Genomic DNA, 57,671 nt, shown 5'->3' on the forward strand with positions numbered 1-57,671 from the left:
CCCCGCCGCCTCGGTTAGAGCCGTCACGAATTGCTGCGCCCTCGGAGGGATTAGCCCTGCGAAACTTGCCACAGACTCAGCCACCGCTAGGGGCAGTGCCATAAACGAAGCGTTTGATGTTTTTCGTGAAGAACGAAATTTTTATCCTCACCGTTCGTCGAAAAATTGCTACCGTTCAAGCGAAGCGCGTTTTGCAACTTTTTCGATGCTTAATTAAAGATAAAAATTTCGTTTAGAAAAACATCTCCCGCGTAGTGTTGGCACTGCCCCTAGCGGCGGCGAAGAGCTGCTTCGAATAAGGCTACTCTAATCGATAAACTGTAATTTCACGGTTCCTTTGATTTACAAAATCACTAACTAATATTCGCAAAAAAATCGTGAATTCCTCCTTTTTCTGACGGAATAAAAAAATAAAGCAAAAGGCGTCAGAATGAGAGGAAAAAAGCTTGCTTTTGAAAATTTGAAGTGATATTATATTAGCCAAGGGATAGGCAGACGAAAGAAATGCATCCCACTCAGGAAAAAACTTTCGCAAGTACGACAGCAAGGATTGTGCTTGGTGTGAAACTTCCTTGCATAAGGGCTTCGCGGTTCGTGGATGAGGGCGGAGCTCTTTTTCTATGCAATTTTGCTGTCAGGGTGAGATCGCAAAGGAGCGATGGTTATGTATACGTTGACAGGAAATGAATTTCAGGGAATCTGTCCGCAGATTCATGCAGAGGCATTTGTGGCACCGCAGGTCTTTGTGGCGGGCGATGTGCGCGTGGATAAGTATGCCAGCCTTTGGCCTGGGGTCGTGGCTCGTGGGGATGTGAACTACATTTCGGTAGGGGAATGTTCCAATGTCCAAGATCTCGTCTGCCTCCATGTGGCGGATGATCATCCCTGCTTGATTGGTGCTTACGTGACAATCGGTCATGGGGCAGTCGTTCATGGCTGTGAGATAGAGGACCATGTACTCATTGGCATGAATGCCACTATCTTGACCGGTGCGAAAATCGGTCGCGGATCTGTCATAGCTGCCGGAGCGCTGGTCCGTGAAAATGAGGTGATTCCACCCAATTCGCTGGTGGTTGGCGTGCCGGGGAAAGTGATACGAACCCAGGACCGCATGGAGAGTATCCATGCGCAGGCCATTAAATATAAATGCGAATGGGCTATTGGTTATGGCGTCAAACCGGATATTGGTGGAGAACTTTATCATGGGGAAACGATTATTTGATTTTGGGGAGGAAAGCCCTATTTCCTGTTGCTTTATTTTTCGGTATAATAAAGGTAAGATCAATAAGGAATGAGGTGAGTATATGGAAGTCGTATCGATTCCCAATGTGCTCTACAATCCCACGGATCGGATATCGCCCTATCTCATGGGAAAAGCAGGGGCTGCAAATCCATCAGGGGATGATGGGGCCATTGAAACGCTGCGGGCGCAGAAATTCAACTATCGTTCACAGATTGCTGAGCTTGATCGCATGGGCGGGGAGGCTAATGTCGAGAAAATCAGTAATCTTAGTGAGCAGCTGCGCACGGTAGAGGATAAAATCAAAGAGGTAGCTGCTGATCATGTCTTTGGAGAAGCCTTTACGGTTAGCATCAGTCCGGAAGCCAGTGCTATGTACGGCGCGATGGTATCCCAGGCACAAGCGGCAGCAGAGGACAGAATGTTGTGATCAAAGAAAAGTTAAAAGGACCAGTCAAATCGATCGATGGTTTCTACTCCATTGAGGATTTGACTGGTCCTTTTTTATGAATGGACCGGTATGGCGATAAGGCTTTCTTCTCCGGTGGTGAGGATAGCGCGGCCGGCCGTAAGGTCGATAAGAGCGGCTTGTACGGCTTCGAGATTGGCTGGCTCGATTAAAAGGTGCAGGCTGACGGTTTCGGCATAGTCCGCTTCGAGACTGCGGATTTCGTTTTGGCGCATCCAGTGCTCAACGGTGGCCAGCAGGTCGTAGCTAACGGCGGCATCCAGTTGGATAAACGGTGTCATGGCTAGGACGGTAGCGGCCTCGACGCCAAGAACTGCTGCATGGCTGTAAGCGCGGATGAGGCCGCCGGCGCCGAGCTTGATGCCGCCAAAGTATCGGGTAACCACTACGACGACATTGGTCAGGTCGTTTTTCCGGATGACCTCGAGGATGGGATTGCCAGCAGTGCCGCCCGGTTCGCCGTCATCGTTGGATTTTTGTTTATCGGCACTTTCGCCGAGGACGTAGGCGGAACAGTTGTGGCGGGCGTCAAAGTATTTTTTTTTCATGGATTGAATGAAAGCGCGGGCATCCTCTTCGCTGTCAACATGGCGAAGATGGGTGATGAATTTTGATTTTTGTATTTCGTAAAGCGTTTCGATGGAATCATCGGTTTCTTCAATCGTGCGGTATGGAATCATGAAAACACCTCTCTTGCTGGATTTATCTCTACTATTATATCGTATTGCTGCCGCGGGCGGTATGAGAAATTTATTTTATAAAACTATAGTATTATGCAGCGATTTGTAGTATTCTTAGGGATATAAAATGAAGTGCCGCGGATGGCAGACGCTATACAAATCACAAACAGGCAGCGGCACTGGGAAGGTTGTGTTAGTAAGGTCATGAACGAATCGAAAATGAACAGAGGGTTGAAGAATAGGCATTTGCAGCTGATTTCTCTTGGCGGAGTAATTGGCAGTGGCTATTTCCTCGGTACGGGGTATGTCCTCGAAAAAGCGGGCCCAGCAGCGATACTGGCCTATTTACTGGGTGGTCTTATCGTGCTGTGTGTCATGCTGTGTCTAGCAGAGCTGGCGGTAGATAAACCAGTCTCGGGTTCTTTTGTCACGTATGCACAAGAACATATTTCTTCAACTTGGGCGTGTGGTGTAGGTTGGGCCTATTGGATTACCTGGGTCGCCTATGTTCCCTCGGAAATGATAGCCGCGGGAATCATTATGAATAATTTTTTGCCGATGGTCAGTCAGCTTTGGTGGGCGGTGTTCTTCAGTCTGATTGTGACCTGTATTAATCTGTTTCATGTCGATAAGTTCGGCGAGAGTGAATCCTGGCTTTCCCTTATCAAGATTCTCGCTCTCGTGGCCTTCACGGTGGTGGCAGGGCTCATCTGCCTCGGTTTGATTGGTGACCAGGGCTTTATTGGTACCAGCGTGCTTTTGGGCAGCGGTGGTTTTGCCCCCCATGGCTATTGGTCGATTGTGCTCACGATGGTCATCATTCTGGTCAACTTTCAGGGGACGGAGATTATCGGGCTGGCAGCTGGGGAATGCAAGGAGCCGGCCAAGAGTATTCCCATCGCCGTTCGCAATGTTACTTGGCGCATCATCGCGCTCTACATCATTCCGATTTCGCTGTTGATTTCCATTCTTCCTTGGGATAAAGCGTCCTTGGAGGAAAGTGTTTTTGCAGCAGCCGTCAATCAGTATGGATTTACGGAATTCGGTGCGTTCTTTGCTTTTGTCATCTTGACGGCAGCAATTTCCTGTTCCAACTCGGGACTTTACGGTGCGGCGCGGGCAATGCACGCACTGGCTAAGATGGATATGGCACCGAAGTCGTTGGGGAAACTCAACAACAATGGTATGCCGTCCCGGTCGGTTATGGTTTCGCTTTGGGCTTGTTGGGCAGTAATCCTGATTTATGCCTTTAATCCGGATTCGGTAATCTATACGTATCTGTTGGCGGTGTCTGGTTTTACTGGTGCTATTGCCTGGATTTCCATCTGCTGGAGCCAGTATCGCTTCCGTAAGCAGAAGATAGCAGAAGGAACGGTGGAGGAGCTTCGTTACAAGACGCCGCTTTTCCCGTACGTCACGTTGTTTGGCATTTGGTCGCAGGTATTCTGCCTGGTGGTCATGGTCTTTACACCGGACTTGCAGGAGGCATTGTTTGCCGGAATCCCTATGCTGATTCTGCCAATGGTATGGTATCATTTTCGGGAAAAACATCGGGCACAAGTAGCAGCAAGAGCTATGCGTTGATAGAAATAAAGCAAGAGAAACACTAAGTTTCGAATAAATAAAAGGCCTGCTGGCAGTAAATATGCCAGCGGGCCTCTTATTTTGTTTCTTTATTTTCGGCTGGTGTATCCTGCTGAATGTCGAGGTAATCTCGGATGGCTGCGATTTCCTTGGCGGTATAAAGGCCGACAGGTTGTTCACGAATCATGATGGCCTGGAGCATGCGGCTCTGTTCGGCTTGGTCGGTGGTGCGCAGATTCGCTGGGTCAGCAGCCGCTTTGGTCAGCGCGATAGTACGGTACTGTGCCTCAGCGTAGGCGTTGGTTTTCTTCATGACTTCAATCAATAAATCGTAGCAGCCATCGTTGAGTGCCAGCGGTGGTGCGTGATGATTGATGCGGTCACGCAGAAGTTGGCTGTCCTGCTCGAGCTGCTTAAGGCGTACATAAGTGGTTTGAATGCTGATGTTATCCTCTTTGAAATTTTCCAGGATATTGTGATACCATTGCCAGTTCCGATCGAGCTCGCTAAGGTCTTTTTGGTAACTGGCGTACCAGGTGGCAAAGATTTGCTGCTGCTCGGTTTGATAGTTGAGTTCTTCTTCGGTCATGGCGGCTGGTTCTGGTGCTTTGACGGGCCAGAAGAAAAAGGCGATGCTGCCGGCGGCCAAAAGCGTCAGGCAGAAAAAGAAAAAGATTCGTTTGCTGGGTAGATAGTGATAGAGCAGTCCCAGCAGGATAAGCCCGATTATCAGTAAAAGATATAAAAACATTGCGGTTGAAACCTCCCCGATGAAACGGATAAAACTTCTTTTATTCTACCATAATCAAGCCTTGCGGGAAACAAGCGAAAAAGCTATACTGAAATTATCTCTGACACAGCAAGTAAAAGGATGTGGTTTTATGAAGGGGAAGTTTCTGCATGGTTTTTGGCAGCTTTTCCGCGGCTATTGGAATTCGGAACATAAATGGCGGGCAAGGGGCCTGCTGGCTTTTGTGATTGGACTTAACTTCTTTGATGTATATCTGCTGGTTTGTATCAACAGCTGGTATAACGAATTCTATAATGCCCTACAGGGCTATCAGGCGGATCAGTTTTGGCCGCTGGTAGGTGAGTTCACCGGGCTGGCAATGCTTCATATTCTCATTGCTGTTTATGCGATTTACCTGCGGCAGGCTGTACAGATTAAATGGCGTACTTGGCTTACCAATCAGTATCTCGGAAAATGGATGAAGAGCCAGGTTTACTACCGCCTGCAGGTCCTAAAGAGCGATACGGATAACCCGGACCAGCGAATCAGTGAAGATATCAATCAGTTTGTGACGTTGACGCTGCAGCTGCTGATTGGCTTCTTGAAACAGCTGACAACGTTGGCGGCTTTTGGTGTCGTGCTCTGGAATCTGTCGGGGGCGTTTACCGTGCCCGTGGGGAGCCATGAGTTTGTTATCTATGGGTATATGTTCTGGTTCTCGTTGATTTATTCCGCAGCTGGTACTATTTGTGCCCATTTGGTGGGCCGCAAGCTTATCGGTTTGAATTTTGATCAGCAGCGGTTTGAAGCGGATTTCCGTTTTAATATGATGCGGGTGCGCGAAAACAGTGAAAGCGTTGCCTTTTATCGCGGGGAACAACCGGAGTCGGTTGGCTTTAAGGAACGGTTTGCGAAAGTCATCGAGAACTACTGGCAGCTGATGCGTCAGACGAAACTGCTCAATTTCTATGTGAATGGCTATGCACAGCTGGCCATTATCGTGCCGCTTGTCCTGGCTGCGCCGAGGTATTTTGCCGGAGCGATGGCCCTGGGCGGACTCATGCAGACGGTGTCGGCTTTTGGACGGGTGCAGGATGCGTTGTCGTATTTTGTCGAGTCCTACGATACCATCGCGCAATTGGCGGCAGTTATTCGCCGACTCACGACGTTTACGGGACACATGGCGGATGTGAGTGAAATCTCAAATGGCGTCTGCCGGTCGGAAAGCGGAACGGATAATCTGAGTCTGGAAAATCTGCAGGTTCAGCTGCCGGATGAGCGGACGCTGCTGGCTACTTGCACATTAACGATCCCGCAGGGCCGTTATGCTTTGGTAACGGGATCCTCTGGCTGCGGCAAAAGCACGCTGCTGCGTACGTTAGCTGGCATCTGGCCGTATGGTAAAGGCGAAGTGAGCCTGCCGGCAGGCAGCCGGACGCTGTTCTTGCCGCAGCGCCCTTATCTGCCGCTGGGGAGTCTGCGCCGTGCGCTCTATTATCCGCTGTCGGCTTCGGGAAGTGATGAACGGCTGCAAGAAGTGTTGCGGCTGGTGGGCTTGGAAAAATTTATCGGAAAACTCGATGAGGTGGATGATTGGAGCCGCATTCTTTCCTTGGGGGAACAGCAGCGGCTGGCTTTTGCCCGGGTTTTGCTCGTGAAGCCTGATTGGATTTTCCTGGATGAGGCGACCTCAGCCCTCGATGAGCCGCGGGAACAGGAAATGTATGAACTTTTGAAACGAGAACTTCCTCATGCCAGCATCGTAAGCGTTGGGCATCGTTCTACGCTATTTGCGCAGCATGATACTGAGCTGCATTTGGCAGGCGATGGCACTTGGGAACTTCGTCCAATTCCATCGGCAAATTAAGCAAAGCGAAAAGGGGCTGTGAAATTACAGTTTATCGGTTAGTGGAGCTTTATTCGAAGCAACTCTTCGCCGCCGCTAGGGGCAGTGCCAACACTACGCGGGAGATGTTTTTCTAAACGAAATTTTTATCTTTAATTAAGCATCGAAAAAGTTGCAAAACGCGCTTCGCTTGAACGATAGCAATTTTTCGACGAACGGTGAGGATAAAAATTTCGTTCTTCACGGAAAACATCAAACGCTTCGTTTATGGCACTGCCCCTAGCGGCGGCTGAGTCTGTGGCGAGTTTCGCAGGGCTAATCCCTCCGAGGGCGCAGCAATTCGTGCTGGCTCTAACCGAGGTGGCGGGGTCCCAGTACCATAAGCGTAGCCTTGACGTTCCGCGTGAAGCAAGAAATTTCTGTCTGCGTTCTCGTTGGAAAAGCAGTTTCGTCCAAGCGAAGCGCGTTTAACTGTTTTCCAACTCTTAATTAAAAGGCAAAAATTTCTTGTAGCGGGTTGTCACCGGTGGAGCGTTGGTACTGGGGCCCCCGCCGCCGGCGATTTGTCTCGAATACGAACTGGGTAATACTCCCCTGTAAACTGTAATTTGAAAAAGTGTGTGGATAAATTCATAGAAGCCTCCATAAGGTCGATCGATCAATCTTATGGAGGCTTCTATATTTTATGTCACTATGAAGGGATTTTCACAGTCCTTTTTTGTGCAAGGATTGTGGGGGAAGCGGGAAGATATGGAATTGCTTAGGGGCTGGTAGGGGATGAGGGATTAGGAATTTGGTCTTACTGATGATTTTCAGAAAGAGAGGATACAATATAATTCGTTATTGTAGAAAAGTAAGGTTGATAATATGAATCGCAGAGATTTTTTGAAAAATACCATATGTATGGGAGCGGGACTAACACTGGCACCGGGACTAATGCATCATAAGGCTGTGGAAGCTGCCTGGGGGGGAGGCAATGATCTCTCGGGAGTTTCCATCCGCGAGACGTATCTGCAGTTCAGTTCGTTGCAGGCGCGTACGACGACGGATGGGGTGGTTATCCATCACATCGGTGGTACGAATCGCGATGTTTCGGCAGAAGAAGTTCATGAATGGCACAAGAATAATGGCTGGGCTGGTATTGGCTATCATTTCTTGATTCGAAAAGATGGAACCATTGAACGCGGCCGCCCAATGAATATGCTGGGGGCTCACTGCTATCAGCAGAATTGGCACACCGTTGGGGTCAATATCGTAGGAAACTTTATGGAAGCACATCCTACTTCGGCACAGATGGAGTCGGCGGCCAAGCTCTTGCGGGCGTTGAGTCGTTACTATGGATTTCCAGTCAATCGGGAACATATCAAGGGACACCGCGAGTACAATTCGACGGACTGTCCGGGTGACATTTTGTATCGTATGTTGGACAATTTGGTCTATAATGCGGCATGCTTGTAACAGTACGGGGAGGTATAATTATGCGATATCGATGGTTCGCCAAGGAGGAAGAACGCGTCGATGCGTTTGGCGTACCTGTCAGTCGTGCTGAGCACGATGAAGCACTGCATCCCAAACCGCCGGGCTATGCCCGGGGCGAGGTCCTGGCTATTGTTCTAGCGGTAGTCATTTTGGGCTATGAATGGGTTAACGACGATGCACCGCTGATCTTTGTCTGTGTTTCTTTTTTGGTCTATGAATTGCAGCCCATCGTGTTGAAGGTTTACGGCCCACGAGGGCAGATACTATGCAATGTAATCCGAGGGTTTAGCCTGGCGACTTTTATCGGTGCGCTGGCTTGGACGTTTTTATGAAGAAGATTTCATAAAAGCGTCTTTTTTTTTATAATTATAATAATTTAGCTTTATAAAAATATATATAAAAAATATTATTTTTTTTTATTGTTAAGCAGGAGATTGAAAAAATTTATCGAATTTCATTGTATAAGAATTTTTTCAGGAGGATAGACGGTGGCCCGAAAAGGTCCGTTGATGTGGAGATCGACCGCTATCCGACGGGAGATAACGGTGCAAGAAATAAGATGCGTGGGAGCCTTGTTTTGCATACGGATTGTGTATATTAACAGACTGGGTCTGTTTTTATAGATATATATTCGAAAAGCAGTCAAATTAGGGGAGACTGACTTTTCCACAACATCCAAGGGGGATTTTTTATGAGAAAGACAGAATGCTTAGCAATGATCCTGGCTGGTGGCCAGGGCAGCCGTTTGGGGGCGCTGACGAAGAAAATCGCCAAGCCGGCCGTGCCGTTTGGGGGTAAATACCGCATTATTGATTTCCCGCTGAGCAACTGTGCGAATTCGGGCATTGAGAAAGTCGGTGTGCTGACGCAGTACCGTCCGTTGGAACTGCATAACTATTTAGCGTCAGGAAGTGCCTGGGACCTCGACAAGAAGGACGGAGGCGTATTTATCCTGCCACCGTATGCGAGAGAAAAAGGGGCAGAATGGTATCGTGGAACGGCAGATGCCATCTATCAGAACCTCAATTTCATTGACCTGGCAGATCCGGACTATGTCCTGATCCTTTCCGGGGACCACATTTATACGATGGATTACTCTTGGATGCTCGATGCTCATAAGATGAACAAGGCCGAGGCAACAATCGGCGTAATTGAAGTCCCTTGGGATGAAGCTCCACGCTTTGGTATCATGAACACGGACAAAGACGGCCGTATCGAAGAATTTGAGGAGAAACCGGCAAATCCGAAGAGCAATCTGGCCTCGATGGGAATCTACATCTTCAACAAGAACTTCCTCAAGAAATACCTCGAGGATGATGCAAAAGATGAGACCAGCAGCCATGACTTCGGCAAAAACATCATTCCCAAGATGCTGGCAGATAAAGCACGTCTCTATTCCTACGCATTCGATGGCTATTGGAAAGATGTCGGAACGATTGAAAGCCTTTGGCAGGCGAACATGGACCTTCTGCAGGACGTTCCGCCCTTCGAGCTCAACGGAGATTGGAAGATTTATTCCTCCAATCCGTCTATGCCACCGCATTTTGTCGGTCCAGATGCCAAAATCAAGAATTCCATGGTAAGTGAAGGCTCCATGGTTTTAGGCGAAGTCGAAAATTCCGTCATCTTCCCGGGCGTGCGCATCGGGAAAGGCGCGAAGATTACGAATTCGGTCGTTATGCCTTCAACGGTCATTCGGGAAAATGCCGTTGTCGACTATGCAATTATCGCTCAGAACTGTGAAATCGCAGAAGGTGCGAAGGTAGCTGGTGAGAAAGGTGCCATTACTGTCGTAGCAGAAGGCGAGACAGTAGAGAGTGAGGCAGGCAGCAAACAGGCTGGCTGAGTCGCAGCATATAAACAGCAACCTAGTCGTAGTTGGATCGGAGTGAATAAAATTGAAAACAGTAATGGGGATTATCAATCTTCAGGAAGATAATAGCTTGATTCGCGACCTGACGGCGCGCCGTGCCGTAGAGTCGATTCCATTTGCCGGCCGTTACCGGTTGATTGACTTTACCTTGTCCAGCATGGTGAATTCCGGCATTTCAAATGTCGGAGTCATGCTGCCGGATAAACCGCGTTCCGTACTGGACCATCTGCGTTCTGGTAAGGATTGGGATTTGGCCCGCCGCCATGATGGCTTGTTTTATCTTCCCGCCCCACAGCAGGAAGATATGAACCGCAAGGGGGATTTGAAGAATTTCTATCATAATCTGGATTTCTTCGAGCACAGTTCCCAGCGCTACGTCCTTCTTACCAGCGGCAGTTTCGTCTATAATGTGGATTTTAGCCAGTTGTTGCGTTTCCACCAGAACACGAATGCCGATATCACGGTGGTTTATAATACGGCAAGCGAGGAATCTCATGGCAAGAATGTCGTTATCGAAACCGCTGAGAATGGTCTGGTTACGGATATTGCGGAGAAACCAGCTGCTTATGACGGGACGCAGGTTTCTACGAACGTCTATCTCATGGAGAAGCGCATCTTTGTTGAGATGATTCGCTATACCTATGAGCATGGCGGACAGGACTTCCTGATTGATGGTATTATCCGCCGCGCCGCAGAGTATAACATCTACGGCTTTGAACATGATGGTTATGTAGCACACGTGGATTCTACGGCAGCATACTACAAGGCCAACATGGATATCCTGCAGCCAGAGGTATGGGAGGAGCTCTTTATGGGGCAGCATCCCATTTACACGAAGGTAAAGGATGAAGTGCCGGTCCAGTATAAGGAAACTGCCAAGGTCAATAATTCACTGATTGCCAATGGCTGCATTGTCCGTGGAGAAGTAGAGAATAGCATCTTGTTCCGCGGAGTTAAAGTGGCTGAGGGAGTCAAAATCAAGAATTCTATCATTATGCAGAAGTGCGATATCCAAGAAGGTTCGCTGCTGGAAAATGTCATCTGTGATAAGAATGTCATCATTTCCAAGGAGAAGTGGCTCAAGGGAGCTGCTAACTATCCGCTGATTGTTACCAAGAATGTCGTAATTTGATAGGCAAAGTCAGCCGTTGTAACGAGGTACCATTGCTTATAACGGGCAGTGGGATCGGACAACGGCTGTTCTTGTTATAAAAACTCAAGGGTTTCGTGGCTCAAGGCCAAAGGGGAGTGTTTTATTTGGCAAGAGAAAAGAAAGAAAAAAAACAGAAGGGACCAAAGAGTAAGGAATTTGAAAAACTCAAAGAAGGTCTTAAAGTTCGTTTCGTGAACACCGCTCATATCATGTGGGGCCGTGACCTCAATGAATTGACGGAAAATGAAATCTATCAGACTGTGGCAGCAACTGCCAAGCAGTACATTTCCGATAACTGGATTAAGACGAATCGCACTTATGGAGAGCGTGAGGAGAAACAGGTCTATTATTTCTCCATTGAATTTTTGATGGGACGATTGCTGAAGTCCAATTTGATCAATCTCGGCATTGAAGAAGCTGTTCGCGAAGTCTTGGAAGGCTTTGACTTGAAACTTTCTGAGGTATTCGAAGAAGAGCCGGATGCAGGTCTTGGCAATGGTGGCTTAGGCCGCCTGGCTGCTTGCTTTATCGATTCGATGGCAGCGCATCGTCTGCCTGGTCATGGCTGCAGCATCCGCTATCAGTATGGTTTGTTTGAACAAAAAATCATCAATGGCAACCAGGTTGAGATTCCGGATAATTGGCTGAAAAATGGTTTTGCCTGGGAATATCGCAAGCCAGATAAGGCTGTAGACGTTAAGTTTGGCGGTAACGCCTACATGAAGGAAATGCCAGATGGCAGCCTCAAGCTGGTTCACGAACATGCGCGGACCGTTATGGCAGTCCCGTATGATGTGCCAATTGTAGGGTATCACAACAATACGGTCAATACGCTGCGCCTTTGGAATGCAGAGGTCAACCGGGATTTCTCGGACTATGGCATGTTGACGCAGGAACAGATGCGGCAGAAAAATGAATATCGCCTGTTTGTGGAAAGCATTACGCGTTACCTGTATCCGGATGACAGCACCTATGAAGGCCGCCGCATGCGTTTGATACAGGAATACTTCATGACTTCTGCTGGCGTGCAGAGTATTGTCCGTCACTTCAAGAAGACGGGCATGAACCTTCATGACTTTGCGCAGAAGATTGCTATCCATATTAACGATACCCATCCGGCAGTGGCGGTGGCAGAGCTTATGCGCATCCTGGTGGATGAGGAAGGCTTCGAGTGGAATGAGGCATGGGCTATCACTAAAAATACCATTGCCTATACCAACCACACGATTATGCCAGAGGCTTTGGAAACGTGGCCTGTGGATATGTTCCGGGAGCTTTTGCCGCGCATCTACATGATTATCGACGAAATCAATCGCCGTCATCTCTTGGAGGTTCGGGCTCGTTATCCGCGTAACGAAGGTAAGGTTCATGCCTTGTCCATTATCCAGGATGGCTTGGTCCATATGGCAAGACTTTCCATCGTAGGCGGTCACAGCGTCAATGGTGTCGCCAAAATTCATTCGGATATTTTGAAGGATACGACGCTTCGCGATTTCTATGAGTACAATCCGAAGATGTTCAACAATAAAACGAATGGAATCACGCATCGCCGCTGGCTTATGGGGGCTAATCCAGAACTGGCCGACCTCATTGATGCGACTATTGGCAGCCGCCGTTGGCATCGGCATCCCGAACAGTTGGATTTGCTCAATGACTACGTAGAGGACAAACCGTTCTTGGCAGAATTGGGCAAAATCAAACATCTCCGCAAGGAGGCGCTGGCAAAATACATTAAGGAACACAATGGCATCGAGGTCAACCCGGATTCGATTTTCGATATTCAGGTAAAACGCATCCATTCCTATAAACGTCAGCTTATGAATATCATGCATATCATGTACCAGTATCATAAGCTCAAGACGGATAAGAATTTTGACATGTTGCCGACTACGTATATCTTCGGCGGCAAAGCAGCGCCAGGATATTATATTGCGAAAGAGACGATTCGCCTGATTCTCGCTGTAGCGGATAAAGTCAATAACGATAAGTCTATCAAAGGCAAAATCAAAATCGTCTTTATTGAAAATTTTGGCGTATCGATTGGTGAGATTGTTTATCCGGCAGCCGATGTCAGTGAGCAGATTTCTACTGCCTCGAAAGAAGCTTCAGGAACAGGCAACATGAAATTCATGATGAATGGCGCCATTACGTTGGGAACTCTCGATGGAGCCAACGTCGAAATCCGTGAGGCAGTAGGCGGTGATGAGCATTGCGTCATCTTTGGCCTGCGTGCTGAGGAGGTACTCAATTATTACGCAACGGGAACTTATTCCGCTTGGGATGAGTACAATACCAATGAAAACGTTCGTATCGTAGTGAATCAGTTGACGGATGGGACCTATGGCGATTTCCGTTCGCTCTATGAATACTTGGTCCATGCCAATGATGAGTTCTTTATCCTGAAGGATTTCAATGCGTATGCTGCAGCCCATGTAGAAATCATGAAACGGTATCAGGACCGTTTCCATTGGCTCAAATCATCAGCTATGAATATTGCAAATTCCGGATGCTTCTCGTCTGACCGGACTATTGACGAGTACGCAAATGAAATCTGGCAGGTAAAACCTGTTATGATTCCGTAATAAAGCCGGATTATTGATGGCAGGCGAGTGGGGATTCGCCTGCCTATCAATGGATATAACAGAGGGGGATTAATTTGAAAACATCAGATCTTAGTGAATTTGACCGATATTTATTCCATCAGGGAACCAATTATCATGCCTATGAGATGCTCGGCGCTCATTTCGTGGAAGAAAATGGCAAGAAGGGCGTACGGTTTGCGGTTTGGGCACCGCATGCGAAATCCATCACGGTTGTTGGTGACTTTAACAACTGGGATGACCGGGTAAATCCGATGACTCGTTTGGACGATGGGGAGATTTGGTCGGTCTTTTTGGAAAACATCCCGGAGGGGGCGCTTTACAAATATGCGATTGAACCGCAGTGGGGGGGGCCTCGTATCTTAAAGGCGGATCCCTATGGATTCTATGCGGAAAAGAAACCGAATACGGCCTCGCGGGTCTATGACATGAGCCATTATGAATGGAAGGATAATGCTTGGGCTGAGCAGAAACGCCGGGAATCCTCTTATGAGCGTCCGATGCTTACCTATGAGGTTCATGCCGGATCCTGGCGCCGCAATGCCGATGGGGAATATTTGTCGTATCGCGAACTGGCTGACCAGTTAATTGACTACGTTCGGGACATGAACTATACTCATATTGAGTTTATGCCGCTTTGCGAACATCCTTTTGATGGTTCGTGGGGCTATCAAGCAACGGGGTATTATGCGGTTACCAGCCGCTATGGAACGCCGGATGATTTCCGTTATCTGGTTGATCGGGCCCATGCAAATGGCATCGGGGTTATCATGGACTGGGTACCGGGGCATTTCTGCAAGGATGAGCAAGGACTCCGTCATTTCGATGGGCAGACCCTCTATGAGTCGGATAATGAGACTCGTGCCGAAAATTGGGAGTGGGGAACCACGAACTTCGATTACGGCCGTACGGAGGTCCAGAGTTTCCTGATTTCTAATGCCATGTTCTGGTTTGAAGAATTTCACATTGATGGATTGCGCATTGATGCAGTTGCCAATATGCTCTACCTCAATTATGGGCGCAAAGACGGTGAGTGGCAGCCCAATAAATATGGTGACACGGGCAATCTGGAAGCCATGGATTTTTTGAAGAAGCTCAATGAGGCTATCTTCCAGTATCATCCCCAGGCGTTGATGATTGCTGAGGAGTCTACGGCCTGGCCGTTGATTTCCAAACCGGTCTATATGGGCGGTATGGGCTTCAACTACAAGTGGAACATGGGTTGGATGAACGATATGCTCAAATATATGAGCTTAGACCCCATCTATCGCAAATGGAATCACGATAAGGTCACGTTCTCGTTCATGTATGCGTTCTCGGAAAACTTTGTATTGCCACTGTCCCATGATGAAGTGGTTCACGGCAAGTGTTCGCTTATCAGCAAGATGCCTGGAGATTATTGGCAGAAATTTGCAGGTTTGCGTTCGTTCTTTGGTTATTGGATGGCTCATCCGGGCAAGAAGCTGTTGTTCATGGGGGGCGAGTTCGGGCAGTTTATCGAGTGGAATTACGATGACAGCTTGGATTGGCATCTGGTGGAACAATATGATATGCATACAAAGATGAAGGAGTATTCCAAGGCGCTTAATAAGTTCTATTGTGACCACAAGGCTTTCTGGCAGGTGGATTTCGATTGGAATGGCTTCCAGTGGATTGACTGCAACGATAATGAGAACAGCATTGTATCCTTTATCCGCAAGGCAGAGGATAGCAACGATTTCATCATTGCCATCTGCAACTTCACGCCGGAAGTTCGTCATAATTACCGGATTGGCGTGCCCTCTAAGGGAAATTATGTGGAGGTATTCAATTCGGATGATGAGGCCTTTGGCGGCAGTGGTGTCAAGAATGCAAATGAAATCGCTTCAGTGGATATTCCCTGGCATAATCGGGAGCAGTCCATTACGCTTACTATTCCGCCACTGGCAACCATCTATTTGCGTTTAAATGGTCAAACTGGTGCAGGCACGTCTTTTCCTGAGGCTTCGGCGGAAGTAGATGCCAGAGGCCATGAGGAAAAAGAATCTGCCGATAAGGCAGAAGCCGCTGAAGTAAAGGCTCCGGCTAAGCGCCGCGGCCGTCCGAAAAAGACGGAAGCAGAAAAGACGGAAACTGCCAAAAAAACTGCGGCCAAGAAAACGACTCGCAAGACCACAGCTAAAGTGACGACGGCAAAAGTAGAAAAGCCAAAGGAAGAAAAGCCCAAGAAGGCGGTGGCTAAGAAAGCTTCTACCGCTAAGACAGCCACGAAAGCAGTCACCAAGAAAGCGGCCACGAAAAAAACGACAGCAGCAAAAAAAGAATCGGAAGCTGCTGCCGATAAGAAAGCAACTACCCCTAAGAAGGCAACGAAAAAATCTGCTGCTGTTACGACGGCAGCCCGTAAAAAAACGGTGAAGAAAAAAGCAGTTGCCGCCGGCGATAAATAAGGAGGATATGGGTATGAAAGTTCTTTATGTAGCATCGGAAGTAGTGCCTTTTGCCAAAACGGGAGGCTTGGCTGATGTAGCAGGTTCTCTTCCTCAGGCACTGAAAGAGGAGAATGTAGATATCCGTGTCATCATGCCGAAATTTGGCAAGATTGACCCGAAGTATACCAACGCTATGGAGCACGTCTATGATGGCGAATTGGATGTAGCTTGGCGCAAAAAATATGTGGGTCTGGATAAATACGAAAAGGACGGGATTACTTATTACTTCGTCGATAATCAGGAATACTTCGGCCGTGAAGGTTTCTATGGTTATGACGATGATGCAGAACGCTTTTCCTTCTTTTGTCGTGCTGTCTTGAATTTGCTGCCGGTCATGGATTTTTGGCCGGATGTCATTCATACCAACGACTGGCATGCAGGGCTCGTCAATGTCCTGCTGAAACTCGAGCATATGGATGATGAACGCTATCGCGATATTCGCACGCTTTATACGATTCACAATCTCAAGTATCAGGGCGTGTTCCCCAAAGAGGTTATGAGCGATGTCTTAGGGATTGACTGGAAGTATTTCAACAATGGTGATTTGGAATTTTATGATGCCGTCAATTTCATGAAGGGCGGTATTATCTATGCGGATTATATCTCTACAGTCAGCAAGACCTATGCACAGGAAATTCAGTATGAATACTTTGGTGAGCACTTAGATGGCCTGCTCCGCAGCCGTCAGGATACGCTGTTTGGCATTGTAAATGGTTTGGATTACAATGTCTACAATCCGTCTACGGATGCGAATCTGTTTGAGACCTATGATATCGACAGCCGCGATCGTAAGGCTGACAATAAAACGGAATTGCAGAATTTACTGGGGCTTCCGAATAACCGCCGCACGCCGATGGTGGCACTGGTTTCGCGGCTCGTTTCTGCGAAAGGTCTCGACCTTATTGTTCGCATGATGGATGAAATCCTGCAGCATGAGGATATTCAGTTCGTTATGCTTGGAACTGGCGATAGAGAATATGAAGAGTGGTTCAAAGGGCTTGAGTGGCGTTTCCCCAATAAGGTTTCGGCCAATATCAAGTTCTCCAATGAATTGGCTCAGCGCATGTATGCAGCAGCTGACATTTTCCTGATGCCGTCGGATTATGAGCCTTGTGGTATCGGTCAGCTGATTGCCCTGCGCTATGGTGCGGTTCCAGTCGTTCGTGAGACTGGTGGACTTAAAGATACGGTTCAGCAGTACGATAAATACACCAATGAAGGCAATGGATTTGTCTTCGGGGATTACAATGCCCATGAAATGATGTATGCGCTGAAGCGTGCGCTTAGCGCTTACGAGAATTTCGAAGAGTGGCAGCATATTGTGGCAAATGCAATGAATACGGATTACAGCTGGAAGAATTCTGCGAAAGAATACAAAGAGCTGTACCGGAAACTGTTAGAGGAATAACAAAGCAGGATAGGGCGGCAAGGGAATTGCCGCCCTTTATGCAAGAAAAATGAGAAAAGGAGGGGATTTTATGCTGGGAAGAAATGAGGTTGAGCATAATTCCCGAAATGTTTATTTTCGTTCCCCAATTGGAGCCGCAGAAGCTGGTTCTAAAATAAAACTCGGAATTCGTTTGAGAACCTGCCAGTCCATCCAGAGCGTGCTTATGCGGGGATGGCATGACCGGTTTGGCGAGAAGCTCTTTACGCTCACCACCAAGGATGAATGGTCCAGTGAGGAAAAATATTATTCCATTACGCTGGATTTGCCGGAAAAAGGCTGCTTGCTTTGGTATTATTTTATAATCACCACTGCCGATGGCACTTGCTATTATGGAAACAATCCAGAACAGCTCGGTGGCTTGGGGGAAGTATATGACCATGTACCGCCATCGTTTCAGATCACGGTATACAACAAAGGGGCTAAAACCCCGGATTGGTTCAAACACAGCGTGATGTATCAAATCTTCCCAGATCGTTTCTATCGGACGGGAGAGCGGATTATTCCCAAAAAGGGAGCCGTATATCATGCGGATTGGTCCGATGATCCTTGTTACTACAAAGACCCGGATACGAAAGAGATTGTGGCGTATGATTTCTTTGGCGGGAATCTACAGGGAATCAAGGAGAAACTCGGTTATCTGAAGAAATTAGGGATTTCAGTCCTCTATCTCAATCCGGTATTTGAATCGGAAAGCAATCATCATTACGATACGGGAGACTATCACAAAATCGATCCGATTCTAGGGACGAAAGAGGATTTTCGTGAATTGGTTCAGGCGGCGAAAGAGCAGGGAATACGCATAATCCTCGACGGTGTATTCAGCCACACGGGCAGCAACAGTCGTTATTTTAACCGGGCTGGTGCCTATGATACGGTGGGCGCGTTTCAATCCAAGGAATCTCCTTACTATGAATGGTATAGCTTCCGCAATTTCCCTTATGAGTATGACAGTTGGTGGAATTTCAATACGCTTCCCAATGTCAATGAGACGACACCATCTTATATGGATTTTATCATTCACAATGAAGATAGCGTGCTCCATCATTGGATGAAGGAGGGAATCGCTGGCTGGCGTCTCGATGTCATCGATGAACTGCCGGAGCCTTTTTCGCAGGCTTTTTTTGCGGAATTGAAAAAGACGAATCCCGAAGCCGTTATGATTGGTGAGGTATGGGAGGATGCGTCTCATAAGATTGCTTATGGAACGCCTCGAGAATATCTCTGCGGTCAGGAAATGGATTCGGCGATGAATTATCCGTTCCGGGATATTTTGTTTGACTTTTTGTTATACCGGAATGATGGGCGGCAGGCAATGCGGCGCTTCGAGAGTCTGCGGGAGAATTATCCCAAGGAAAATTTCTATGCCATGATGAACCTCATTGGAAGTCATGATGTTCAGCGAGCTATAACAATCCTGGGCGAGGCTGCTTATTACGATGGTATGCCGGCCGTAGAGCAGTCGCGGTCAAGGCTGGACAAGGATCAGTATAATCTTGGGGTAGAACGGTTGATGATGGCTTCACTTTGGCAGATGACTTATCCAGGGGTTCCCTGTGTCTACTATGGTGATGAAATCGGCATGCAGGGATTTAAAGATCCATATAATCGCCGGCCGTATCCTTGGGGGAAGGGAGATCCTTATCTGAATCATTGGTATGAGAAAATCATTGCCCTGCGCAATGAACATCCGGCGCTGCAGACTGGTGCGCTGCTGCCACTCCTGGCAGAAGGGGATTGTATCGCCTATGCCCGGGTCATCCGCGGCGGCAGGGATGTGTTCGGACAAGAAGAAAAAGATGAAGCCTTCCTGGCTGCCTTTAACCGGAGCCGGACGGAAACCCATACCCTGGAAATGGATGTCAGCGATTTCGCAGAGGGGCATTTTGTCGATGCGCTGGGGAGTGATGATGTGTATGAGGTCACCCGCGGCAAAGTGGAGTTAAGGCTTGAGCCGCTGACTGGGGTCCTGCTCCAGCATAAGCGGGCTCCCCGAGCCTATAAGCGTCAGGCAGGCATATTGCTTCATCCCACTTCACTGCCGTCTAAATATGGAATCGGGGATCTGGGTAACGAAGCGTACAAATTCGTTGATTTTCTCAAGGCCGCTGGGCAAAAGGTCTGGCAAATTCTCCCCTTGGGGCCTGTGGATAACGTGGGGTATTCCCCTTACCAGTCGAGCTCGGCTTTCGCCGGGAATCCCTTGCTGATTGATTTGAACGAATTGATTGAGAAGAAGTGGTTAACGGCAGCTGAGGCCAGGGTGCCTTATGTGAGCAATTCCCCTTTTATCGATTTTGAATGGGTCCAGCATTTCAAGCAGAAATGTTTCAAAAAGGCTTGGACGAAATTCCAGCATACGATGGATAAAAATGAAGAGTATCAGGAATTTTGCCGGAAAGAAGCGGATTGGCTGGAGGATTTTTCGTTATTCCAGGCAGCTAAGCGGGAATACAAGGGGAAGGAGTGGAGCAAGTGGCCGGAACCCATCCGGGGGCGTGATCCCCAGGCATTGGCGGAACTTAGGAAACGACTGGCCGATGCTATTGGAATGGTTAAGTTCGAGCAATATCTATTTGCTATCCAGTGGCAGCGGCTCCATGATTATGCCAAATCACAGGGCGTTCAGATTATGGGGGATATGCCGATATTCCTGGCCGGGGACAGTGCCGATGTTTGGGCAAACCAGCAACTTTTTGATCTTCGGGAAGATGGCACGGCCAACACGGTGGCTGGAGTTCCGCCGGATTACTTTAGTGCAACGGGACAGCTTTGGGGCAATCCTCAGTACGATTGGCAAGCGATGAAGGCAGAAAATTACAGTTGGTGGAAGAAGCGTTTCCACAAGCTGTTCGCGATGGTGGATATCGTCCGTATCGATCACTTCCGCGGATTTGAGTCCTTCTGGGAAGTGGACGGCAAGGCATCGACAGCTATCAATGGCCGTTGGGTCAAGGGCCCCGGGAAGCCGTTTTTTGATGAGCTTCGCCGGGAATTCGGTGATAGGTTCCGCATTGTTGCTGAGGACTTAGGCATTATTACCGATGAGGTGGAACAGCTTCGTGATGCCTGCGGGTTCCCTGGAATGAAAGTACTGCATTTCTGCTTGCATTTCAATGAGCAGGGGCGGCTTGGCTGTGTGGTCCCCGAGAACAGCGTGGTATACACGGGAACGCATGATAACAATACGACGGTTGGCTGGTACAATCAAGATATTGATGAATCCGTGCGGGCTGCAGTGGCAGGCTTGCTGCATGCCAAGGCTGATCGGCCGCAGGATGTGGCTGCCGGGCTTATCGCTTTTGCGTATGCGTCAAATGCCCGCTTGGCAATTGTTCCGATGCAGGATATCCTGCATCTGGATGAGCGCAGCCGGATGAATACACCGGGAACGGTGGGTTTGAACTGGAAATGGCGGCTGAAAGCGGATTACATGTTGCTGATTGAGCCAGAAGAATTAAAACGCCTTGGCGAAAAATACGAGCGTTAATTTTTGCCGATAGGCATAAAACAGCCCCGCATAAGCTTGGAAAATGTCCAGCTTATGCGGGGCTGTTTATGTTCAAAATCGGTTATTTGGGGTTGTACTCCGTAATCGTAAGTTCCGGATGCTCATTGAGATTGATGATTTCATCAGGAGAAATGCTAACAACCGGATGTGCGGCAAAGTCATTGGGATAGGCCGCAATAATACCCTTTTCGCCATTGTTCAACGTGACCCGCGAACCAAGGAAAGCATCCTTGATATGGGTGAGCACTGGAACGCAGACGGTAGGATCTAATGAGGTGAACATGCTTTCCGTAATCAGTGCAATGGCCGAAAACGGAGTCTGTTTTACGTAGCCTTCACGCTCGGTGGTGATATTGTCGTAGATATCGGCAATCATGATGATACGCGCGTATTCGTGGATGTCGGCTCCCATGCAGTTGAAGGGGAAGCCGGTCCCATCCATCCGCTCATGGTGCTGCATGGCAGCGAGCTTTACGCCATCGGAAAGACCAGGCTGGGCGTTCAAGATATGATGGCCGTCGACCGTATGCTTGATATAGGCCTCATAATCTTCGCCCTGCAGGTTGTTGACATTTTTATCCAGCAGGCGCTGCGGGAATTTCGTTTTGCCGATGTCATGAAGAAATCCAGCTAACATGATATCTCTGCGTTTCGCACGATCGAAGTGCATCCATTTCGCGATGACGCCGGATAGAATGGAAACGCGCAACGAATGGTTGTAAATGTCGCTGGCCAGATGATTCAACTCGTAAAGATAATCGATGGTACCACTGTTGGCTGCCATCGGGGCAATATCGCTTTTCATCAGGTTTTCGGTCTTCTCTACCGGAATGGTACCGGTTGCTCCGGTTTCGGCAAAGATGGAGCGGGCTTCCTGTACGACACCCTCGTATTCCTTGACAAAAGCATTGCCGCGGTTGAATATCGTGGATACAGTCTGGTAGTTCTGGCTGAGTTCATACTCATCCTTTACATAAACGACCGGGATATTCAAAAAGGTCAAACGTGTGATATGGGCTTTGGTCAATAATGTATCTTCAGATAAAACCACGACCATGTCCGGATTGACGATGGTGCGGGCGAGAATCATTCCAGGTTTTAAATCCTCTACGGAAACAGCTCGCAAACTAATCCCCTCCTTAGACTACGGAAATCCGTATTATATACTATACTATTCGCCTTTCAAAGGAAAAAACCTGCCATTTGCGCAAAATAATGTGATTTCGTAGAAAAAATAGTGCTTGACATTGTTTACAGAGTTACAGTATAATAGCATCATGTTAATCCTTTAATGAGATAAAGAAATGAAAAGGAGCGTTTCATTATGAATTGGAGAAAACTTTTAGCATTTGGCATGGCGGCGGTAATGACGGCGGCTCTTGTCAGTGGCTGTGGCAGTGATAAAGCGAAAGATGGCGGTTCTTCGGACGGCAAAAAAATCGTAGTGGGACTCGATGATAATTTCCCGCCGATGGGATTTAAAGATGAGAACAATGAAATCGTTGGTTTCGATATCGATTTGGCGAAAGAGGCTTCCAAGCGTTTGGGACGTGAGGTGGAGTTCAAGGCAATCGATTGGTCGAGTAAAGAAGCGGAGTTAAAGAGTGGCCGCGTGGACATTCTCTGGAATGGGCTCGATATTACCGAAAAGCGCAAAGAGAATATGCTGTTCTCTGACCCGTATATGGATAACCGCCAGATCATTTTCGTAAAGAAGGGCACGGCGGATATCCGCGATGAAAAGAGCCTGGCTGGCAAGGTCGTTGGCACGCAGAGTGCAGGTACGGCAGAAGAGTACATGGATAAATCGGATTTCTTCAAGAAGGATGTCAAAGAGGTCAAGAAGTACTCCGATTATGTTTCGGCCTTTATGGATTTGGAAAACGGCCGGATTGATGCTGTGGTAGGCGATGAGATTACGGGGCGTTACTACATGAGTAAACATGCGGATTCTATTGAAGCGGTTGATGCTGTAGTCGGTGACGTCAGCGAATTTGGCATTGCTTTCCGAAAGGACAACCAGCAGCTTCGCGATGAAGTGCAGAAAGTCCTCAATGAAATGAAGGCTGATGGCACAATTGCCAAGATTTCCGAGAAATGGTTCGGCAAGGATATCACGAAAAAATAAGATACGGATAACAGGAGGCGGGCCGATGGGCCTGCCTCTTTGCTTTACAGCAGCGGTGGTTTCGTGTATAATTAGCGTATTAACGCTTTGCTATACTAAAGGAGATTGTTGGATGGATAAGCTGCTGGATACCTTCCTGTTGATGTTGGAAGGATCAGAAATCACGCTGGAAATTTTCTTTGTCACCTTGATTATTGCTTTGCCATTGGGGATGTTGGCGGCTTTGGGACGCTTGTCGTCACTGAAACTGCTGTCGCGGTTGGTGGAGTTTTATATTTGGCTCATGCGCGGTACGCCGCTCATGTTGCAGCTGCTCTTTGTCTATTTTGCCCTGCCGATGGTGGGAATCCGTTTGCCGGATATCGCAGCAGCACTCTTGGCCTTTACGCTTAACTATGCGGCGTATTTTGCGGAAATCTTCCGAGCCGGAATTCAATCGGTACCGAAGGGGCAGTATGAAGCTGCCAAGACTTTAGGGATGAGTTATCCACAGACAATGCGCCGCATTATCCTGCCGCAGGTGTTCCGCATGGTTTTGCCGCCGGTCAGCAATGAGACCATCAATCTCGTAAAGGATACGTCGCTGGTCTATATTTTGGCGATGAACGATTTGTTACGAGTAGCGCGAACTATCGTGCAGCGGGAATTTGATATGACGCCGTTTTTGATTGCGGCGGTGTTCTATCTGGCAATGACGTTTGTGTTGACGTGGGGCTTCAAGAAACTGGAGGCATATTATGGCAAATACGACAACTAAGGGCGATGTCATGCTGCGGATGCATGATATTCATAAATCCTTCGGTGCGCTTGAAGTCCTGAAGGGAATTGACTTGGAGGTACGCCGGGGGGAGGTACTGGCAATTATTGGCCCTTCGGGTTCTGGAAAGAGCACACTTTTGCGTTGCATTAACAAGCTGGAGACGATTAACAGCGGCTCTATTGAAATTGAAGGTGAGTTTTTGGCGGTTACCAAGGAAAACGGTGAGGCCGAGTATGCAGAAAGTAAGGTGGAGCGTAAACTCCTGGGTTGTATGGGCATGGTATTCCAACAGTTCAATCTGTTTCCTCATATGACGGTCTTGGAAAATCTGTTGGAAGCACCGATTCATGTGAAGGGACTTAAGCGCGAGGAAATTGAGCCGTATGCTAAGGAACTATTAGCCAAGGTCGGACTCTTAGACCGTGCGGATTACTATCCCTCACAGCTTTCCGGTGGTCAGCAGCAGCGTGTGGCCATTGCCCGGGCGCTTTGCATGAAGCCGGATATTATGCTGTTTGATGAACCAACGTCAGCTCTCGATCCGGAGCTTACGGGAGAGGTGCTCAAAACGATGCGGGAACTTGCCGAAGAACATATGACGATGGTGGTAGTTACCCATGAGATGGCCTTTGCCCGAGAGGCAGCCAGTCAGGTTATTTTTATGGCGGGCGGCAACATTGTGGAGCAGGGAGAACCGAATGCGTTTTTCTCGCAGCCCAAGGAGGAGCGTACCAAAGCATTCCTTAATAATATGCTCTAATATATTGGATTCTCTTTACAGGATTGTTAGGCCTTCCCTAGGAAGGCCTTTTTCGTACATAAGTTTCTTGATTTTTTGCAAGAGACATATGATAATAAGGTATATGTGCCTGTAGGGAGGGATTTGATGAGACGGAGAATAATTCGTTTGATTCTTGTCACATTATATATGATGCTTTTCACCCTGCCGGCTTTCGCAGCTGATACGAATTTTGGGCAGCGGGTAAGCGGCATGGCTGAGGTAACTGGCGTTCGGGTCAGTACAGAAGCAAATAAGACGCGCATCGTAATCGATGCCAATAAAGAAGTGAAGTTTAAGGCGATGTCCCTGGGGGAACCAGACCGCCTGGTGGTAGATATCCCGAATGCCTGGCTTTCGCCGAAGCTCAAAAAAGAGTACGGGGTGAACAGCCGCTTTGTGGGGAAGGCCCGCGTGGCTCAGTTCAATCCGCAGACCGTGCGGATTGTGGTCGAGAGCAAGGTCGGCAAACAGAATCACAAGGTGTTTTCGCTAAAGGGCGGGCCGGTAGCAGGCCGCGTGGTGCTGGATATCGGCGACCTAAGTGGCGATACCTCTGGGACAAAGATTGATTTGCCGAAGAGTAAACCAACGCCGGCACCATCAACGAAGCCGACAACCAAGCCTACGCCTAAACCTGCCGCGAAACCAGAATCTAAATCGGAGAACAAACCTCAGGATGATGTCGATGGAGAGCTGGCAGGGATTACGGGATTGCGAGGCAGAAAGATCACCATTGACCCTGGTCACGGCGGAAGTGATTCCGGTGCTATCGGACCTACGGGCGTAATGGAGAAGAGCGTTACTCTGCGCGTGGCGCAGGAATTAAGACGCCTGCTGGTGGCAGAGGGGGCGTCGGTCTATATGACTCGTGAGACGGATACGGAGGTCTCTCCTAAGGGGGCTGATGCCAGCGACATTGAGGAGCTGCAGGCCCGTTGCGATATCCCCAACCAGAATGGTTCGGATATTTTTGTTTCGATTCACATGGATTCGTTCACCAATGGTGCTGCGAAGGGAACAACCGGCTATTATTATTCGCTGGGGTCAAAGCGTTCGCGGGAATTGGCGGATAAAATCCGTTCGGGAGTTATCGATCAGCTGGGAACCCAGAGCCGTGGAACCCAGAGTTGTAATTTTTACGTTGTAAAGCATACGGATATGCCAGCAACATTGGTGGAGGTTGCCTTCATCTCCAATCCGTCAGAGGAGCGTCTGATGAACAGTGAAGCTGGTATTAAGAAAGCCGCACAGGGCATTGCCGATGGCATTGCGGATTTCTTTGGATGATTGAGACAGGAAAGTGAGGATTTAATCTTTTATAATGGAAGAGAATAAGACGGAAATCGAACAGAACAATGAGACGTTGGAGCAGATGGCAGCAGCGGATATGGAAGCGCGCAAGAAGGCGCTTTACCGCCATAAGCTGCCGAAATCATTAGATCTGCTGGATATGTTGGCGGCGATGACGAAAGCCGAGCTGGATGATATCCGCTACAACCTCAATATCACGGGCGTAAGTTCGCTCAAGAAGGCGGACCTTGCCGAGCGCTTGTCGATAGAAATCGTTAAATTTTCCCAGCGCTGGTTTCCTTCGCTTCTCGAAGAAGAATACGAGTGTTTCCAGCATTTGCTTAAGCATGATGGCCTGACCACGGAGTTCCGTGATGATGACGTTCGCCTCGACTATTTGCGCGGACTGGGGTTAGTGTCCTGCGGGGTGAAAGAGGACAAACTGGCCTGGTACATGCCAAAGGAAATCCAGGCAGAGTTCAAGAAGCTCGATTCGGGAACGTTCCGTAGTCTGGCGGAACTCAATACAGAGGTCACGCGCCTGGCGTCTGGCTGCTTGTTCTTTTATGGCTATATGAATTACGAACAGCTCTATGAAAAAGTAATCGGCTATTTGGATGCCGCGCAGGCTGAGCAGGTTTCGTTTATGGATTTTGTCGGTGTTATGCTCAATGCTTCCTGCTGGAACAATACGCTGGTGGCATTGCCGCAAGGGGCAAAATATTATACGCTGATCGATGAGAATAAGCTGGAGGATGAGCAGCGTGAGCATGCAAATCTCGACTTCGCGCCGCTGTCCTATAATCGGGTTTACGAAGCCGGCACGGAAGGTTATATCGATGCTACCGATGCGTATAAGGCTCTGGCGCAGTTTTTCATGCGCGAACATGATTGCGATGTCTTGAAGGCGGCGGATATCGTTGGTGAAATCCTCATTCTGTTACAGAATGGAGGAAATATGCAGGAAGCTGTCGAATATTTGGATGAGCTTGGATTGATGAAGGATGACCGCAAAGCTGAGGCTATTGTACCGCTTCTCATCGCGTATAATAATTCGACGCATCTCTGGCCGCTGAAGGGATATACTCCGGCAAAACTTATGGCGAAGTCAGGCCGGGGGAAAGTGATTCCCTTTGAGGAAGTGCGCCGTCATAAGGTCGGACGCAATGAGCCATGTCCGTGTGGCAGTGGCAAAAAATATAAAAATTGTTGCTTGCATAAGGATGAAAATTAATGAAACAAACTTATGGTTATCAGCAGAAAGCACGGCAGTTCTTTGCCGTGCTGCTGCCTATCTTTATTACCCAGCTGTCACTTATGGCAACTGGGTTTTTCAATACGATTATGGCGGGCCATATCAGCCAACAGGACTTGGCCGGGGTTGCGGTGGGCGTTAATCTTTTCCTGCCCTTTTTCGGCAGTGTGCTCGGCATTATATCGGGACTTACGCCGACGATTTCGCAGCTTTATGGTGGCGGGCGGCAGGACAAGATTGGCTTTATTGTCAAACAGGGCTTTTATTGGGCGCTGACTTTGGCCGTTTTGTTTATTGCCTTGGGCTGGCTGGCAGTGCCACGGGTTTTGCCGCTGCTTAATCTGGAACCGAAAGTTCACGATATCACGGTGCATTATTTGCTCGCTGTGTCCTTTGGGATTGTGCCGATTTTTTTGGCCGGCGTCCTGCGAAATTTTATTGATGCTCACGGTCATACACGGCTTACGATGTGCATCACAATGACGTCGGTACCGGTGAATATTGTCTTGAATTATGTGTTTATGTACGGCCTGTTTGGCATTCCAGCGTTTGGCGGCATTGGTGCTGGCATCGGTTCGGCAATTGCCTTTACGCTGAATCTTTTGCTTAATGTGCTGGTCGTCACGCAGGTGGAACCTTTCAAAAGCTATCGCATTTTCCATCATTTCCCGCGTCCGCAGCTGTCGGAGTGGAAAAAACAGCTGGGAGTCGGGATACCGATTGGCAGTACGATGTTTTGTGAACAGAGCATCTTTGGTGCCGTGGGCCTTTTTATGACGGCATATGGTACGGTGATTGTGGCTGCGCATCAAGCCGCCATGAATTTTACGACCATCGTTTATATGGTGCCGCTGGCGGTCAGCATGACGTTGACCATTTTGGTCGGTTACGAAGTCGGAGCAAAGCGTTTTGTTGATGCGCAGCAGTATATCCGTCTCAGCCGGGTGTTGACGATGCTTTTTGTGGGAGCACTTGCGCTGCTTTTGACGCAGTTCAAGAGCGAAATTGCCGCTTTATATACTTCGAGCCCTGAAGTTCGGCCGATACTTGCAGGTTTTCTGGTCTATGCGGTATTCATGCAGGTATCGGACAGCATCAATGCGCCGTTGCAGGGAGCACTTCGTGGGTATAAAGATGTTCATGTGACCTTTTTGCTGGCGATATTGTCCTTCTGGATTATCGGCCTTCCAAGCGGCTGGATGCTGGCAAATTGGACGGCGGTTGGTCCCTATGGCTATTGGATTGGCCTTATTACCGGCGTGTTGGTCGGAGCTGTTTGCCTGCAAATTCGCATGCGGCAGGTACAGCGGAAGTTTTTAGGTCAGAGAGGATGATGCCGAATGTGGGGAGGCCTGGAAAAATGGAGCGCAGGAGCACTAACGGTACTGGTTTTTTATGGCTGTAGTGCAGGAACGGTGCAGGCAGGACCGTTGCGCACGGTATCGCAGTGGCAGCAACAGGTGGAAAAGCTTCGGGGAGAAAAAAAGTTAAGTGCCTATGATGAGGCGATTCGCCAGTATCCTGCTTATGTTGACTTTTATATCAAACGAGGGAAGTTTCATTTGCAGCGGGGAGAAAGCCAATTGGCAAAGCTCGACTTCGATAAGGCGATCCTGCTTGATGACAAAAATGCCGCCGCCTATACTGGACGGGCAGAGGAACGGGCTTGTGCTGGGGACAGCAAGAGCGCCTGGCAGGCTTATGAAACCGCATTATCCCTCGATGGCAAGAATCCATTGATTTTACAAAGCCGTGCTCATTTTTATTATGAGGGGATGGCCGATTACCGGAAGGCCATAGCCGATTATGATAAGGCGGCACAGCTCGTAACAGCGGAAGATGATTCCAGGCGTTTGAAGATTGCGCTGCAGAAGCTGGGGGTGCAGCTTAAATACGCAAGCTTTCAAAAAGGATATTATGCGACAATCGTCAATTCCGTAGATACTATTTTGGCCATGAAGCAGCAAAAGATCAATCACAAGCAACGGGAGTATCTCTATGAAGCGCGTTGTGTGGCCAATTACGAACTGGAGCAATACGCGGAAGCTTTGCGTGACAGCCAGTATATCCTCCTCCTGTTGGATAAGGATAAGTTCAGGCAGGCGCGCATCTTGCAGCAGCAAAGCCGCATCCTGACGAAGATGGGCCTTGGGCAGGCGGCTAAAGAGGCCATGAAGGCAGCGCTTTTGCGCAATCCGAAAATCATGGTGGACCGACAGTATGAGTTAGATAGGGATTTGGTGGATTGACAGCAGGAGGCGTGGGAATATGATGCGCAATGCAGTGCCGGGATTTTGGGGAGCGCTTTTGGGTCTGCTGCTGCCGGTGGCAGGTTTTGCCCAAGGGGCGTCAGCAGCGACAGCGTTGCCGGATTTTTATGATATGCGGCTGGCAGATCCATTTGACCGGTCCAGTTATTTTGACGGGAGAAAATCCATGCTCAATGACGTGGGCAGCCAGGGAAGTGCGAATATCTGTTGGGCGTTTACGGCAGCGGCTGCGTTGGAATCCAACGTATATAAAAATTGGCAGCGGCAGGGGATAGCCTATTCGGTGGATGCCCGGGGCTTTCACTTATCGCCCTGGAAAATGGCTTGGTTTTCCTATGCGCGGCCAGTAGAAGAGCCCGGGGATTTGACCGGGGTTATGGGAAAGCCGTTGCGAAAAGGCAGCTATGCGGTTCCGTTGGCCAGCCGTGTCTATGGCCATGGCAGCTGGCCACTCTTTGCGCCGGAATTTTTAGCTGGCAGTGGTATCGGCTTTCGTAAAGCTGAGGCAAGTGTATCAGAGGACATGAAAGCGCCGACTACCTGGGGGGATGACGCGGGACTTCGTCTCCGCAATATCTTCACGAGTACGGGTACGAAGCTCGATCAGCCAGCGGAAATCGCGCGGATGAAGTCCATAATGCTGGAGTATGGTGCCTTGGCGGCGGGCGTCAACAGTCTGCCGCTGCAGCAAAAAGGAGCTGTCGCTTATTATCGGGCCAAGCCACTGCCGGTGAATCATGGGGTCAATATCATCGGTTGGGATGATTCCTATGATTTTGCCGGCTCGGGACTCAGGGTAAAACCTAAGCATAAAGGGGCCTGGATTATTCGCAATAGTTGGGGCAAAGCGTGGGGCGATGGTGGTTATGCATATCTTTCGTATGAGGATAAGACGTTGCGCAATTACGTAGCGTATGATACTTCGCTGGACACCGCCGCTTACGATTGGATTGATACCTATGAACGGTCAAATTGTTTGGTGCCGCCGCGGCAGAATTGGGAAAATAGCAGCGGCCCGCGGTATCGTCAAATGGAATCAGGCAGCGGTTTTGCGGCAGGCTATCGAGCAAAGGGCGCTGGATGGATACAGGCGGTAGGCTTCTATGCGATGGCGGATGCACTGGAATATACGATCACAATCCGCAAGGGAAGTCTGGACCCGAAGCAGGGAAGTTTGGCCTTGGAGCAAAAGGGGCGCTTTGGTGCGGATAATACGCCGGATTGGGCGGGATATCGCACTGTACCGTTATCGTCGAAAGTATTCCTCGCTCCGGGGGAAGCATATACCGTGGCAGTTATGCTACAAAATCCCAAGGGAAAAGTCCGGTTGGTTTTGTCGCCACAGCTTGTCGAGTCACGGAAGCTGGATTCGGTTCATAGTTATCTTCGAAGGGGCCGGCATGGCAGCTGGCAGAAGACAGTTCGCAGGAATGACGGGGAACAGCCGGTATGGTATCGGAATGCTTCCGTTGTTCAGCGCGTTTATGTCAAGAAGGCTGAAAAATGAAGACAACAAAAAAGACCTGCTGAAAAGCAGGCCTTTTTTCTATCTCATCTGAGAAAATTACTTAGCGAGTGCGTTGACTTTGCGAGCCAGACGGGATTTTTTGCGGGATGCAGCATTTTTATGATAAACATGGTTAGCAGCAGCCTGATCGATCGTCTTGCAAGCAACCGTAAGGAGGGATTTCGCTTCATCAGCGTTTCCAGCCTCAACAGCGTCAAGAACACGACGGGAAGCAGTGCGTACACGGGACTTCTCAGCAGCGTTCTTTGCATGGCGCTTAGCGTCAGATTTAACACTAAGAATAGATGCTTTAATATTTGGCAAGTAATTCACCCCCCTTAACAAATTCGTTACTTTGTTATCATAGCATGTGGAAAAATAAAAAGCAATAGTTTTCTTTAGTTCGGCCTGCTATTTCTTGCAGGTGAGCGGTGTTCAATGCTATAATACGATAGATATGGATTGTTATTTTGAAAGGAAAATGACTATGCAGAACAAAAATATCCGCAATTTCTCGATTATTGCTCATATTGATCATGGCAAATCGACGATTGCGGATCGTTTGATTGAATATACGGGGACACTCACGAAGCGTGAGATGGAGGCGCAGGTCCTCGACAATATGGATTTGGAGCGGGAGCGCGGCATAACCATCAAGGCCCAGACGGTGCGCCTCGACTACAAGGGGAAAGACGGCCAGCTGTATCAGCTCAATCTCATTGATACGCCGGGCCATGTCGACTTTACGTATGAGGTATCGAGAAGCCTGGCGGCCTGTGAGGGAGCGCTGCTGGTTGTCGACGCTGCCCAGGGCGTTGAGGCCCAGACGTTGGCAAATGTCTATATGGCATTAGAAAATGACTTGGAGATTGTGCCGGTCATCAATAAAATTGATCTCCCCAGTGCTGACCCGGAACGCGTAAAGGAAGAAATCGAAAACACTATTGGTCTTGACACTTCCAATGCGGTGTTGGCATCAGCGAAATCCGGCATTGGCATTGAAGAGATTCTCGATTCGATTGTCGATTATATTCCCGCACCGGAAGGGGATGAGAATGCGCCGCTGCAGGCCTTGATTTTTGATTCGTTCTTTGATTCGTATAAGGGCGTTATTGCCCATGTCCGTGTCAAGCAGGGCCATATCAAAAAAGGTATGAAGCTCAAGATGATGGCAACGGGCAAGACCTTTGAGGTCACCGATGTGGGCTGTTTTAAACCGCAGCCGGTCGATGTCGGTCATCTCGATGTTGGTGAGGTAGGCTTTGTGGCCGGTTCGCTCAAGGATGTGCGCGATGTCCAGGTAGGCGATACCATTACGTTTGCCGATAATCCGGCGGCAGAACCGCTGCCAGGCTATCGCGGGGTTACGCCGATGGTTTATTGCGGCCTTTATCCCGTTGACAGCTCGGATTACGACAATCTCAAAGATGCATTGGAAAAAATGCAGATCAACGATGCGGCACTGGTATTTGAGCCAGAGACGTCAGTAGCCTTGGGCTTTGGTTTTCGTTGCGGTTTCCTGGGACTCTTGCATATGGATGTCATTCAGGAACGTCTTGAGCGCGAATACAACCTAAAGCTGATTACGACAGCACCATCGGTTATCTATCATGTGTTCAAGACGGATGGTTCCCAGGTGGATGTCAGCAATCCGTCCGATTTGCCGCCACAGACAGAAATCGAGCATATTGAAGAGCCGTATGTAAAGGCGACGGTTATCGTACCGAATGATTTTGTCGGTGCGGTTATGGAGATTTCTCAGGATAAACGCGGGGAATTTAAGACGATGGATTATCTCGATGAAAACCGCGTCATGATTACCTATCATATCCCGCTCAATGAGATTATCTTTGACTATTTCGACCGTTTGAAATCGGCAACCCGTGGATATGCTTCGCTGGATTATGAGTTGGCCGATTATCAGGAATCAAAATTGGTTAAAGTGGATATCCTGCTCAATGGAGATCCGGTGGATGCGCTTTCGACCATTGTTCATAAGGACCGCGCTGCCGGTCGTGGGCGTCAGCTGGCTTCGAAGCTTAAGGAAATTATTCCGCAGCAGATGTTTGAAATCCCCATCCAGGCAGCTATTGGCAGCAAAGTCATTGCTCGTGAGAACGTCCGCGCCCGTCGTAAGGATGTCTTGGCGAAATGTTATGGCGGCGATATATCGCGTAAGCGCAAACTGCTCGAAAAACAGAAGGAGGGCAAAAAGCGCATGAAGGCAGTCGGCAGTGTCGAAGTGCCACAGGAAGCGTTTATGGCCATCTTGAAGATCGATTAATGGAGAAAGTGAATGGATGCAAAACAATGGGGCGTATATGTCCACATTCCCTTTTGCCGCCAGAAGTGCTTCTACTGTGACTTCCCGTCTTTTGCCGGGCGGGAGCGTTATTGGGAAGATTATACAGGAGCCCTGTGCCGGGAAATTGCGGTACGGGGCTCTTATTATCGGCAGCAATGGGGAAAACCGGCGACGATTTATCTGGGAGGCGGGACACCGTCTATCTTGCCGGAAAAATTCATGAAGCAGTTGCTCTCGGAACTTCGCCAGATTTTTTTGCCGGATGGCAAAGCTGAGGAATTTACCGTGGAATGCAATCCAGGAACCGTCGACGAGCCTTATTTGGCGATGCTGCGGAATCGAGGGGTGAATCGTCTTTCCTTTGGCGTGCAGAGTTTTGATGATACCTTATTAAAAAGAATCGGCCGTATCCATAATGGCCAGCAGGCCGTGGATGCGGTAGCAATGGCAAGGCGGGTGGGCTTTGCGAATCTGAGCCTTGATTTGATGTATGGGCTTCCGGGACAGACTTTGGAACAACTAAAAGAAAGCGTCGAACAGGCATTGTCCCTAAAGCCGGAACACATATCGATCTACGGACTTCAGCTCGAGGAAGGGACGGCATTTTATCGGATGCAGGAGCTGGGGAAACTCAATTTGCCGACGGATGACGTCACAGAAGCCATGTACGATTATATGACGGAATATTTACCGTCACAGGGCTATGAACGCTATGAGATTTCGAATTTTGCGCGGCCGGGGTTTGAGAGCCGTCATAATATGAGTTATTGGCAGGATGTGCCCTATCTTGGGGTGGGAGCTGCCGCACATTCGTATCTTGACGGGCAGCGATGGGCTGCGTTTGCCGAATTAGACCGCTATATGGATGCGATAAAGGAGAATCGCATTCCCGTAGAACCGGAGGAAGCTGCCACGACAGCTATAGCTATCGAAGAGTTTTGTTTTTTGGCTTTGCGGACAGCTAAGGGGATAAGCCGGGAAAAATTCCTGCAAAAGTTTGGCAGGGAGATGGACGTGTGGTATGGAACAGTCCTGAGGGATCTTTCGGCGCGAAAACTGCTCGTTGACGATGGCCGATATGTCAGACTGACCCGTCAAGGCATGAAGTATGGGAATTTGGTATTTGAAAAATTTTTGCTTGATGCGCAAGATTTTTGATAATGCCTAGTGGTTATTTGAGGAAAGTCTGCTATAATACTTTTGTATACTTAAAATTGGATGAGAATCGGGGAGATATCATGGACAGAAAGATCATTGAGAAATTTGTCTTGTCCGCTTTGATTATTATGGGATGCAGTGCTGTGGGAGGACTTATCTGGGCAAATAGTCAGAATCAGCTTCAGCAGCAGGCTGCTGTAGAAGAAGCGGAAAAAGAACCCGGCGTAGAATCGGATGCCTATATTTTGGCCAAGGGGGATTATTCCAATTTAGAGGAACTTCTTACCGATGTCGACAAACCGGTCTATGACCGCTACACGTTAAAGCAGCGTCAGGAAAAGGGACTGCCGACAATGCTGCCGCCGTTGGCCGTATATAATAAGGAAAAAGTAGCCTATCTGACTTTCGACGATGGCCCGGATAATAAGAATACTTTGGCGATTTTGGATATTCTCAAGGCAAATGGGATTCATGGCACGTTTTATGTAACCGGTAAGATGTGCGAGGAGAATCCAACCGTACTCAAGCGAATCTTTGAGGAAGGGCATGCAATCGGCAATCATAGTTACGACCATGATTACAAGCGGTTGTATCAGTCGAAGGATAGTTTCCTGGCAGAAATGCAGCAGACCGATGATATCATCTTCAACATCCTTGGGGTGCGTCCGTTCATTATCCGTGCTCCCGGTGGAACGGTGGGAATGTTTTCCGCGGACTATTATCCGGCGCTTACGGAAGCAGGATATGTGGAACATGATTGGAATGTCAGTTCCGAGGATGCGACGCCGAAACGGCCCAATGCCGCTCGACAGATTAAATTCGTGGACAGCATGACGAAGGGCGACCTTAAGGATAATATGGCATTAGTGCTTATGCATTGCTGTGGGGGCAAGGAAGAAACGGTTAAGGCGCTGCAAGGAATCATTGACGTACTGAAAGCCAAGGGGTATCGTTTTGGTGTTGTGACACCGATTACTCCGCAGCCATGGTAAGGGGAAAGACAGGAGCAGCCCGTGACGTTTAAGCGAATCATTTGTTTTTTTTGTATAATGGTAGTCCTGGAAATTGGCAGTATGTTGTCGATAGCCATTTGGATGCATCAGGATGAGGGAAGCTCTGTGCAGGCAGAATCTGCTCATGAAGATCGCGATGCTGTAGGCGAGGAAAAACGCGCGCCCAATGCCAGGGATGCTGCGGAGTTAAACCGCAATATCGAACGCATATTGGGGGGCGATTCTGCGCGCTATGCAATCTATTTTTTGCGCCCCGCCGAGGAGGAGGAACCCTTCCTTTATCAGAATCGTCCGATGTCGCCAGCGAGCATGATTAAGGTTTTTATCATGGCAGCGGTTATGCAGGAGGTGCATGATGGCAGGTTGTCGTTGGAGGAAAAGCTCGTCATACGGGAATCCGATGTAGTGGGTGGTGCCGGTGTGATTACTTGGTATAACATCGGAGAAGTGCGCTCTATACGGGAACTTGTTTCGGGGATGATTATGAGCAGTGATAATACTGCCACCAATATCTTAATCGATCGTTTGGGAATGGATAAAATCAATCGGTATATCCAAGAACACGGATATGGAGACACGCAGCTGGTCCATAAGATGATGATTGGAAATGGCGGACGAAAGAATTTTTCATCCGCGCGGGACTTAGGAAAATTGTTCAGCCGGCTGTATTATCATCAGTTGGTAGGAGAGTCAGAAGACCGATTTATGGAACTGGTGCTTTCTGGACAGAAGGACAAGGAATGCTTCAATGCTGCGCTTCCGGATTTTACGATTGCGCATAAGACGGGAGAAGTTACCGGACTTTACGATGATGGTGGAATCTTTTATGGCAAACAAGGCGATTTCGTACTTGTCATCATGAATGAGGGCTTTACAAGCCGTGGGGATACGATTGAAGACATGAAGCAATTGACGCGTTATTTTGCCTCGACCCTTAAAAAGAAAAAGAAATAAATGCAGGGACTTTTGAGGAAAAAGTATGCTGAACTATTGGGGGACCCGCTGGGGCTGAAAAGTACTGGCGGGGTTTTATATTTGACTTTTTGTCTTTTAGTGTTGACTTTTTGCCTTATTCGCGGTATTATCTTAATAGATTCGAAGTTAGCACTCACTATATAAGAGTGCTAACAGGAAAATAAATACCGAAGGAGGGATGCTGATGTCCGAACCGATAGATGAGCGCAAACAGCGGGTATTAAAGGCCGTTATCGATGATTATATCGAGACCGCCGAGCCAGTGGGCTCAAGAACGTTGGCTCGGAAGTATGACTTAGGTGTCAGTCCAGCTACCATCCGCAATGAAATGGCGGATTTGGAAATGCTGGGGTATCTCGAGCATCTTCATACCTCCTCCGGTCGGGTACCATCCTCCAAGGGATATCGTTTCTACGTGGATGGCCTGATTCCGCCAAAGCCAGTCAGTGAGGAAGAAAAGGCACGGATCGATCGTTGGTATAATGCCAAAGTCAAGCGGATTGATGAGGTGTTTCAAGAGACTGCTCACATCATATCCCAAGTGACCAAAAACGTGTCGCTGGTGCTGGCACCGCAGCTTACTCAGGCGAAGTTCCGTTGCTTGCAGTTTTTGCCGCTGGATGATTATCGTGTCATCACAGTGCTTATGACCGATGCAGGCTTTATCGAGAACAAGATTGTCGAAATGCCAAGTGGTGCGACCTTTGAGGATTTTCAGCGGATGGCAAGGGTTATCAATGATAATCTTGCTGGGCATACCCTCGATACCATTCAGCATCATGCGCTTTCAGAGATTCGCGATGAAATCTCCGATGAGCCCCTTTATGAATCAGCCCTGGAGATTATCCATCGGGCATTGGATACCGGAAAAAGGGAACGGCTTTATCTTGGGGGAACTACCCAAATGCTGGATCAGCCGGAATTCCACGATGTGGAGAAGGTAAAAGAGACCTTGATGATGCTGGAGGAGGAAGAGCTTATCAAAGACATTCTATATGCTCATATGGGAGATGGCCTTGAGGTCACCATCGGGCAGGAAAATGAGGATAAGCACTTCAAGGACAGCAGCATCATTACGGCGACTTATCATCTCGATGGAGAGCTTTTGGGAACCATCGCAGTATTGGGACCGACCCGTATGGAGTATGCGAAGGCGATGAGCCTTCTCGAGTACATGAATTCGAATCTTACCAATGTCATCAAACGCTTTCACTGGTAGACCCTGCTGGTGCTTAGCAATATATATCCCCTTTGAAAGAGGTGAAGGAATTGCCATCATTTATGAAAGATGAATTAAAGAAAAAAGATGAGCAGAAACTTGACGAGATGCAGCAGGAAATCAATGAGGCCAGTGCTGAAGCTGAGGCTGAAGAAGTTGAAGATCAGAATGATGCTGAGGTAGACGAGGCAGCTGAGACGGAAACTTCGGATGAGGCACAGCAGCTTGAAAAGCTGGCGGCAGAGCTGAAGGAAAAAGAAGAACGCGTTCTTCGCCTGCAGGCCGATTTTGAGAATTTCCGCCGTCGTACGGCAAAAGAGAAAGAAGAGCTTTCGGCAGTCGTTACGCAGGGCATCCTCAAGGATATGCTGCCGCTTTTGGACAATTTTGAACGTGCTATGGCTGCTGAGGCCAAGGACGGGGAAGCTTTCCAGAAAGGCGTTGAGATGATTTTCACGCAGTTTGGGGAAGTGCTCAAGAAGAATGGCTTGGAAAAAATCGAAACTGAGGGACAGAAATTTGACCCGAATTTCCACCAAGCGGTTATGCGGGTTCAGAATGAAGAACTGGAAGATGATGATATTGCCCAGGAACTTCAGAAAGGCTATATGGTTAAGGGCCGGGTAATTCGTCCGAGCATGGTTCAAGTAGTAGCTAACTAACATCTGTTTATAAAGTTTTTCTCTATATATTTTGAAAAAGATATTTTTAGGAGGATTTTAAAATGTCTAAAGTAATTGGTATTGACTTAGGTACGACCAACTCCGTTGTATCTGTTATGGAAGGCGGCGAGCCGACGGTCATCACGAACCCGGAAGGCAGCCGCATCACGCCGTCTGTTGTCGGTTTCACGAAAGACGGACAGCGTCTCGTAGGCCAGCTGGCAAAACGTCAGGCGGTATCCAATCCGGATCGTACGATTGCATCCATCAAACGCCACATGGGTGATTCCAACTACAAAGTAACGGTTGATGGCAAGAGCTATACGCCGCAGGAAATCTCCGCAATGGTTCTGCAGAAGCTCAAGGCAGATGCGGAAGCATATCTTGGCGAGACGGTCAGCCAGGCTGTTATCACGGTTCCGGCTTACTTCAACGACAGCCAGCGCCAGGCAACAAAAGATGCTGGTAAGATTGCTGGTCTCGAGGTTTTGCGTATTGTCAACGAGCCGACGGCAGCAGCCCTGGCTTATGGCCTCGACAAAGATGATGATGAGACGGTTCTCGTATTTGACCTTGGTGGTGGTACGTTTGATGTCTCGATCCTCGAACTTTCCGGTGGTACGTTTGAAGTTCTGGCAACCAATGGTGATACGCATCTGGGCGGTGATGACTTTGACCAGGCTATCATGGATTGGATGGTTGAGGAGTTCAAGAAAGAGAACAACATTGACCTGTCTCAGGACAAGATGGCTGCGCAGCGCCTGAAAGAGGCAGCTGAAAAAGCGAAGATTGAGCTCTCCAGCATGACGCAGACGAACATCAACCTGCCGTTCATCACGGCGGATGCTACGGGCCCGAAACATCTCGACCTTACGCTGTCGCGTGCTAAGTTTGATGAACTCACGAGCAGCCTCGTTGAGCGTACGATGGAGCCGACCCGCAAGGCTATGGCTGATGCGGATCTTTCGGGCAGCGACATTAACAAGATTATCCTCGTTGGTGGTTCTTCCCGTATTCCGGCCGTTCAGGAAGCTATCCGCAAGTTCCTGGCAAAAGAGCCGTCCAAGGGCGTTAACCCGGATGAGTGCGTATCGGTCGGTGCTGCAATCCAGGGTGGTATCCTCGTTGGCGAGGTCAAAGATGTACTGCTCCTCGATGTTACGCCGCTGTCCTTGGGTATCGAGACGCTCGGCGGTGTTTGCACGAAAATCATCGAGCGCAACACGACGATTCCGACGCATAAGAGCCAGGTATTCTCCACGGCTGCAGATAATCAGCCGTCCGTTGATATCCATGTTCTTCAGGGTGAGCGTGAGATGGCTGCTGGCAACAAAACGCTGGGCCGCTTCGAGCTCTCCGACATTCCGCCAGCTCCGCGTGGAGTTCCTAAAATCGAGGTTTCCTTCGATATCGATGCCAACGGTATCGTTCATGTATCGGCAAAAGACCTCGGTACGGGTAAAGAGCAGAAAATCACGATTCAGTCGGATGGCGGCATGAGCAAAGAAGATATTGATCGCATGGTCAAAGAGGCTGAGGCGCATGCAGCAGAAGATAAGAAGCAGAAAGAGGCCATCGATGTTAAGAATCAGGCTGACAGCTTCGTATATCAGGCAGAAAAGACCATCAAGGATCTCGGTGATAAGGCAGATAAAGCACAGATTGCCAAAGTTCAGGAAGGTGTCGACAAGGTAAAAGAGGCACTCAAGAGCAATGATACGGAAACGATCAAGAAGGCAATGGAAGAAGCGCAGAAACCGCTTTATGAAATGAGTGCGGCTGCTTATCAGCAGGCTCAGGCTGCTGGTCAGGGTGCCCCAGGTGCAGATCAGGCAGCTCAGGCTGATGCCAAGAACGATGACGATGTGGTAGATGCAGAGTATACGGAAGTCAAAGACGATAAGAAATAATTCACGGTTTTGATGGATGGATTGTTGGGAGCCTGCGGGCTCCCAACAATTATATTTTAAGGATGGTGCAACGTGAGCGAGAAACGCGATTACTATGAGGTGCTGGGCGTTGATAAGGGCGCATCGGCAGCTGATATAAAAAAGGCCTATAAAAAAATGGCCCGTAAATATCATCCAGACCTCAACCGCGACAACCCGAAAGAAGCTGAGGAGAAATTCAAGGAAGTCAACGAGGCCTATGATGTCTTGAAGGATCCGCAGAAGAAAGCCCAGTACGATCAGTTTGGCCATGCGGCCTTTGAAGGCGGCATGGGCGGCGGCGGCTTCGGTGGTTTCGGCGGAGGCGGCTTCGGCGGTTTCGGTGGCGGCGGAATGGATGACATTTTCGACATGTTCTTCGGTGGTGGCGGACGTCAGCGTTCCCGCGGCCCACAGCCGGAACGTGGCAGTGACCTGCGCTATGATTTGGAGATCACTTTCGAAGAGGCTGCTTTTGGCAAAGAGGTAGAACTCAGCATTCCCCGCATGGAAACTTGTGAAGCCTGCCATGGCAGTGGAGCTGCTGCAGGAACCAGTCCGGAAACTTGTCCGGATTGCCACGGAACCGGTATGCGCCAGCAGGTACAGAATACGCCATTTGGCCGGATGGTCAATCAGACCACCTGTGGCCGTTGCCATGGTACGGGCAAGATTGTCAAAAATCCTTGCAGCGAATGCCATGGTACGGGGAAAAAGAAGGTTCGCAGCAAGATTAAGGTCAACATTCCGAAAGGTATTGACAATGGGCAGCGGGTTCGCGTCCGGGGCGGCGGTGAAGCCGGAAAACTCGGCGGCGAGCACGGCGATCTCTACGTATACATCTTCATCAAGCCGCATAAGATTTATCAGCGTCAGGGAACGGATGTCGTCGTGGAAGTGCCGGTTTCTTTTGTTCAGGCAGCTTTGGGCGATAAAATTCAGGTGCCGACTATTGATGGCACGGTTGAGGTTAAAGTGCCAGCCGGGACCCAGTCGGGCAAAATCCTGCGCCTGCGCGAAAGAGGTATTCCGCATCTGCGTGGTACAGGACGTGGCGATGAACATGTTGTCATCAAGGTACTCACGCCGCAGAATCTCAACCAGCGTCAGAAGGAACTCCTCAAGGAGTTTGGCGAAATCAGTGGCGATAAAGTCAATCCGGAACAGAAGAGTTTCTTGGATAATCTCAAGAACCTTTTTAAATAATAAAAAACTGGAAGCGTCTAAATTGATTTTAGTTGCTTCCAGTTTTCTTTTATTTACAGGGGAGATATATGTTATACTAGCAAGAGGAGTCGTGGTTCGAGGAGAGGCTATGCAAATACAAGTGGCGGAAGTGCCTATTGAAGTACAGAAGAAAAAAATAAAGAATATGCATCTTTATGTAAAACCTCCTGGTGGACGGGTGGTTATTTCTGCGCCCCTGCGTGTGTCGAATAAAGCTATCGAGCTGTTTGCTCGTACCAATCTTCCCTGGGTGCGGCGGCAGATAAAAAGATTTCAGGAGCAGCCTCGTGCGGCTAAGCGACAATATGTATCGGGAGAGACGATTTATCTGTGGGGCGAGCCTTATCGCATCGTGGTCATTGAGTCACAGAAGACTGCTTATAAAATTAGGGGAGATAAAATTCTATTGTATCTGCCGAAAAAATCCAGCGTGGATTGGCGGGAGAAGTTTATGCGGGAGGTCTACCGGGCAGAACTAGTTAGGAAAACAGAGGTGCTGCTGCCGAAATGGGAGACGATTACAGGCCTGAAGTCCAGCGAGTGGCGCACCAAGTATATGAAGACGCGCTGGGGCACCTGCAATATCGTGGTGAAGCGCATCTGGCTCAATGTGCAGTTAGCGCAGAAACCTCCTGTGTGCTTAGAGTATGTGATACTTCACGAACTGACCCATTTCATCGAAAAGCACCATAATGAAAGATTTTATGATTTTGTGGCAAAGTTTATGCCGGATTGGCAGGCAGTAAGGGCGCAATTAAATAACTTGCGCTTGGATGCAGTAGAATAAAAGAACTATTGGAGGCAACATAAATGGCAGTAAAGAAAACAGAATTATACAGCTCTCTATGGGCAAGTTGTGATGCTTTGCGGGGCGGGATGGATGCTTCTCAATATAAAGATTATGTGCTGACCTTGCTGTTTATGAAATATGTTACGGATAAATATCTCAATAATAAATATGCTGAGATTATCGTTTTTGATAAAGAACATGACCCGGAAGAAGACCCGGAAAAGCGGGTAGGTTGCAGCTTTGAAGATTTCATCAAACTGAAGGAGAAAAAGAATATCGGTGAAGGCATGGATAAAATCATAGCCCGACTGAAAGAGGTCAACACGTCACTTAGTGCTGTGATTGGCAAGATATCCTTCAATGATGAGCAAAAGTTGGGCAAAGGCAAGGAAATGGTGGATAAGCTCACGGAGCTTATTGCAATCTTCCAGCGTCCAGAGTTGGATTTTCGCAATAATAAGGCTACTGGTGATGATATTATCGGTGATGCCTACGAATATTTGATGAAACACTTTGCCGCCGACAGCGGCAAGAGCAAGGGACAGTTCTATACCCCGGCCGAAGTTTCACGGATTTTGGCCAAGGTAACAGGGATTGGCACAACGACTAAAAGCAATCCGACTATCTGTGACCCAGCCTGTGGTTCAGGTTCCCTTCTAATCAGGGCTGTAAACGAAGCTCAGCATGGCGCGACAGGTTACGGGCAGGAAAAAGATGTGGCAACAGCCGGTTTGGCGAAGATGAATGCGGTGTTGCATAATCAGGCAACCATTACCATCAAAGCAGGGAATACCTTCTCTGAACCGCAGTTCAAGCATGAATTAAATGGCAAGGATTGTCTGGACAGATTTGATTTTGTGGTAGCCAATCCTCCCTTTTCCATGAAAAACTGGACGCATGGTTTGAAGGGACATGAGTGCGGTCGTTTCGATGGTTATGGGGCAACGCCACCAGAGAAAAACGGCGACTTTGCCTGGCTCCTGCATATATTGAAAATCATGAAGGAAGATGGCAAAGCGGCGGTTATCCTGCCACATGGTGTACTGTTCCGTGGTAATGCCGAGGGCATTATCCGGGAAAATATGGTGCAGTATATCAAGGGGGTTATCAGCCTGCCAGCAAACTTGTTTTATGGTACGCCGATTCCTGCCTGTATTATTGTGCTGGACAAAGAAGATGCGGACAGTCGTGATGGTATCTTTATGATAGATGCCAGCCATGACTTTGTGAAAGATGGCAATAAGAACCGCTTGCGGGAATGTGATGTTTATAAAATCGTTTCTACTTGGGAGAAAAAGGCTGATGTGCCGCATTATGCCCGCATGGTGCCGATGAGCGAAATCCGGGAGGAAAATGACTGTAACCTCAATATCTCCCGTTATATCGAAAGTGTCAGCGGTGAGGTGCAGGAAAATATCGAAGCGCATTTGCATGGCGGGATTCCTGCTGATGATGTGGAAGGTTTTGTCCTGTATTTCCAAAATTTTGCAGGGCTTAGGGAGCAGTTGTTTGCTCCATTGCGTGATGGTTTCTTTTCGTTGAAGCCAGCTCTGGGCGAAATCCGTTCGGTGATTGAGGGCAATAAGGATTATCAGAGATATGGACAGGGCGTGCAGAAGGCATTTGCTTATTATTGCTCGCTAATAGATGGTGATTTGCGGGGAATTGACAAGTCAACTGCCAGCGGTGAGCTGATTCAGAAATTAGCAGGTGCTTTGTTGGATAGTTTTGCTCCTTTGGCACTGCTGGACAAATATGCGGTGTATGAGGTACTGCTGTCCTATTGGACGGAGGTCATGGCAGATGATGTTCTGCTGATTATCAGTGATGGCTGGGGCGCAGGTCGGGAAATCGAGGACATCAAGAAGATTCAGGAGTCCGGCAAGAACAAAGGTCAGGTCAAGATTATCGGCTGGGAAGGCAAGCTTGTACCTAAGGATGTGATTGCCGAGGTATATTATCCGGCGGAAAAACAAGCCGTGAAGAAAGCGGCAGAGAATTTGCAGAGTGCCGAAGCAGACTTGGCGACTTTTGTGGAGGAAAATAGCGAAGATGATGGTATATTGTCAGAATGTACGAATGACAAAGGCAATATTGATTTGAAGCTGGTAACAGCCAAGCATAAGGAATTAAAGAACATGCAGGAGCAGATGGAGAGCACCATGATTATTATGGGCTATGTGGAGCGGGATAAAAAGGTAAAAGCTGCGCGGAAAAAGCTCCATGCTGCCGAAGCTGACTTGGAAAATAAATGTTTGGCGTATTATCCACACCTTACGGATGAAGAAATCTGCGATTTGGTCATTGCGCGCAAATGGGAATATGTTCTTGGCAAAAGGCTGACCGACTTATACAATGCTGTTGCCCATAATTTGACCAGTCAAATTGAAAATCTGGCTAATCGCTACGCCAAGACCTTGCCGGAACTGGAAGCCGAAGCAGAAGAAGGCGAGGTCAAGGTCAAAAAGCATCTGGAGAGGATGGGATTTGCGTGGTGAATGGGTATAGAATAACTGATATTGGAAAGATTCCTTGTGATTGGGAAATAAAAAAATTAAGGGACTGCACGAAGAAAAACTTAACTTATGGAATAAATGCGCCAGCAGTAAATTATGATAGTAAATTACCCCAATATATTCGTATTACGGATATAACAGATGATGGATATTATGATGAGACAAATCGTGTATCGGTGGATAATGAAGATGCTGATAGATATGTCGTGCATGAGGGGGATATTTTGCTTGCGAGAACAGGAGCAAGTACAGGAAAAAGTTATTTGTATAGAGCGGAAGATGGGCGTTTAGTTTATGCAGGATTTTTAATAAGTGCTTCAATAGACCGTGATAAAGCTGATGAAAGATTTATTTTCGCACAGTTACATACTGAACGCTATTGGAAATGGGTAGAAAGTACATCTCAACGAAGTGGTCAACCAGGAATAAATGGTAAGGAATATGGAGAATATTTACTCGCTTTTCCTAAAAAAGCTGAACAGACTTCAATAGCGAATGCAATTTCTGACATTGAGAATCTTATTTCCACGCAAGAAGCGCTTATCGCCAAAAAGCAAGCTATTAAACAAGGTGCTATGCAGGAATTGCTGACGGGAAAACGGCGCTTGGCAAAGTTTAAGCAAGGACAGAAGTTTCAAAATACGGAAGTGGGGAGGATTCCGTTCGATTGGAAAGTTTTGTCTTTGAAAGAGTGTTGTGTCGGTAGTTTACACTATGGGGTTAATGCGCCAGCTATTCCCTATGATGAAAAATATCCATGTTATGTACGAATAACGGATATAACTGATGAGGGAAAATATTCAAATAGTGATAGAGTTTCAGTAAGAGTAGGTTTTGATTCGGAATTCATTCTTAAAGAAAATGATATTTGCCTTGCGAGAACAGGTGCTAGTACAGGAAAAAGTTATTTGTATAATATATTAGATGGGACTATGGTATATGCTGGTTTCCTAATATGTGCAAGTATTGATAGTACAATTGCGAACGCAGACTATATATTTAACCAGCTTCATACAAATAGATATTGGTCTTGGGTGAAGGCTGTTTCACAGAGAAGTGGTCAGCCAGGAATAAATGGGCGTGAGTATGGGGACTTGCTCTTGCCAATGCCATCATTAGAAGAACAAATTGAGATAGCAGAAGTTTTGCAGGATATGGATAGAGACATAGTTAAGCAGCAGGCAAAACTGGAAAAGTTACGCCGTATAAAATCCGGTATGATGGATAAATTATTAACGGGCAAGATTCGCTTGACCGATTAGGGGAGGGACAGGTATTGAGTGATTCAGAACGCATAGTACAGAGTCGTGTCCTGACCTATTTTCGTGGCAATTTGGCTTATCGGGAAATCGGCAATCTGAAGGAGCAGGAGAATCGCAATATTCGCGAGGCAGATTTGCTGCATTTTTTGACGGTCCAAAAGGGCTATGACAAGAAACTGGCCCGTAAGGCTATTACCAAGCTGAAGCGGGAAGCTGGCTGTACTAAAGGAAAGCTCTATCAGGCCAACAAGGATTTCTATCAGCGATTGAAATATGGTCTGCCTGTGGCCGAGAATGCTGACAGCAAACCTGTAACGGTGGAACTGGTGGATTATGACAATCCACGTAACAACGATTTTGCCATTGCCGAAGAAGTCACCGTCAAGGGAGAATTGGAAAAGCGTCCTGATTTGGTGGTCTATCTTAATGGTATCGCTGTGGCGGTTATTGAGATGAAAAAGAGCAGTGTCAGCGTGGCCGAAGGTATACGGCAGAATCTGACCAATCAGCGGGCGCAGTTTATCGAGAGCTTTTTTACTACGGTGCAGCTGTGTCTGGCGGCCAATGAGTCCCAAGGTTTGCGCTATGGCACAACACTGACCGAGGAGAAGCATTATCTGACGTGGAAAAGTGATGGCTACCATGAGCAGGAGAATGAGCGTGATGCGGTAGATATTGCCATTGAAAAGGCCAATGCACAGCTTATGGGGCAGTTTGCCCCGGTGCTTTACAAAGAGCTGGCACATATTTTCACGAAGGAGCGGTTCCTTGATCTGTTGGAAAATTTTCTGGTATTCGATAAGGGGAGAAAGAAAATCTGTCGCTACAACCAGTATTATGGTGTCAAGCGTGCGCAGGTGCGGGTAACTTCCCGGCAGAATGGCATTATCTGGCATACGCAGGGCAGTGGCAAGACACTGACCATGATTTGGCTGGCCAAGTGGATAAAGGCGCATAATCATAATGCTCGTGTTCTGATTGTCACCGATAGAGAGGAATTGGACGAGCAGATTGAGCGTACCTTTGGCGGTGTGGATGAAAAAATTGTTCGTACCCGCAGTGGTGCAGATTTAATCAGCCTGCTTATGCAGGAAGAGAAACGGTTGATTTGTTCCCTGATTCATAAGTTCGGTCAGCGAGGCGGTGAGGCAACTGGTTCGGATTATGAGAAGTATATCGAGGAACTGGAGAAGAATTTGCCGCAGGACTTTGCACCGCGGGGAGAATTCATTGTCTTTGTAGACGAATGCCATCGTACCCAGTCGGGCAAACTGCATTTGGCGATGAAACATATTATGCCGGATGCGGTGCTTATCGGCTTTACTGGTACGCCACTTTTGAAGAAGGACAAGAAAACCAGTCTGGAAGTATTTGGCAGTTTCATTCATACATACAAGTTCAATGAAGCTGTGGAGGATGGTGTCGTGCTGGATTTGCGCTATGAGGCGAGGGATATTCCGCAGGATATCATGAAGCCGGAGCGCATTGACAAATGGTTTACTCATAAGACGAGAGGTTTGACACCAAAGGCCAAGGCTATATTGAAAGCTCGTTGGGGAACTATGCAAAAAGTGTATGGTTCAGCTTCCCGCCTTGACCGCATTGCGTTGGATATTATCTTTACCTTTGAAACTACGCCCCGACTGGAAGAAGGTGGCAATGCGCTGCTGGTGGCAGACTCCATCAGCAGCGCCTGCAAATATTATGAGTTGTTTTTACAGCATGGCTTCAAGAACTGTGCGGTGATTTCTTCGTATACTCCAAACGCAGCAGAACTGCGTACTGACACGGTCAGTGTTGATGAGGATACGGATACCTGGATGAAGAACCGTACCTATCTGAAAATGGTAGGGATTGACCCGGATAAGATGCCAGCCAGAAAATCTGCGGTGGGAAAGATTATTGCCGATTTTGAAAAAGAAGCCAAGCGGAGGTTTCAGGAAGAACCGCACAATATGCGGCTGCTTATCGTGGTGGATAAGTTATTGACGGGGTTTGATGCTCCGCCCTGTACATACTTGTTTATTGACAAACAAATGCGTGACCATGGACTTTTTCAGGCCATTTGCCGGGTAAACCGTTTGGATGGTGAAGAAAAGGAATTCGGTTATATCGTGGATTACAAGCATCTGTTTGGAGAAATAAAGGATGCTTTGGAAGTCTACACAGCAGAGAATCCTTTCAGCGGTTATGACCCGGAGGATGTGGATGGCTTGTTAAAAGACAAGGGCAAAGAGGCCATGGCAAAATTGCGAGAGCGCCTTGATCATTTGGCAGAAATCACTGAAGGTGTAGAGCCGCCCAAGGATGAACTTTCTTATCAGCATTATTTTTGCGGCAGTGAAGAAGATAATGCCGATGAAATGGTGCAGGAGGTTTATGCTCGTATCCGGGAGAGCCTCTATATGGCAGTACGGGCACTAATGCGTGCGTTTGCTGAAGCCAAGCCTTATTTGATAGATGAGTGTAGTGGGGAAGAGGTGGCAGACTTTGAAAATCGTGTACGCTTCTATGCCGAGCTAAAGAAACGCATTGCCCTGGCTAGTGGTGATTATCCTGACTTGAAGGCTTATGAGCCGGATATGCGCCGTTTGATTGACGACTATATTCATGCGGATGATGCAGAAAAAATTGGCAGTATGGAGGACTTTACCCTGCTGGAATATATCACAGCAGCCGGGGAAACACTGACGGACAAGGCCAAGGATAGCAGGAAACGCTGCAGCGCCGCTGAAGGGATTGAAGGCAATATTCGCCGGAAAATCGTGGAGAAGCGGACGCTTAATCCGAAGTATTATGAAAATATGTCGGTAATTTTGCAGGAGCTGATTGCTGCTCGTAAACAGGCTGCGCTTGACTATGAAGAACTGTTGAAACGCTATCAGGAACTGGCAATCAAGGTGGAAAAACCTGAAAAAGCTACACGTTATCCGTCAAATATTGGCAAAAGTTCTGCCAGACGCGCTTTCTTTGATTATTTTGATGGTGATGTGCAGAAGGCTGTTGCCTTGGATGAAGTGATTAAAAATTGCCAAGGTATCACCGGTTTCCGTGAAGATGAAATCAAAAAACGACGCTTGAAGGGAGCAATCTATCAGTCATTGCAGGATGATGATGCTACGGAGGCTGTATACAGGCTGGTGGCTGAGCAGATTAAGGAGTATCCATAATGGAGTAAGGCACGGAGAGAATTTATTATGAATAATTACCAGCTTGATCGTGAAATAATTGCCGAAATCGTCAGCATAGCCAAGGCGCGCAGGATAAAAAAGCTGTTGCTGTTTGGTTCCCGGGCACGCGGCGATAATAAGGAACATAGCGATATCGACTTGGCTGTTTCTGGTGGCGATATCTTAGGTTTTTCATTGGATGTTGATGAAAAGACGAATACCCTATTATCTTTTGATATCGTGGATATGAACGAGCCGATAACGGATAAGTTGCGACAAGAGATTGAACGTGATGGAATAGATTTGTATCGATTGGGATGTGCAGAAATGAAGAAATATGAGTCCTTTGCAAGCTGTTTGACGGTATTGGAACAAGCGGATCATAAGATGGCAAAGCAAAATGAAATCTATCGTATGGGAATCATTGGGCAGTTTAACCTGACGTTTGAATTGGCTTGGAAATCCTTGAAAGAGGTGTTGGAACTATATGGTGTCGCAGAGGCAGCTACTGGTTCGCCGCGGGAAATATTCAAGGTTGCGTATAAATTAGGCTGGATAACGGATGAAAAAGTTTGGTTGGATATGCTGAAAAAACGCAACATTGCGATTCATGTCTATGATGAAGATAGAGCTTTGACCGTGATGGCAGCAATCTTTGCAAGTTATATGACGGCATTGCAGGCTTTGCGGGAAGAGTTGCGGAAGCGGTTGGAAGGTATCGGGTGATATATTTTCTTGTTTTTTGCAGACAATGCTTATATAATTAGATAATTACTGAAGGACAAAAGGAGCGATGTATTTTGAAATGGGCAGAAGTGAGTATCCTGACCACCCATGAAGCTACGGATGTTGTGGCAGAAATCTATCACGATATCGGTGCACAGGGAGTTGTTATCGAAGACCCGGAACTCCTGAACAGTTACATTGATTCGGGAATGTGGGATTTTTCGGATATCCAGCGTGCGGACAATACAGAAGTTGTTACGGTCAAGGCATATCTGCCCATGGATGAAGACCTTGATGGCAGATTGCGTGATTTTGAGCAGCGAATCAAGGCGTTTCGCGAGATTGAAGGCGATGGCATCACGAAGGGATCCTGCGAAATTTCTTGGAAATCGGTTCAGGATGAAGACTGGTCGGATAACTGGAAAAAATATTTCCATCCGGAAAAAGTCGGTGGTATGATTGTTATCAAACCGACTTGGGAAGATTATACGGCTAGCCCGGATGATATCGTTATTGAGCTTGATCCAGGGGCAGCGTTTGGTACGGGAACGCATCCGACGACAGCCATGTGCATTCGTGAATTGGAGAAATTGGTACGTGGCGGCATGCGGGTCTTTGATGTTGGTACGGGGTCTGGTGTCCTCGCTATTGCTGCAGCAAAATTGGGGGCAAGTGATGTTACTGCCATGGACTATGACCGGACGGCAGTCAATGTGGCGGCTGAGAATATCCGGGAAAATCAAGTAGAACGTACGGTTAAGACTGGCATCAGCGATATTTTGAAATCTTTTGATGGCAAGGCAGACTTGGTCGTGGCCAATATTATTGCGGACATCATCATTCGGTTGTTTGAAGAGCTGGATGAGCATCTGGCCGATGGTGGTAAACTTTTGGCATCGGGGATTATTGCCGAGCGGGTGGCTGATGTTACCGAGGCCTGCATTGCCAATGGATTTGTAGTCGATAAAGTCATCGAAGAAAAAGGCTGGGCCGCAATGGTCATCAGCCGCGGGGAAGACAAATGAGGCGCTTGTTTTATAAGGGCCTGTTAGCCGATACCATAGAAATTACGGGCAGTGATGCGCATCATTTGATGCATGTCATGCGAGCAAAGGCCGGCCAGGAAATCATCCTGGTGGATGATGAAAATCAAGTGGCCCGCATGGAGATGACTGCTTTTCGGGAAGATGCGGTAACGCTTACCTTGCGGCAGCGCCTGGAAGCGGATACGGAATCGCCTATTGATTTGGTGTTGGCACAATGCCTGCTAAAGTCTGACAAGATGGATATGGTGGTACAAAAAGCTGTGGAACTGGGGGCGGTTGGCGTTATTCCTGTTCGCAGTCAGAATTGTGTCGTTCGCTATGATGCCAAAAAGGCAGCAGCCCGGCAGCAACGCTGGCAGAAAATTGCAGATGAGGCAGCAAAACAATGTGGCCGCACCGCGCTTTTGACGGTGGATCCCGTAACGGATATCAAGGCGCTTATCGCAGCAGAAAAAGAGCAGGAAGACAGTGTATTGGTTTTCTTTTACGAAAATGAAGACCAGCAGACGGTCAAGGATTACTTGCGTCAGATTACTGCCAAACGAATCGTATTGTTGGTGGGGCCGGAAGGCGGTTTTTCTTTGGCAGAAGCAAAAGCTGTCGAAGAGGCTGGCGGTAAGAGTGTAACGCTGGGGCCTAGAATCCTGCGAGCGGAAACCGCGGCCTTGACGGCTCTGTCGGTTGTACAATACGAATGTGGAGATTTAGGATAAGGAGGATTTTTGCCTTGCCAAAGGTGGCATTAACAACACTGGGATGTAAAGTCAACCAGTTTGAAACTGAAACAATGGAAGGTCTGTTCAAGCAGAAGGGCTATGAGATTGTTCCGTTTGACGAGACCGCAGATTTCTATGTTATCAATACCTGTTCGGTCACCAGTCTGGGGGACCGCAAATCCCGGCAGATTATTCGCCGGGCCAAGCGGCAGAATGAGCAGGCAATTATTGCGGTATGCGGATGCTATGCGCAAGTCCACCCCGAAGAAATCAAGGCGATCGAAGGGGTTCGGGTTGTCCTAGGGACAAAAGAGCGCAGCCGCATTGTTGAGTATGTTGAACAGGCTGCACGGGAAGATGGGATTCTCGATGAGGTGGGTAACATCATGGAGGCTCGCGATTTTGAGGATATTCCGCTCTACGATATGCCGCAGCGTACACGGGCGTTCCTGAAAATTGAAGATGGATGCCAGAATTTCTGTTCTTATTGCATTATTCCCTATGCGCGGGGACCGGTAAAATCCCGTCAGTTGGATAAGATTCATGCGGAGGCAAAGAAACTGGTTGATGCGGGGTTCAAAGAAATCGTTTTGACGGGGATTCACCTTGGTGCTTATGGCCGCGATTTGTCGGAGAATGTCAATTTGGCGGATGCCTGCCGGGAAGTATTGAAAGTAGCGGGCTTGAAGCGGCTTCGTTTGGGATCGTTGGAATCCATCGAGCTCTCACCGGAACTGTTTGAACTCATCCGTCAGGATGATCGCTTCTGTGCGCATCTCCATTTGCCATTGCAAGCAGGTTCGGATTCCGTGCTCAAAGATATGAATCGTCATTATGATACGGCAGAATTTGCCCGCCTCATTGAACGGGTGGAAAGCGAGGTCCCCGGCGTAGCAGTATCGACGGATATCATTGTCGGCTTCCCTGGGGAGACCGAAGAACAATTCCAACAAGGATTGGATTTTGTGGCGAAAATGAATTTTTCGCGCATGCATGTATTCCCGTATTCCCGCCGCAGTGGGACACCTGCAGCGGAGCGGACGGACCAGATTCCCGAACCAGTCAAAAAGGAACGCGTTCACCGCATGCAGGAACTAGCCGCTGGCAAGACGGAAGAGTTCCATCGCATGTTTATCGGTAAGACGATGCGCGTCCTATTCGAAACGAATCATGAGGGGATAACCGACGGACTTACGGATAATTACATCCGCGTATATACGGATGACGAAGTTAGCTGTGGTGAACTCTATGAGGTGCGCCTGGAACGGCTTTATCGAGATGGTGTCTTTGGCAAAGTCGTAGAAAAGGTGAAATAAAATTCTACAGTAAGCAGGTAATTCGCTTTTTGTGGCGAATTATTATAGATGTATCCGGTTTATGCGCAGTGTTTGGCGTAATGGACGGATAAATTCAACAAGGGAGGTGTTAAAGATGGCAGATTGTATTTTTTGCAAGATTGCTCAGAAGGAGATTCCTTCAAATCTTGTCTACGAAGATGATCAGGTGGTAGCATTCAAGGATTTGGAACCACAGGCTCCCGTTCATGTACTGGTCATTCCGAAGAAACATGTGGAAAGCGTCCTGGCTTTTACCAAGGAAGACAAGGATTTGGCGGCACATATCCTGGTGGATGTAATCCCGCAGTTGGCCCGCGAGTTGGGGGTAGATGAGAAGGGCTTCCGCGTTGTCACCAATACGGGTGAGGAAGGCGGGCAGAGCGTCAAACATCTGCATTTCCACCTCCTGGGCGGCCGTTCCCTGCAGTGGCCTCCAGGCTAATCAGTTTGTGGTTGACATGGCTGCGCCAGCTGATGTATAATTGTGTGGTGTAGTTATGAAACACAAACTCCCAAGTTAAGTGGAGGGGGGGAAAAATAGATGGCAAACGAAATCAAAGTTGGTAAAAATGAATCAATCGATAGTGCTCTCCGCCGCTTCAAGCGTATGTCCCAGAAAGCTGGTACGCTGGCTGAAGTGAGAAAACGTGAACATTACGAGAAACCGAGCGTTCGCCGCAAGAAGAAATCTGAGGCAGCTCGTAAACGCAAGTTCCGCGGCTAATCCTAGGTTTTTGCGTGAGGCGCCTGTCTTATGGACAGGCGCCTCATTTTATTTTGATAGAAAGAGGGAAATACGATGTCTCTGAAAGAACAGTTGACGAATGATATGAAAGAAGCCATGAAAAACCATGAGAAGGATCGCCTGGCTGTAATCCGCATGGTTCGTGGGGCAATCCGCCAGCAGGAAATCGATGGGCAAAAAGAACTCGGTGATGAGGATGTCATCGCAGTGTTGAGTAAAGAAGTCAAGATGCGCAAGGATTCCCTGGAGGAGTTCAAGAAAGGCGGCCGTGAAGATTTGGTCGAGAAAACGCAGGCAGAGATTGATGTACTCATGCCTTACTTACCTGCGCAGCTGTCGGAAGAGGAAGTGCGTGAACTCGTAAAGGCGGCTGTCGAGCAGACTGGTGCCACTACGGGCAAAGACATGGGGAAGGTTATGGGCGTCCTGATGCCGAAAGTAAAAGGACGTGCCGATGGCAAAATGGTCAATACGATTGTCCGCAGCTTTTTGCAGGGCTAAGAGAGCCGTCGAAATTTAATAAACCTCCAAGGAAAAACTAATGAACATAATAGCGATTATTCATGAAAGGTTAATATCACAGTGATACATTATGCATGTTAAATGATTGTTTATCTGTTGTTCATGAAGTTTGGAGGATCAATTCAATGAAGAAGAAGGCTTTATTTGCTGCGGTTATGGGGATTACGATGTGTGCTGGTACGGGCTTTGCTGCACCGGCTACGAATTACGATGCTGGCGCTGTCACGGTAGAGGCAGGGATGAGCATTGCTCCGGATATGCAGATCAACGGTTTTTCTGGCGATGATAAAACTCGTCCATATGCTGGCGCTACGGTTGGTCTGGGCAGCGATTTTGCGCTTCAGTATAAATATGCCGACAACAAGGCAAGAAATGTTGGCATGAGAATGCAGGAGTTCAACTTGAACTATAAAGCTGGCAAAAATACCTACATCTATGCAGGTAACCTGAATGTCAAAGGTACGTCGGCAGCATCGGGGATTTCCGATAATCGTGTACAGGTCGGCGTGAAGTATGTTGCTCCGGCTGGTGATAAGACGAATTGGTGGGTCGGCGGTGCTGTTGGCGATGATCTCTGGCGTGCAGAAATCGGCGGTTCCTATGCATTGGCTCCAAACGTAGATTGGGATCTTTCCTACCAGTATACGGATGTCAAAAATGTCGATGATGTGGCTGACGTCAAAACCAGAGGACTTTACACGGGCCTTACGTTTAAACTCTAATTGAATTGAGTGGTGCAGGGATAAAGGCAGCAGGTAATACCTGTTGCCTTTTCTGCATATAAGCAGGTTATTTCCTTTGCGTGGGGAATATAGTAGTAGGAGGTGATAGCGATGGATGTTGTAAGTATTCCTGCATTGCAGGTTTTGTTGCTGGCGATTATGTTCCTGGCAGTTTTAGTGGAAATAAAGACTGGTGGAATGGGCGCTGGCGTGTTGTTGGGGCTGGTAGCTGCCGCGGTGTTTTGGGGCAGTCAATACGTAAGAGGATTAGTGGATCTCTATCAGATTGCGATGTTTTTGGCGGGAATCCTCTGTATTGTTTTTGAAATGCTCATGCCGACAATAGGGCTTTTAGCTGGTGTCGGCGTGGCAGCGATGCTCTATAGCGTGGTGTTGGCGCTGGGCGGTGATATCCAGGCTATCTACGCTATGCTGATTGCCTTTGTGGTGTCGATCGCTGGGTTTGCCTTGATTGTGAAACGGCTCCCATCCAGCCGGCTTTGGAACAAAGTCGTGTTGAAGGATCAGTCCGAATCGGCGCGCGGGTATGTCAGTACAACACCCAAACAGGCTTTTCTGGGGAAAGAAGGAGAAGTGCTAAGTGAACTGCGGCCTTCGGGGATAGTGCTTCTCGAGGGCGTTCCTGTAGACGTGGTTTCGGAAGGTGCTTTTATCCCCAGGGGAGAGAAAGTCCGGGTAGTAGCTGTTGAGGGTGTTCGGGTAGTCGTTCGTAAAGTTTGATTTTCAGGAGGTATTGTTATGGTCGGAATAATTGGATCAGGTTTTTTCTTGGTTTTACTCATTGCATTTGTCATGATATTTTTACATTTTGTCCCACTGGGGCTTTGGATTTCGGCGTTAGCTGCTGATGTCCGGGTGGGGATTGTTACACTGGTGGGCATGCGGATGCGCCGCGTTCCGCCGGCAAAAATTATCTTGCCACTTATCAAGGCGAACAAAGCTGGATTGAATGTGGCGGTCAATCAGCTTGAGGCGCATTATCTGGCAGGTGGTAATGTCGATAAAGTTGTCGATGCGCTGATTGCCGCTCATCGTGCCCAGATTCCCCTTCCGTTTGAGCGTTCGGCTGCCATTGATCTGGCGGGGCGTGATGTATTAGAAGCGGTACAGATGAGTGTTAATCCGAAAGTTATTGAGACGCCGGTGGTTTCGGCTGTTGCCAAGAATGGTATCGAGCTCAAGATAAAGGCAAGGGTTACGGTTCGTGCCAATATTGACCGGTTAGTCGGTGGTGCTGGCGAACCGACAATTATTGCTCGCGTTGGCGAGGGAATTGTCACGACGGTTGGTTCCTCGGAAAGTCATAACGATGTGTTGGCCAACCCGGATGATATTTCGAAGACCGTGTTGGGCAAGGGGCTTGATGCAGGTACCGCCTTTGAAATCCTTTCCATCGATATTGCCGATGTCGATGTCGGGCGCAATATCGGTGCAGAACTCCAGACGGATCAGGCTGAAGCTGACAAGCGCATTGCGCAGGCAAAAGCCGAGGAACGCCGTGCTATGGCTGTAGCCAAAGAGCAGGAAATGAAGGCATATACGCAGGAGATGGAAGCCAAGGTCGTCGAGGCGCAGGCCGAAGTTCCGCATGCTATGGCGCAGGCCCTTCGCGAAGGAAAACTGGGGGTTATGGATTACTACAATTTAAACAATGTTCAGGCTGATACGGATATGCGCAATGCCATCAGTGCTTCCGGCGAAGGCCAGGGAAAACTTCAAGCACCGACGGCTCCAGTAAAGTAAGGAGGTCATCATGGAATCGGCCCTGATGATTCTGGTATTTGTCTTGTTTGCGGTGCTGTCGGATAAAAAAGGCAGCAAGAAAAAAGTTCCTGCGCCAAGACAAGACAATCCAAGAGCGAAGACTAGTGAAAATTTAGGATTTAAGATTCCGGAACTGCGCAATGCACCGGATTCTGCGAAGCGAGATGCGGAGTGGATCATTCAGCAGCAACAGGCTTATCGGCAGGAGCAGGAGGCAAAGCGGCGCGAGGCGGAATATCAGAAACAGCGTTTACGTGCGGAAGAACAGATTCGGGCGGCAGAGCAGGCTGCTTATGAAATACAGGCTAAACTGGCAAGTGCTCCTCAGCGGCAGCCACGGCTGCGAATTCCTGCCCTTACGCCGGAATCCGCGCGACAAGCAGTAGTTTTGGCAGAGATTCTTGGGCGTCCTAAGGCTTATCGTAGACGCCGTTAACGATAAATTTTATGCGTTTTACCGATGACAAAAATGGGTATTTGTAGTAAAATAAGACAATATGCTATGAAGAAAGAAATACGAATTTTTGTAGGTGATAAACGTGTCAAACTCCATGTTTGATGTAATACAAGAGGATATAGAGAAGCTCAATGAGGGCTTGATTGGCGCCGTGTCCTCGCCGGTAGACCTAGTGACGGAAATCGGTACGCATTTGGTGACGGCTGGTGGTAAACGCATTCGCCCAGCGCTTTGTTTGTTGGCTGCTCATGGTGGACCGTCGTACAGCTTGGAGCGGCTGCTGCCGTTGGCTGAGGCGTTAGAGCTAATCCATACG

At 48.3% G+C, this 57,671-nt stretch carries 49 protein-coding genes (1 of these 49 running past the window's edge); 45 read left to right on the forward strand and 4 right to left on the reverse strand.

Going from position 1 to position 57,671, the window contains the following annotated elements:
• The 3 genes from T504_RS14915 to T504_RS0105750 form a co-directional block, all read left to right on the forward strand.
• Positions 1-217 (forward strand): hypothetical protein (locus tag T504_RS14915; RefSeq protein ID WP_231473871.1); only part of this gene is annotated, 217 nt, incomplete at its 5' end.
• A 447-nt stretch (positions 218-664) separates the two neighbouring features.
• Entirely contained in the window at positions 665-1,222 is a 558-nt protein-coding gene (locus tag T504_RS0105745) for a gamma carbonic anhydrase family protein (protein ID WP_033170118.1), read from the forward strand.
• An 82-nt stretch (positions 1,223-1,304) separates the two neighbouring features.
• Entirely contained in the window at positions 1,305-1,670 is a 366-nt protein-coding gene (locus T504_RS0105750; RefSeq protein WP_051635228.1) for a hypothetical protein, read from the forward strand.
• Between the two features lie 74 nt (positions 1,671-1,744).
• Here T504_RS0105750 and T504_RS0105755 read toward each other — a convergent pair whose 3' ends face one another.
• Positions 1,745-2,389 (reverse strand): YigZ family protein, encoded by a 645-nt coding sequence (locus T504_RS0105755; protein WP_033170119.1) that lies wholly within the window; start codon positions 2,387-2,389, stop codon positions 1,745-1,747.
• 204 nt (positions 2,390-2,593) lie between these two features.
• Between T504_RS0105755 and T504_RS0105760 the strand changes: the two genes are divergently transcribed.
• Positions 2,594-3,973 carry an amino acid permease gene (locus T504_RS0105760; RefSeq protein WP_173664278.1) on the forward strand — a complete coding sequence of 460 codons (1,380 nt, stop codon included), beginning with the start codon at positions 2,594-2,596 and terminating at the stop codon, positions 3,971-3,973.
• A 76-nt stretch (positions 3,974-4,049) separates the two neighbouring features.
• Here the strand turns inward: T504_RS0105760 and T504_RS0105765 are convergent, their stop codons facing one another.
• Positions 4,050-4,724, reverse strand: coding sequence for a hypothetical protein (locus tag T504_RS0105765; RefSeq protein ID WP_033170120.1), 675 nt, complete (start codon positions 4,722-4,724; stop codon positions 4,050-4,052).
• Positions 4,725-4,854: 130 nt separating this feature from the next.
• Between T504_RS0105765 and T504_RS0105770 the strand changes: the two genes are divergently transcribed.
• From T504_RS0105770 to malQ, 9 genes are all read left to right on the forward strand, one after another.
• Positions 4,855-6,570: an ABC transporter ATP-binding protein/permease gene (locus T504_RS0105770; protein WP_033170121.1), complete on the forward strand. Its 1,716-nt coding sequence runs from the start codon at positions 4,855-4,857 to the stop codon at positions 6,568-6,570.
• Positions 6,571-7,416: 846 nt separating this feature from the next.
• On the forward strand, positions 7,417-8,007 hold the full coding sequence (locus T504_RS0105775; RefSeq protein ID WP_033170122.1) for a peptidoglycan recognition protein family protein: 591 nt from the start codon (positions 7,417-7,419) through the stop codon (positions 8,005-8,007).
• A gap of 20 nt (positions 8,008-8,027) precedes the next feature.
• Positions 8,028-8,360 (forward strand): hypothetical protein, encoded by a 333-nt coding sequence (locus T504_RS0105780; RefSeq protein ID WP_033170123.1) that lies wholly within the window; start codon positions 8,028-8,030, stop codon positions 8,358-8,360.
• A gap of 359 nt (positions 8,361-8,719) precedes the next feature.
• A complete protein-coding gene (locus T504_RS0105785; RefSeq protein ID WP_033170124.1) occupies positions 8,720-9,874 on the forward strand; it encodes a glucose-1-phosphate adenylyltransferase in 1,155 nt (384 codons plus the stop codon).
• A gap of 52 nt (positions 9,875-9,926) precedes the next feature.
• Positions 9,927-11,033 carry a glucose-1-phosphate adenylyltransferase subunit GlgD gene (gene glgD, locus T504_RS0105790; RefSeq protein ID WP_033170125.1) on the forward strand — a complete coding sequence of 369 codons (1,107 nt, stop codon included), beginning with the start codon at positions 9,927-9,929 and terminating at the stop codon, positions 11,031-11,033.
• A gap of 116 nt (positions 11,034-11,149) precedes the next feature.
• Entirely contained in the window at positions 11,150-13,636 is a 2,487-nt protein-coding gene (locus tag T504_RS0105795) for a glycogen/starch/alpha-glucan phosphorylase (RefSeq protein ID WP_143558673.1), read from the forward strand.
• A 74-nt stretch (positions 13,637-13,710) separates the two neighbouring features.
• Positions 13,711-16,083: a 1,4-alpha-glucan branching protein GlgB gene (gene glgB / locus T504_RS0105800; protein ID WP_033170127.1), complete on the forward strand. Its 2,373-nt coding sequence runs from the start codon at positions 13,711-13,713 to the stop codon at positions 16,081-16,083.
• Positions 16,084-16,096: 13 nt separating this feature from the next.
• Complete coding sequence (gene glgA, locus T504_RS0105805; RefSeq protein WP_033170128.1) at positions 16,097-17,533, forward strand: glycogen synthase GlgA; 1,437 nt, start codon at positions 16,097-16,099, stop codon at positions 17,531-17,533.
• 70 nt (positions 17,534-17,603) lie between these two features.
• The gene (gene malQ / locus T504_RS0105810; protein ID WP_033170129.1) at positions 17,604-21,062 is read left to right on the forward strand and encodes a 4-alpha-glucanotransferase; all 3,459 of its coding nucleotides are present in this window, start codon (positions 17,604-17,606) and stop codon (positions 21,060-21,062) included.
• 82 nt (positions 21,063-21,144) lie between these two features.
• Here malQ and T504_RS0105815 read toward each other — a convergent pair whose 3' ends face one another.
• Positions 21,145-22,209 carry an HD-GYP domain-containing protein gene (locus T504_RS0105815; protein WP_033170130.1) on the reverse strand — a complete coding sequence of 355 codons (1,065 nt, stop codon included), beginning with the start codon at positions 22,207-22,209 and terminating at the stop codon, positions 21,145-21,147.
• A gap of 198 nt (positions 22,210-22,407) precedes the next feature.
• Here T504_RS0105815 and T504_RS0105820 point away from each other — a divergent pair, with 198 nt between their 5' ends.
• From T504_RS0105820 to T504_RS0105855, 8 genes are all read left to right on the forward strand, one after another.
• On the forward strand, positions 22,408-23,211 hold the full coding sequence (locus tag T504_RS0105820; protein ID WP_033170131.1) for an amino acid ABC transporter substrate-binding protein: 804 nt from the start codon (positions 22,408-22,410) through the stop codon (positions 23,209-23,211).
• A gap of 112 nt (positions 23,212-23,323) precedes the next feature.
• A complete protein-coding gene (locus tag T504_RS0105825) occupies positions 23,324-23,968 on the forward strand; it encodes an amino acid ABC transporter permease (RefSeq protein WP_033170132.1) in 645 nt (214 codons plus the stop codon).
• Positions 23,949-24,731 (forward strand): amino acid ABC transporter ATP-binding protein, encoded by a 783-nt coding sequence (locus T504_RS0105830; RefSeq protein WP_033170133.1) that lies wholly within the window; start codon positions 23,949-23,951, stop codon positions 24,729-24,731. Before T504_RS0105825 ends, T504_RS0105830 begins: the two co-directional genes overlap by 20 nt.
• Positions 24,732-24,857: 126 nt before the next feature.
• Entirely contained in the window at positions 24,858-26,039 is a 1,182-nt protein-coding gene (locus tag T504_RS0105835) for an N-acetylmuramoyl-L-alanine amidase (protein WP_033170134.1), read from the forward strand.
• A gap of 34 nt (positions 26,040-26,073) precedes the next feature.
• On the forward strand, positions 26,074-27,276 hold the full coding sequence (locus T504_RS0105840) for a YecA family protein (RefSeq protein ID WP_033170135.1): 1,203 nt from the start codon (positions 26,074-26,076) through the stop codon (positions 27,274-27,276).
• Complete coding sequence (locus T504_RS0105845) at positions 27,276-28,631, forward strand: MATE family efflux transporter (RefSeq protein WP_033170136.1); 1,356 nt, start codon at positions 27,276-27,278, stop codon at positions 28,629-28,631. The genes T504_RS0105840 and T504_RS0105845 overlap by 1 nt, the downstream gene beginning before the upstream one ends.
• A 6-nt stretch (positions 28,632-28,637) precedes the next feature.
• Entirely contained in the window at positions 28,638-29,546 is a 909-nt protein-coding gene (locus T504_RS0105850) for a tetratricopeptide repeat protein (protein ID WP_033170137.1), read from the forward strand.
• Positions 29,547-29,565: 19 nt separating this feature from the next.
• Positions 29,566-31,074 carry a C1 family peptidase gene (locus tag T504_RS0105855; RefSeq protein ID WP_033170138.1) on the forward strand — a complete coding sequence of 503 codons (1,509 nt, stop codon included), beginning with the start codon at positions 29,566-29,568 and terminating at the stop codon, positions 31,072-31,074.
• Positions 31,075-31,131: 57 nt separating this feature from the next.
• Here T504_RS0105855 and rpsT read toward each other — a convergent pair whose 3' ends face one another.
• Positions 31,132-31,398: a 30S ribosomal protein S20 gene (gene rpsT / locus T504_RS0105860; protein ID WP_033170139.1), complete on the reverse strand. Its 267-nt coding sequence runs from the start codon at positions 31,396-31,398 to the stop codon at positions 31,132-31,134.
• 163 nt (positions 31,399-31,561) lie between these two features.
• Here rpsT and lepA point away from each other — a divergent pair, with 163 nt between their 5' ends.
• From lepA to T504_RS0105980, 24 genes are all read left to right on the forward strand, one after another.
• Complete coding sequence (lepA, locus tag T504_RS0105865) at positions 31,562-33,358, forward strand: translation elongation factor 4 (protein WP_033170140.1); 1,797 nt, start codon at positions 31,562-31,564, stop codon at positions 33,356-33,358.
• A gap of 12 nt (positions 33,359-33,370) precedes the next feature.
• The gene (gene hemW / locus T504_RS0105870; protein ID WP_033170141.1) at positions 33,371-34,537 is read left to right on the forward strand and encodes a radical SAM family heme chaperone HemW; all 1,167 of its coding nucleotides are present in this window, start codon (positions 33,371-33,373) and stop codon (positions 34,535-34,537) included.
• 80 nt (positions 34,538-34,617) lie between these two features.
• Positions 34,618-35,529 (forward strand): polysaccharide deacetylase family protein, encoded by a 912-nt coding sequence (locus T504_RS0105875; protein WP_072022711.1) that lies wholly within the window; start codon positions 34,618-34,620, stop codon positions 35,527-35,529.
• 126 nt (positions 35,530-35,655) lie between these two features.
• On the forward strand, positions 35,656-36,504 hold the full coding sequence (locus T504_RS0105880) for a serine hydrolase (RefSeq protein WP_197018686.1): 849 nt from the start codon (positions 35,656-35,658) through the stop codon (positions 36,502-36,504).
• A gap of 205 nt (positions 36,505-36,709) precedes the next feature.
• On the forward strand, positions 36,710-37,744 hold the full coding sequence (gene hrcA, locus T504_RS0105885; RefSeq protein ID WP_033170142.1) for a heat-inducible transcriptional repressor HrcA: 1,035 nt from the start codon (positions 36,710-36,712) through the stop codon (positions 37,742-37,744).
• Between the two features lie 62 nt (positions 37,745-37,806).
• Positions 37,807-38,406, forward strand: a complete 600-nt coding sequence (gene grpE, locus T504_RS0105890) for a nucleotide exchange factor GrpE (protein ID WP_051635230.1) — start codon at positions 37,807-37,809, stop codon at positions 38,404-38,406.
• Positions 38,407-38,468: 62 nt separating this feature from the next.
• Positions 38,469-40,316 carry a molecular chaperone DnaK gene (dnaK, locus tag T504_RS0105895; protein WP_033170143.1) on the forward strand — a complete coding sequence of 616 codons (1,848 nt, stop codon included), beginning with the start codon at positions 38,469-38,471 and terminating at the stop codon, positions 40,314-40,316.
• Positions 40,317-40,388: 72 nt separating this feature from the next.
• The gene (gene dnaJ, locus T504_RS0105900) at positions 40,389-41,540 is read left to right on the forward strand and encodes a molecular chaperone DnaJ (RefSeq protein ID WP_033170144.1); all 1,152 of its coding nucleotides are present in this window, start codon (positions 40,389-40,391) and stop codon (positions 41,538-41,540) included.
• 109 nt (positions 41,541-41,649) lie between these two features.
• Positions 41,650-42,348 carry a M48 family metallopeptidase gene (locus tag T504_RS0105905; RefSeq protein ID WP_033170194.1) on the forward strand — a complete coding sequence of 233 codons (699 nt, stop codon included), beginning with the start codon at positions 41,650-41,652 and terminating at the stop codon, positions 42,346-42,348.
• A gap of 23 nt (positions 42,349-42,371) precedes the next feature.
• Positions 42,372-44,849, forward strand: a complete 2,478-nt coding sequence (locus tag T504_RS0105910; protein ID WP_033170145.1) for a type I restriction-modification system subunit M — start codon at positions 42,372-42,374, stop codon at positions 44,847-44,849.
• Positions 44,843-46,129: a restriction endonuclease subunit S gene (locus T504_RS13835; protein ID WP_051635231.1), complete on the forward strand. Its 1,287-nt coding sequence runs from the start codon at positions 44,843-44,845 to the stop codon at positions 46,127-46,129. The genes T504_RS0105910 and T504_RS13835 overlap by 7 nt, the downstream gene beginning before the upstream one ends.
• A 14-nt stretch (positions 46,130-46,143) precedes the next feature.
• Positions 46,144-49,299, forward strand: coding sequence for a type I restriction endonuclease subunit R (locus T504_RS0105920; protein WP_033170146.1), 3,156 nt, complete (start codon positions 46,144-46,146; stop codon positions 49,297-49,299).
• A gap of 27 nt (positions 49,300-49,326) precedes the next feature.
• On the forward strand, positions 49,327-50,025 hold the full coding sequence (locus T504_RS14765) for an HI0074 family nucleotidyltransferase substrate-binding subunit (RefSeq protein WP_197018687.1): 699 nt from the start codon (positions 49,327-49,329) through the stop codon (positions 50,023-50,025).
• 74 nt (positions 50,026-50,099) lie between these two features.
• The gene (gene prmA, locus T504_RS0105930; protein WP_033170147.1) at positions 50,100-51,050 is read left to right on the forward strand and encodes a 50S ribosomal protein L11 methyltransferase; all 951 of its coding nucleotides are present in this window, start codon (positions 50,100-50,102) and stop codon (positions 51,048-51,050) included.
• Entirely contained in the window at positions 51,047-51,784 is a 738-nt protein-coding gene (locus tag T504_RS0105935; RefSeq protein ID WP_033170148.1) for a 16S rRNA (uracil(1498)-N(3))-methyltransferase, read from the forward strand. Before prmA ends, T504_RS0105935 begins: the two co-directional genes overlap by 4 nt.
• A gap of 14 nt (positions 51,785-51,798) precedes the next feature.
• Positions 51,799-53,103: a tRNA (N(6)-L-threonylcarbamoyladenosine(37)-C(2))-methylthiotransferase MtaB gene (gene mtaB / locus T504_RS0105940; protein WP_033170149.1), complete on the forward strand. Its 1,305-nt coding sequence runs from the start codon at positions 51,799-51,801 to the stop codon at positions 53,101-53,103.
• A 115-nt stretch (positions 53,104-53,218) separates the two neighbouring features.
• Positions 53,219-53,566, forward strand: coding sequence for a histidine triad nucleotide-binding protein (locus T504_RS0105945; RefSeq protein WP_033170150.1), 348 nt, complete (start codon positions 53,219-53,221; stop codon positions 53,564-53,566).
• Positions 53,567-53,665: 99 nt separating this feature from the next.
• Positions 53,666-53,848: a 30S ribosomal protein S21 gene (gene rpsU, locus T504_RS0105950; protein WP_033170151.1), complete on the forward strand. Its 183-nt coding sequence runs from the start codon at positions 53,666-53,668 to the stop codon at positions 53,846-53,848.
• A 75-nt stretch (positions 53,849-53,923) separates the two neighbouring features.
• Positions 53,924-54,370 (forward strand): GatB/YqeY domain-containing protein, encoded by a 447-nt coding sequence (locus T504_RS0105955; RefSeq protein ID WP_033170152.1) that lies wholly within the window; start codon positions 53,924-53,926, stop codon positions 54,368-54,370.
• Positions 54,371-54,516: 146 nt separating this feature from the next.
• Positions 54,517-55,113 (forward strand): outer membrane beta-barrel protein, encoded by a 597-nt coding sequence (locus T504_RS0105960; protein ID WP_033170153.1) that lies wholly within the window; start codon positions 54,517-54,519, stop codon positions 55,111-55,113.
• Positions 55,114-55,224: 111 nt separating this feature from the next.
• A complete protein-coding gene (locus tag T504_RS0105965) occupies positions 55,225-55,854 on the forward strand; it encodes an NfeD family protein (RefSeq protein WP_033170154.1) in 630 nt (209 codons plus the stop codon).
• A gap of 18 nt (positions 55,855-55,872) precedes the next feature.
• Positions 55,873-56,877 (forward strand): flotillin-like protein FloA, encoded by a 1,005-nt coding sequence (floA, locus tag T504_RS0105970; RefSeq protein ID WP_033170155.1) that lies wholly within the window; start codon positions 55,873-55,875, stop codon positions 56,875-56,877.
• Positions 56,878-56,887: 10 nt separating this feature from the next.
• Positions 56,888-57,334 (forward strand): hypothetical protein, encoded by a 447-nt coding sequence (locus tag T504_RS0105975; protein ID WP_033170156.1) that lies wholly within the window; start codon positions 56,888-56,890, stop codon positions 57,332-57,334.
• 115 nt (positions 57,335-57,449) lie between these two features.
• Positions 57,450-57,671, forward strand: partial view of a polyprenyl synthetase family protein gene (locus T504_RS0105980; RefSeq protein WP_197018688.1) — the start only. 738 nt of this gene lie beyond the right edge of the window; the window shows 222 of its 960 coding nt (coding positions 1-222); its start codon is at positions 57,450-57,452; the stop codon falls past the right edge of the window.

The organism is Selenomonas sp. ND2010, from assembly GCF_000702005.1.
Classification (GTDB): Bacteria; Bacillota; Negativicutes; order Selenomonadales; family Selenomonadaceae; genus Selenomonas_A.

Coding starts and splice junctions, on each gene's coding strand:
- T504_RS0105745 (WP_033170118.1), top strand. CDS start 665: ATGTATACGTTGACAGGAAATGAATTTCAGGGAATCTGTCCGCAGATT.
- T504_RS0105750 (WP_051635228.1), top strand. CDS start 1,305: ATGGAAGTCGTATCGATTCCCAATGTGCTCTACAATCCCACGGATCGG.
- T504_RS0105755 (WP_033170119.1), bottom strand. CDS start 2,389: ATGATTCCATACCGCACGATTGAAGAAACCGATGATTCCATCGAAACG.
- T504_RS0105760 (WP_173664278.1), top strand. CDS start 2,594: ATGAACGAATCGAAAATGAACAGAGGGTTGAAGAATAGGCATTTGCAG.
- T504_RS0105765 (WP_033170120.1), bottom strand. CDS start 4,724: ATGTTTTTATATCTTTTACTGATAATCGGGCTTATCCTGCTGGGACTG.
- T504_RS0105770 (WP_033170121.1), top strand. CDS start 4,855: ATGAAGGGGAAGTTTCTGCATGGTTTTTGGCAGCTTTTCCGCGGCTAT.
- T504_RS0105775 (WP_033170122.1), top strand. CDS start 7,417: ATGAATCGCAGAGATTTTTTGAAAAATACCATATGTATGGGAGCGGGA.
- T504_RS0105780 (WP_033170123.1), top strand. CDS start 8,028: ATGCGATATCGATGGTTCGCCAAGGAGGAAGAACGCGTCGATGCGTTT.
- T504_RS0105785 (WP_033170124.1), top strand. CDS start 8,720: ATGAGAAAGACAGAATGCTTAGCAATGATCCTGGCTGGTGGCCAGGGC.
- glgA (WP_033170128.1), top strand. CDS start 16,097: ATGAAAGTTCTTTATGTAGCATCGGAAGTAGTGCCTTTTGCCAAAACG.
- malQ (WP_033170129.1), top strand. CDS start 17,604: ATGCTGGGAAGAAATGAGGTTGAGCATAATTCCCGAAATGTTTATTTT.
- T504_RS0105820 (WP_033170131.1), top strand. CDS start 22,408: ATGAATTGGAGAAAACTTTTAGCATTTGGCATGGCGGCGGTAATGACG.
- T504_RS0105825 (WP_033170132.1), top strand. CDS start 23,324: ATGGATAAGCTGCTGGATACCTTCCTGTTGATGTTGGAAGGATCAGAA.
- T504_RS0105830 (WP_033170133.1), top strand. CDS start 23,949: ATGGCAAATACGACAACTAAGGGCGATGTCATGCTGCGGATGCATGAT.
- T504_RS0105835 (WP_033170134.1), top strand. CDS start 24,858: ATGAGACGGAGAATAATTCGTTTGATTCTTGTCACATTATATATGATG.
- T504_RS0105840 (WP_033170135.1), top strand. CDS start 26,074: ATGGAAGAGAATAAGACGGAAATCGAACAGAACAATGAGACGTTGGAG.
- T504_RS0105845 (WP_033170136.1), top strand. CDS start 27,276: ATGAAACAAACTTATGGTTATCAGCAGAAAGCACGGCAGTTCTTTGCC.
- T504_RS0105850 (WP_033170137.1), top strand. CDS start 28,638: ATGTGGGGAGGCCTGGAAAAATGGAGCGCAGGAGCACTAACGGTACTG.
- T504_RS0105855 (WP_033170138.1), top strand. CDS start 29,566: ATGATGCGCAATGCAGTGCCGGGATTTTGGGGAGCGCTTTTGGGTCTG.
- lepA (WP_033170140.1), top strand. CDS start 31,562: ATGCAGAACAAAAATATCCGCAATTTCTCGATTATTGCTCATATTGAT.
- hemW (WP_033170141.1), top strand. CDS start 33,371: ATGGATGCAAAACAATGGGGCGTATATGTCCACATTCCCTTTTGCCGC.
- T504_RS0105875 (WP_072022711.1), top strand. CDS start 34,618: ATGGACAGAAAGATCATTGAGAAATTTGTCTTGTCCGCTTTGATTATT.
- hrcA (WP_033170142.1), top strand. CDS start 36,710: ATGTCCGAACCGATAGATGAGCGCAAACAGCGGGTATTAAAGGCCGTT.
- grpE (WP_051635230.1), top strand. CDS start 37,807: ATGAAAGATGAATTAAAGAAAAAAGATGAGCAGAAACTTGACGAGATG.
- dnaK (WP_033170143.1), top strand. CDS start 38,469: ATGTCTAAAGTAATTGGTATTGACTTAGGTACGACCAACTCCGTTGTA.
- T504_RS0105905 (WP_033170194.1), top strand. CDS start 41,650: ATGCAAATACAAGTGGCGGAAGTGCCTATTGAAGTACAGAAGAAAAAA.
- T504_RS0105910 (WP_033170145.1), top strand. CDS start 42,372: ATGGCAGTAAAGAAAACAGAATTATACAGCTCTCTATGGGCAAGTTGT.
- T504_RS14765 (WP_197018687.1), top strand. CDS start 49,327: ATGAATAATTACCAGCTTGATCGTGAAATAATTGCCGAAATCGTCAGC.
- T504_RS0105935 (WP_033170148.1), top strand. CDS start 51,047: ATGAGGCGCTTGTTTTATAAGGGCCTGTTAGCCGATACCATAGAAATT.
- T504_RS0105945 (WP_033170150.1), top strand. CDS start 53,219: ATGGCAGATTGTATTTTTTGCAAGATTGCTCAGAAGGAGATTCCTTCA.
- rpsU (WP_033170151.1), top strand. CDS start 53,666: ATGGCAAACGAAATCAAAGTTGGTAAAAATGAATCAATCGATAGTGCT.
- T504_RS0105955 (WP_033170152.1), top strand. CDS start 53,924: ATGTCTCTGAAAGAACAGTTGACGAATGATATGAAAGAAGCCATGAAA.
- T504_RS0105960 (WP_033170153.1), top strand. CDS start 54,517: ATGAAGAAGAAGGCTTTATTTGCTGCGGTTATGGGGATTACGATGTGT.
- T504_RS0105965 (WP_033170154.1), top strand. CDS start 55,225: ATGGATGTTGTAAGTATTCCTGCATTGCAGGTTTTGTTGCTGGCGATT.
- floA (WP_033170155.1), top strand. CDS start 55,873: ATGGTCGGAATAATTGGATCAGGTTTTTTCTTGGTTTTACTCATTGCA.
- T504_RS0105975 (WP_033170156.1), top strand. CDS start 56,888: ATGGAATCGGCCCTGATGATTCTGGTATTTGTCTTGTTTGCGGTGCTG.